The organism is Streptococcus sp. SV2, assembly GCF_030440175.1.
Lineage (GTDB): Bacteria > Bacillota > Bacilli > Lactobacillales > Streptococcaceae > Streptococcus > Streptococcus raffinosi.
This window is the reverse complement of record NZ_JAQFJQ010000001.1, coordinates 173,015-230,685: the sequence shown is the minus strand read 5'-3', so window position 1 is coordinate 230,685 and position 57,671 is coordinate 173,015. Positions and strand designations below refer to the sequence as shown.

Here is a 57,671-nt window from a genome sequence, read left to right as displayed (position 1 = left end):
CCCTGCTGAATCAGCTGAGAAGAAAGCAGATATCGAAGAAGCTGGTCGTGCGGTTGTTAAGATGCTTGAACTTGGTCTTAAACCATCAGATATCTTGACACGTGAAGCCTTTGAAGATGCTATCACTGTAACAATGGCGCTTGGTGGTTCAACAAATGCCACTCTTCACTTGCTCGCTATTGCTCACGCAGCTAACGTTGATTTGACACTTGAAGATTTCAATGATTTCCAAGAGCGCGTGCCTCACTTGGCGGACTTGAAACCTTCAGGTCAATACGTCTTCCAAGACCTTTACAACGTTGGTGGTGTTCCAGCTGTTATGAAGTACTTGTTGAAGAATGGCTTCCTTCACGGAGACCGTATCACATGTACTGGTAAGACTGTTGCGGAAAACTTGGAAGCCTTCGACGATTTGACACCAGGTCAAAAAGTTATCATGCCGCTTGAACATCCTAAACGTGCCGATGGTCCGTTGATTATCTTGAAAGGTAACTTGGCTCCAGAAGGTGCGGTTGCCAAAGTATCAGGAGTTAAAGTTCGTAATATCACAGGTCCTGCTAAGGTCTTTGACTCAGAAGAAGATGCTATCGAAGCAGTTCTTTCTGACGAAATCGTTGACGGAGACGTTGTTGTTGTTCGTTTCGTAGGTCCTAAGGGTGGTCCTGGTATGCCAGAAATGTTGTCCTTGTCATCAATGATTGTTGGTAAGGGTCAAGGGGACAAGGTTGCCCTTTTGACAGATGGACGTTTCTCAGGTGGTACTTACGGCCTTGTTGTTGGTCACATTGCACCTGAAGCTCAGGTTGGTGGTCCAATTGCCTACCTTCACACAGGGGACATGGTTACAGTTGACCAAGATACCAAAGAAATCACTATGCACGTTTCAGACGAAGAGTTGGCAAAACGTAAAGCTGAAACTGAGTTGCCACCACTTTATAGTCGTGGTGTCCTCGGTAAATACGCTCACATCGTTTCTTCAGCCTCACGTGGTGCTGTTACCGACTTCTGGAACATGGATAAATCAGGTAAAGCCTAATTTACTGACATAAAAGAAATCACACCGGATATATGTGCGGTGTGATTTTTTGAGTTATGAAGCCAAAGCTAGTCACCGAAAGCATTTTGATTTGGATCAGTTGGTCACTCTCAGTAAAAATAGAGCAAAAAACCGGTTGGAACTATCCAACCAGTTTTAATATTATTTTCCACCTCGAGGCGAAATACCAAGGGCAATGCGACCATATCGACTGATACGGGTCATCTTCCAGACAGGCGAGTAGGTAGTCTCGACCTTGACAGACTTGATACCATCAATTGATTTGAGTTTTTCAGCAATTTCGTAAGGCATCGTCTCTTCGCAACCGCAGCCAGTATCTGTAAAAGTCATGAGAAAGTAGCAGTGGCCAGTTTCATCAAGGGTGATTTCATAGATTAAGCCAAGGTTATAGATGTCTAGCTCGATCTCAGGATCAAACACGGTGGTCATTTGTTCAACGATAGGTTCTAAATAAGGTTGGACTAGATCGTTGACTTTGATATCATCACGGAAGTTTTTCATAGGACCTTTTCTTTCTATTTTACTTTTGTTTATTATGTCATACTTTAGGGCTTTTTTCAATCTGGTTTAGTCATAATAGTTTGTAATGGGAATACGCCGTAACATCAAAAAATCCCCAACAAACCCATCGTTGGAGATAATGTGACTTGTGCTTTTGTATCAAGCAAATTCTTCGCAACGATAGTTGCAAGAGCACTACAGACAATTGGAGAGAGAATAAAAATCCAAAGTCTTGCGAAATAGGACTCCACCATTCCTAGATACAACAGATCTGGTACTAATAAAGATAAGCCTTTAAGTACTGATTGTTTAAGCAAAAATCCTTCAAAATACATTTATACCCGAGCAATAGTCTATCAAAATACTTTTGGCCTATCAAGCAAAATGCTCAGGAATTTAGGGTTAACATAATGGCTCTGAAAACCCATATTAGGGACGGGGAATTGTCTTGTCAAATTGACAGAAAGGTGTGATTATGATATTCTCATAGTAAGACATTTCAAGAGAAAATGAGGCTATTATGAGTATTGAAAAGACCGTCAGCGAGATTGCTGAAATCCTTGGCGTTAGTCGTCAAGCAGTCAATAATCGTGTCAAACAACTTCCAGAAGAAGATACTGAAAAAAATGCAAAAGGGGTTACTGTCGTTAAGCGTAGTGGCTTGATTAAGTTGGAGGAAATCTACAAGAAGACTATCTTTGACGATGAGCCTATCGATGAAGAAACTAAGCAACGTGAGTTGTTAGAGATTCTTGTAGACGAGAAAAACTCTGAGATTGCCCGTCTCTATGCCCAGTTGAAGGCTAAGGACGAGCAGTTGTCTAACATGGATGACCAATTGCGTGTTAAAGACGTTCAAATTGCCGAAAAGGACAAGCAAATTGATCAACAGCAGCAATTGACCTTGACTGCTATGAAGGACAAGGAAGAGCTTAAACTGGAACTTGATGAGGCTAAGGTTGAGGTTGACGAAGCCAAGGCCCAAGTGGAAGAAATCCAGACCAAACAAGAAGAAGCTTCTAAAAAAGGGTTCTTTGGACGACTATTTGGAAAATAAAAAAGAAGCTGGGACTCAGTCTCAGCTTTAACTATTGTAGGAGATAAAGATGGAAAATGTAGAAACTTATATTGCCTTTGATTTGGAATTCAACACGGTGGATGGCGTTAGCCATATCATCCAGGTGTCAGCTGTTAAGATGGACCGGCATGAGGAAGTGGGCCAGTTTGACTCTTTCGTCTATTCGGATGTTCCTTTGCAGTCCTTTATCAATGGTTTGACGGGGATTACAGCTGATAAGATTGCCAAGGCACCGAAGTTAGAGTCCGTTCTAGCGGATTTTAAGGCATTTGTTGGTGATACACCACTTATCGGTTACAATGCTCTTAAGTCGGATTTACCCATTCTAGCTGAAAATGGTTTAGACTTGGAAGAGAAATATGTTTTAGATGTTTTCGATGAGGCCTTTGACCGTCGTGCTTCGGATTTGAATGGTATTGTCAACCTCAAACTAACCAGTGTGGCAGATTTCTTTGGAATCAAGGGACACGGTCATAACAGCTTGGAGGATGCTCGGATGACCGCACAGATTTACGAGAAGTTTCTTGAATTAGATGAGAATGCCAAGCTTCTGGAACAACAGGAAGAAGTCAGTAACAATCCTTTTGCGACTTTAGGTTTGGGCGGCCTTTTCGACTAAAACTTTACAGGGGCTGTAAAGGCTGTAAAGAGTGATGGCTAATTTTTTCTGTAAGAAAAGAAAATCCTCTAGGGTTATGGCTTGTATATTACCTTGCGTTATAAGGTAGAATATAGGTATCAAAGGTGGTGAAGGCCCTTCTTTGATGGAAAATCTTAAAAGGAGGTGACTGAGATGTCGCAGTTTTCAACAGGAGAGTTGGCTAAGGCAGCAGATGTGTCTGTTAGGACTGTCCAGTATTATGATCAACGTGGTATTTTGACGCCATCTGAAGTCACAGAAGGTGGTCGGAGAATCTACCACGACTCAGATTTGGAACGCCTGCAAGTCATTTGTTTCTTAAGAGATTTGGATTTCTCAATTAATCAAATCAAAAAACTCTTGCAAGAGGAGAATAGGGAACAGGTTTTAGAGCTTTTGTTGACAGATCAAATCGAGAGCTTGGAAAAGTCTTCAGAGGAAATAGAGGTCAAACTAAAACGTGCCCGTCACTTGCAAAAAGCAACTGCTAAGTGGCGTCAACTTTCACTAGAAGATTTGTCAGACATTTCACGTCTTATGGAAAATCAAAAATCATGGCGTCATTTGCAATGGAAACTATGGGGGAGTTGCGTTTTAATCTTCCTTCTTTATCTGATGAGCCTACTGGTTGTCATTTATTATTTTAAGGATCCCAGAGGTATCTTTATTGTCTGTCCTGCTTCTATTATAGTAATGAATTTAGTGGTGTCTCACTATAGAAAGCAGTTTGAATACCTCTGTCCTAATTGTCATAGGACCTTTGATCCAAGTTTTAAAGAGTTTGCCATTTCTGGACATACACCTAGGACTCGTAAGTTGACTTGCCCTCATTGTCATGTTAAGACCTACTGTTTGGAGTTGGCTAAGACTAAAACGAAATAAATTTATCGAATATAAAAAAACGCTTGAGAATGACTTCTCAGGCGTTTTTAGCTTATTCAACTGAACTTAGAGCTTCGAGCATATTAAGCTTGGCTAGGCGGTTATTAACAACGAAGCCGAGGATAATAAGGATTAAGACAATGAGAACAGCTGGTAAAAGGTAGGTAGCAAGTCCAATAGATGGATCAAACATGATACGATCTGGTGGGATAATGCTTACCATATATTGGTGAAGTGCCTGTCCAAGACCAAATCCGACGAAGATACCGATAATAGATAGATAAATGGTTTCACGATAGATGTAGAGGGATACTTCATTATTGTAGAAACCAAGAACCTTAACGGTTGAGAGCTCGTGGATACGTTCAGAGACATTGATGTTGGTCAGATTGTAAAGTACAACCACAGCAAGAAGAATGGAAACGGTAATCAAGATACCAATAACTTGCGTTAAGGAATTGACCATGGTGCTGATTTGCAACTTGAGGTTGTTGTTTTGAACAACGCCGTAAACATTTGGCAAGTTGATGAATTTAGCTGCCATGTTCTCCACATTTTGCTTGGTAGGCTCAGCCAGACTGACGAGATTGGCATTATTCACCGAAGGTGTACCAAAGGCTTTTTGATAGTAGCTAGCATTCATAAAGAGGAAATGTCCCATGTACATTTCTGTGATACCAGCAATTTTAATCTTGACGGATTCTTCCTGACTGTTTTGCACAGTGATGGTATCGCCAACCTTGAGGTTGAGGAGTTTGGCCATTTTTTCAGAGATAATAGCTCCATCATTAGATAATTTAAGCGTTTTGTTATGTGCTCGGTCTCTCAAGCTAACGTAACTATTAATGATTTTCTCATCATGATCATTAAAGACAATCGTCGAGATTTCTTGGGTATCCTTATTGTTACCAGCAATTTTTTGTAAGGTTTCAAAATGAATATTCAAGTATTCTTTGACGTCTTTGCTATCAAGGAGCTTTGTGAGTTGCTTATCAAAGGCACTTGATGTATTCGGTTGTTTGGCGACAATCATATCATAGTGAATGATGTCTTCAAACTGTTGCTGGTTAAGATTAGATACGGAAGAACGAATTCCTAAACCTGCGAAGAGCAGAGCAATAGAGCCTGCGACTCCAAAGAGAGTCATAAACATCCGTTGTTTATAGCGGAAAATATTACGCATGGTAACTTTTTCTTTGAAACTAAGACGTCTCCAAAGAGGTGTAATGCGCTCTAGGACAATCTTAGCTCCTGCACGAGGTGGCTTTGGAAGAAGCAGTTGAGAAGGTTTTTCCCAGAGTTCTTTCTTAGCAACCGCATAGGCAGGAAGTACAGCGGATAGGAGCCCTAAAAGAAAGGCGATTAGGGTAAGCCCTAAGTAGAAGTGCAACTCAAAAGCAGGCAGTTGCAAATCGTTCTTATAAGTGTTGTGAATGAGTATTGGAAGTAGAGTATGTCCTGTAATAACCCCTGCAGCTGTGCCAGCAATACTAGTAATTAATCCATAGATGACGAATTTGTGGATAATACGTGAATTGTTATACCCCAGTGCATTAAGGATACCGGCTTTTCCTCGTTCTTCTTCAACAAAGCGTCCCATGGTTACAAAGGTAACTAAGGCTGCCATAAAGTAGAGGGCTATAGGGAAGATGTTGCTGACATCGTGGATGATGTTGATGTTACTCTCGTAAGCAACATACCCATCTGAACCCGGAATTTCTCGACGAGAGTAGAACTTGTAGCTAGGGGCTGGCATATTGTCCAGCATTGCTTGACTTTCTTCGAGTTCTTTTTGCTTAGCTTCAATCTTCGTAGTAGCCTCTTTTACACTTGCTGCCTCAGCAGCGTTGGTTGTTGTCATCTGCTGAGTCTGGGTGCGTGCTGCTTCAAGCTCTTGTTTTCCTTGCGTAATTTGAGATTGAGCTTGGGACTTGATTTCAGTTAAGCGTTTCTCAGGCTCGTCTTTAAAAAGGTCCTTGAGTTCAGCTTTTCTTTCTGAAATCTTATCCGCATATTTCTTACTAAAAGGACTCACATTTGCCAAATCCTGGTAACGGATCCGAGCAATCATGTAGCTATTAGCGTTGAAATCTGTCTTCGGCACAACGGCATAGCCGTCTAGTTTTCCGGTACCTGCACTGGCATTACCAAGACGATTCTTGGAGAGGAGTTCAGAGGAATTGACAAAACCAGTAATGGTATATGTTTGTTCCTTTAACTGTTTTTGCCCAGAGCTATCTACTGGCTCAGAAAAATTAATCTTATCTCCTACACTGTATTCTTCTTTATAGGTTGAAGAAAGAGCAATCTCCCCATCCTTATTAGGAAGCTTCCCCTCAACAAGGTCATAGGTAGAGATTTTTTTAGGTTTTGAGAAGATACGAAATGTCGTATTTGTGCCCTTGATAACAGCATCTTTGAAATAACCATACTCAATGTCAACATTCTTCTTTTTGACTGTATTAAGAAGGTCTTGATCGGTTTTGTTAATACCGTAAGTACTGATTAAGCTCAAGTCAGCTGTTTGATGGGCCTTGAAGAAGTGTTCTCCTGTTGTTTTCATATTAGGAGAAGTGACCTTGAGACCAATCAAAGCAAAGGATCCGAGTGCCATAAGCAAGGAAATAGAGAGCATACGCCCTTTAGAAGCTACAAAGGTTCGCCAAACATCTTTCCAATAAGTTGTTTTTTTCATGACGGTGCTCCTTTCTAGTACTCCAAGTCCTCGATTTTTTGTGGGTTGGGATTAATTTCCACACTCTTAATCTTGGCATCGTGCATTTGAATCACACGATCAGCAATTGGAGCTAGAGAAGCATTGTGGGTAACAATAATAACAGTTGTTCCCTGTTTGCGCGCCATGTCTTGAAGGAGGGTCAGGATTTGTTTCCCTGTTTGATAATCCAGAGCCCCCGTCGGTTCATCACAAAGAAGAATCTTTGGATTTTTGGCAACGGCACGTGCAATAGCGACACGTTGTTGTTCCCCACCAGATAGTTGTGATGGGAAGTTGTCCAAGCGGTCCCCTAAACCGACTTCGACAAGTGTTTGTGAGGCATCTTTAGCGTTTGGAACGATTTCAGATGCTAACTCAACGTTCTCCCTGGCCGTAAGGTTTGAAACTAAGTTGTAAAATTGAAATACAAAACCAACGTCCTCACGACGATAAGTCGTAAGTTCCCTAGCTGAGTATTCAGAGATATCCTTACCATCAATAATGACGCGGCCTTCGTCATTGGTGTCCATACCACCTAAGATGTTAAGAACGGTTGATTTCCCTGCACCGGAGGCACCGAGAACGACGACAAGCTCCCCTTTTTCAATTTCAAAGCTTACGTCATTATTTGCGATAATTTCCAGATCACCGGTTTTATAGCGTTTATAGCTATGCTTCATTTGAATATAAGCCATGAATTTCCCTTTCATATGAAATAATGATGCTGTTAATTACCTATCTTTCCTTATCTCATTGTAACGGATTTTCCTTGAAATATCTAGCGTTTATGCTAAAAAAATATTAAAACATGGCAAGTTTTTCTTACATGTGATAGAGATGTGTGTGAAGCGTTTACATATGAGAAAATAGTTTAGTAAATGAGCTTTTTGTGAGTCTCCGATTTGGTCATTTGGTTATAAAGTTAGGCTATTTTTAGTGTTTTACCAAGTGTTTTCTCCAATTTTAACAGTTGTTTGTCGTAATAGAGGAGTTAAGGTCGGTGTATTTAGCACGTTAGAGCTGATAAGATACAAATGTTATGGAATGAGTAGTATATGAGAGAGTTGATCCTTAGCATCATCTTTAGTAGTTTCCTTTGTTTTCATTAAATAAAGGAAACTACTAAAGATAACTATAAATAAACTTTAGATGTAAACTATATGAGATTTTCTGAAGGAACAGTATTTATTAAATCTACTAAGACCTTTTAAAACAGAGTTTCAGAGGTGTATATTACTAATCTTTTTATAATCATTTGTTTAATTAATAGAAGGTTAGCTTTTTCTTTTAGGGCTATCTTTTTATAGTTGCTTTGGAAGTGTTTGGACACTATGAAGGTATCCGATAGACGTTTGGTGCAAAGTAGCTCCTTTATTGGCACTTTAGCCAACAAATCTTTGGTTTACTGAGCATTGCTTAAAGAATTTACCATTTGTCTAGGCTTAAAAGCTTAATCTGATAATAGATTTTCATCAATTTTAGGACATGAATTTTTTATTTATTTAAAATGCTTAAAAATTAAGGAATCGCTTGAAACGAAAGCTTTTGAGTGTTAAGATAGATAGCATAATGAAGGTTTATAAGATGACCTTCGTTTGATCAACAGCAGCATCTAGGACTCATGTTAGTTAATCGAAGCTAACAAAAACATAGTGAGGGAGTTATGATTAAGAAAAAAGATAATAGTCTATTTCGTAAACTAATGATTGGCTTGGTCTCGACTTTAGGGATTTTTGTTCTATTCATGGGTACCAGTATCGCATCGGCTGATGCAAAAGGGGCCTCTCAGGTTAATTCGGACACCAATCAGACTAAGACGAAACTGCTTAGTGATGAGGCAGAAAGCAAACATGAAGCTTCTACTCAAGATAGCAAGGGTCAGGAGTCTCCTAGTCAACCAGAACAAGATAAGGAAGCTGATAAGCCATCTAGTGAGGAAGCACCTGACTATATTGTTATTACAGAAGTAGTGGATTCATCAGAGCAAAAGCAGGATGAAAATCAAGTTGTTGAAGGAGCAGCTCAATCTAGCGACTCAAACTTATTGGATGAGATTTTGGCTCAGACGAGTGAAGTTGGTGAATATAAAATTTATGTGAAGAATGATGATGAGCTATTAATCTCTGGACCTGTGCCTTCAAAAACGGTGAATGATGATGTGAATTATCCTACTTTGGAGAGCTCATTAGATTCAGCTAGCATTTATTTAGGTCAAAAGAATCGTTCTAAAGAAGCAAACGAAGAAGATGCTCAGTCAGGCCTTGGTCTGGTTGAGGAGTAACAGTTTTAATTAATGACGACAAAAAGACTTGGACGTGATTTGTCCAAGCCTTTTGTTTTATGATTGATTTGCGAAATGAGTGCATAGAAAAAGGAACCGCTAGATTCCTTTTTATTTTTTAGAATGGCAATTTACCTGCAAAGGCACCCATTGATTTTTTAGCCGCTTCGTCAATTTGTCCGAGAGCATCGTTGAGTGCTTGAACAGTCATATCTTGAAGTGTTTCCACATCATCAGGATCCACAACAGCATCAGCAAAAGTGATGTTAACCACTTTTTTGTCACCAGTTAATTCAGCAACGACCAAGTCTTGTGCTGATTTTCCAGTGAAAGTTGTAGCAGCCAACTCAGCTTGACTTTTTTCCATTTGTTTCTGAAGCTTTTGTGCTTGCTTCATCATGTTTTGCATGTTCATCATAATATTTTCTAGAATCCTTTCATACCAAGGGTTTAGCCCCTGTTTGTTAAAATTTGATGCCTTAATTTGCCTAATAGAAGAGGCAGTCAAAACCTCAACTATTATACCATGTTTGGCTTGATTGACAAAGTAAGGAGGCATACTGAAGAGAATCTGGCATTATAGGTGCACTCAGTCTGTTTAGAACAAAGTTATCAAGAGGTTTTAGCAAAAAACTATTGGACCAATTACAAAAGAAAGAAATTTTTAAATTGTAAGACTTGTGATAAATAATGTACAATGGTTTATTGTCAATCCAGTCAACATTTGATTGGAGATAGAAAAAGAAAGAGAAGACAGGAATGCAAAAAAGAAATATTTTAGGGCTCTTTGTAGGACTATTTATAGGGTTGGTTACAGTCTTAGGAATGAGCCTATTTATCTTTATTAATTTAAAATACCACTCTGTTTATTATGCTCAGCACATCCCTCATAAGGAGGGGACAGAACCGGACATCATTATGCTGATGGAGGATAATGGCTGGATTTATACACCGGAATTAGATGGTATTAGCTATGATGAGGACGGGACGTATGCTATAACTAGAGAAAAAGGAACAGAATCGTCTGTATTAGGTTTTTCAGATGGTACTCTAGTCTTTTACCCGGACTCAGGTGAAAGTTATATTTTTAATCGTAATTTTTCTCTCCAACATGCTTTTGATGAACATTATCATAAGATTAAGTATAATCAACGAAAAGTCCTAAAAGAAATTAGAGAGACCGTTTAACCTGTGATTGATGCTCAACCAAAACCATTAATCAATCTTCAGTGGTTGTTTAATTTACTTTATCAAAGTAGGTTTAACTAGAGAGTAAGATAGCATATTTATCTCAACTTGATTTAAAAGATGTTTAAAGCTCTCTCCTTGTTTTCTCGGTTCATAGATAAGAACTTTATCCTCATAAGTCATTTTCATAATAAAAACACCCTAAAGTTAGATTTCATTTGTCTAACTTTGGGGTATTTTTATTGTGAGCGTCTTTCTTTTGAGTTGATTCGAACTGAACCCTTATTTACCTCAGTAAAAATAAAGAATAAAATATCTCTTGGCCAGGACCGTTGGTCATGGTAGTGTAAAATAAGTTGTGTAAACACAAAAAGGACTAAATCCTTTATAGTATAGTTACGAAACATTACTAGACAGCAAATTATAAACGAAAACGACGCTTTGCAGTTTGCAAAGTGTTTTTTTTATGGTTATAGAATAGGTGCTAATTCTTCCGAAATAAAGTAGTAGAATTGAAAATTATAAGGGTGTGGGACTAGGATGTTTTACTTAAATCTTACTTTTGATAGTCAGTTCCTATTAATCTGGTGACATTTTTCATTTGAGGAAGATGAGTGAAAAATGTCTGTATATAGTATAATGATTTTAGAAGAGTTCGAGTTATGGAATGGGGAACCTTGAAAAATAAATTAATGCAGTGGGAGGCAACAGTGACATGAAGTCGAAAAGATATATAATTATTGGAATAGTTGCCATTGTAAATTTAATTTTCTTTATTGTGTTGACTTCTTGTGGAAAAGGACATCAGTGGAATAATAATGTCGTATAAGGATTTAAAGCGCTTGGTCTTAAAGGTAATGTAAAAGTAATTAGAACATATAAAGAAATTGAAGCGTTTTACGGTACGGTTGTTGAAGGTGGAGTCGGTCACTTTGAAGAAGATAAAATGAACTAAAAACAAAAAATACACCTAAATGAAATTTGGTATAAAAAAGTATCTATATTTGCGTAGTCACTTAAAAGGTATTTCCAATCGTGATAGTAATCAGGGGATCAATACAATAAATGGAATGATAGAAATGGAGGATGGACTTTGCTAAAAAAACTACTAAGGGTATCCTTAATACCTTTATTACTAATGCTTTTGTTAATAACTATATTTAAATCAATCCATAACAGCAATAAGACTTATGATAGGGAATTCATAACTTCATTGGCAACAGGATTAGATGAACGTTGGAAAGTTACTGACCAAAAGGATGATGATGAAAAGGAAATTGAAGACTATAAATCCTATATAGATTATGAATTAATTGAAATTGAACAGTATAAAAATAGGAAGTTTAAAAATCCTAAGTTAAAGAGATTAGCTAATAAATATATTAACGTTCAAAAGAATGAAAGAAAATCTATAGAAAATCAAAATTTTGTGGATAGTACTTTTGTAAGTGAATGGAATAAATACCAAAGGAAACGTTATGAATTGCTTCTAGATATTAACTCAATAGTCGGAATTCCTGTTCAAGATAAAAATAGCCTAGATAGCATATTGAGATCTGGTAAAGCTGTGAAAGAATTTAATAGAGTTTACGGTATATTAGTAAATACTTTTGATAAAAAAAACTTTGTAGCTGAAACAGTTTCAGGTGTATCAGAAAATGAGAAACGCTACATAGGGAATTTTGAAAATACTACAGGTCATGACATTACACACATATATATTGAAATTTTATATTATGATGAAGATGATAGGCCTTATCTTGGTAGATCCTTCGAACCAGAAGATACATGGAAAAATAGAACAAAAAAAAGCTTCGAATTTTCGATCCCAGATTCAGATACACAGTTCAAATATTTTAAAGTTTTCGTAAGTGATAAAAGTCTTACCTTTAAGTAGATTTTCTATTTTATTTATGGAAGGATAGACAATATTGTTTCAACTAAGTTCTAAAAATGGATAGTTATGCAAAAAGAGGTATTTTTATACCTCTTTTTGTTCACTCTTCAATTATGCTGTCACTGTCCATTTACTGTCCTATATAGTGTAAAATATATAGAAGTTGTTAAGTTTACTAGTAGTTAAATCCCTTAAAATCAGTATTTATGATGATAACAAGCCTAAAAAATTCTTGGAACAAGTTTTGCATGTGGACAATTGTCCACATTTTTTTATAAAATGAACTCAACCAAAAAAGGTTTAGTTATCTGTGAGTCATATTTAAAGGAGGTATTGTTCTTTGGATAAGTTATATGCAAGAATAAGTAAGTCTACAAAACATGTATTATACCAGTACATGAAGGATAATAATATTTCATTATTGAACTATGATTTCTCTTATTTTTTTCAATATTGTATTAAGAAGAATCAGATTCAAGTAATTAGTCATCATTTTTCTAATCACAAGATAGAAGGTTTGACAGTAGTTGATGAATTGGGAACTAGTTTCTCTTATGAAAGAGATAACCTAAAAGTAAAGCAGAATTTCACCTTATGCCATGAGTTAGGTCACTTTATTCTTAAACATAATGGAAATTATTTTGCAGAATCAATTGATAATCAAGAGAACTTGCTTGAGCGAGAGGCAAATATCTTTTCGGCTGTGGTATTGATGCCAGATATTGTTCTTTTATCAAAAATATACTATAGTTGCGAAACCTTCCATCAAGTACAAAATAGTCTCGAAGTTTCAAAACAGGCTTTATTTTTCCGTCTTTTAGACTTTCTACGGGAATATTACACTAGTAAAGATAGTGAAATTAAACAAGCAGTAGAGAACTATATTGAAGGAAGGAACGCTTCTATTTTTCGTTTGTTTCATGATATTAGAGAACAAATTATTGAGGAGTTCCATCAGTTTCAACCTTCCCTTATTAATCAGGTTAAGCAGAGAGTTAGAAAGGTAGGTTTTGTAACAAGCCAAGAATACCCAAATTTATTAAATCAAGATAACTGGAAAGCAATTAAAGATAATAATGGCAATTTAAAAACGTGGCTTGTTTATAACAAAGGAAAGTCGATTGCATATGTTTGGGATAAAGAAAAATTCTCAGATGAAGAGGCAAGAAAAAAGGCAGAATTAGAGTTACTATTAATGTGAGGTGAACTATGTATCAACCAGAAAAACTAAAAGCTCGTAGAAAAGAGCTAAAAATAACTCAAAAAGATATTGCAGATCAATTAGGAATCAGCTATCAAGCCTATTCAGCATGGGAGCGAGGAGTAAAAGAACCATCCAAAGAGAAAGTAAACCGACTAGAACAAATACTAAGAGTACCAAAAGGCTATTTTACAGAAATTGAGATAGTTCGTTTGTACAATGTATTATCAAATAAAGGTCAAAATCAGGTTTTAGAATACACTCGTAGGTTAGTTCAAGAAGAGTCTAGAAAAATTGTTATGGTTTCAGAAAATCTCTATGAGTACCATGTATACGAAAAAATGTCTGCTGGTATTGGTGCATCCGTTTATGACAATCGCAACTACGACACTGTTTATTTCAATGAAGAACTAGCTCATGATTTTGCCTCATGGGTTTCAGGAGATTCAATGGAACCCAAATATCATAACGGTTCAGTAGCTCTTATTTGTGAAACAGGTTTTGATTATGATGGGGCAGTCTATGCGGTAGTGTGGAACTCTCAGAACTTTATCAAGAAAGTCTACCGTGAAGAAGGGGGGCTACGCCTAGTTTCTATTAACAAGGCTTATAAGGACATCTATATTCCTTATGATGAAAACCCTCGTATTGTGGGTAAAATTGTAGGAGACTTTATGCCATTAGAGGTGTAAGTTAGGAGAATACCATGGGAATGACGTATAAAGCAAAATTAGAAAAAGCTAAAATGAGGAATATCACTATCCCCTCAGAAATTTTGGAAAAAGATATTGTGGGAGTATATAAGTTTTTTGCCATTTTAGAAGATGAAAAAGTCTGTTTTTATATTGGAAAATCAACTAATATCAGAGAACGATTGTTGTCTTCAAACGGCCATATTCATTTGTTTTTTAAAGAATCAGAGAAGTTAGTACCATCTGAAATTAAATATTATCTTGATCAAAATTATGAGATTTTAGTTGAAATAGAAGAGGTTGATTACTTCGATACGGACTTTAGCAGAGCATCTCATCGACTTTCTTTGGCTGAAATAACTGAAATTGTTAAATATCAAAGTATGGGACAATGTTTGAAGCAATTACCAGAAGGCATAGGAAAAGGTGAAAGGGAATATTGGGAAAACAACTATAAAAGAGATAGATAATGGGCTATTTTGATTGTTCACGGGAACCAAAATCTGATATTGCTTTTGCGGATATGAGATCTTTCTATACTAGTGTGAGTGTGTGGAACGTGGATTGCATCCTATGAGGACCTCGCTTTGTGTGATGAGTAGAGCAGATAATTCAAACGGATTTATCTTAACTTCCTCTCCAATGTTCAAGAAAGTATTTTGAGCACCACAAGAGGCGAAGTCACAAACTCCGCCTCCTTCTACATATTTTTTGTTGTAATAGCATATTTTATTTGAAATATCAAGACTTATGCTTGATAAAGCTAGAAAACTTACCCTTTTCCAGCAAGAATATCTGATACTTTATACAATCCTGGGGAATATGTCTGACCAAATAGTTTTTTCGTCAAGGTATTAAACGTATAATGGTCATCTAAAATCAAGACTTCGTCATACGTTTTTAAGAGTGCAATAAAGTCATCGTCTGTTAAATTGGAATTATCTCTAGTATTGATATTTTTATTGCTGAGGTAATAACTTGTTGCGCTGTCGCTGTATGATGCCATTAAATCTAAAAATTTTTGGTCAACCGACACAAAATTTTCTCTGGCATCAACATTGACATCCCACAGATAATAACGACTAGCATATTGGGCAAAATAATTATCTACATTCTTCTTATCTGCTGTTACAACCAAAATTCTATCCGTTGACGAATTACTCTGACTTCCAGTAAACTGACGAATTTCTTTTGCGACCTCGTTTGTTTCCTGATTGTTATTGTAAACAATGCCATTATTTTCTGACAAGAACATTCCAATGGCATAAACTGTCAAAACAAGGCTCGCGTATTGGTACAAGCGTTTATTAAATAAGCTCTTGTAAGACCTAGCATTACGTTTACTAATGATTTTTTCATACAGGCCCTTGTCCATTACCCATGCTAAAGCCATGGTCAAACAACCAAAAGCAAAGATAACGATGCTCGAAGCATAGCGCTCAAATCCTGCTAATTCTAACGCTTCATCAGTCGGCATTGCTGTCAGATACATGAGTAAAATGCCAATATAGTAAGTCACAATCGAAATATCAACAAATCCCCAAGTCAACAAGACAAATTTCTTATATTTCAAACGAATGCCAATCACAATAAAGGCAATCAGCATAATCAGATTGATTATCAAAATTCCATTGCTTGCCAAACCGTCAAACGTAAACACCGATTTGACAAAAAGAGTGATAATTTTTTGTGGGACGCCTGACAGATTTCCAGTCAATACCTGACCAAGTTCTGACATGGACACTGCATGCTTGGCACTTGAGGCATTTGGGAAATTATCCGTCACATGCTTTTGCCAAATAACAAAAGGAAGAGAGCTGACTAGCAAGGTCATTATGAGCAGCACTAGTGCTTTTAAACGTGTTCTTTTACGAACAAGTAAACGCACAATACAAACCACATAAACTACTAAAACGAGAGCGACAAAGAAAAATCCACTTACTTTGACGATACTTAATAATCCAAGAATTACCGCCGTATTTAGCGACAAAAACCAGAAACGATTACGATAGACAAAACAACCTGCTATGGCTGCCAAGGCCAAGGCCGGAAGCAAAAAATCAACCAGCAAATTATTTAATCGAATAGCAACGTTAAACGTATTAAAAACAGCAAACGAAGCAAAAATCATGCTAACCATTAAGACACGTCGATCATCACGAAGTGCCGCAAACATGGCATAAAGACTGGAAGCAATCAAGAAGAATTGCCCGACCAACATACTACCTTCTGAAAAGCCTACGATAGTCGTGAAAAAATAAATGAAAAGTGAACTTCCAACAGGATAGGTATAATAACTAATAATCGTATCCTGCTGTGTTGGCAAAGCATTATTGATATGGAAAAATTTTACAATCGTTGCCCAATGCGTAAAATTATCATAATGTAAAAGCGGCGAATGCCAGAGCGTTATTCCAAACAAAAGCAAATAAGCCATCATTCCAAGCGCAATATAATCAAGTCTCCTAAAGCGATATTTCTTTTTCCATACCGCCCAAAGATAATAAAGACTCAAAAGACAGCCCAAAACAGAAATGGCATACACGGTCTGCAACATAAAGCCTAACAAACTACCAAGGTACAATACCAATGTAATGACTGAAAATGTAAACACCCATGTCAGACGGCGATTCATCTTCACAGTATTACGGAAAAAGGCATTGTACCCCATGGTAATCACAAAGAACAACAGTAATCTAGCAATACTAATCATACTCTCCCTCTCCATTCATTTGCTAAGGCTTTAAAAGCAGGTAAGCTATCCAAATCCGCTAAATTGGTAACTCGATAAAGCGATTCGTCTCTATCAGTATCATAGGACACAAAAGTCAACTGAATTGGCAAATCTTTGTAGGTAAATGCGACATTCGGTTCTTTTTTAGGATTTGTCAATTTTCCAGAAAATGTCATGTAATAATAATCTGTCTTTCTAAGCTGGCATTTTTTTCCAGCAACCTGAACCTCTTCATTGACACGAACTTTCGGAAAAGCTACTTGGTCATAGGCTGAAACAGGACGTTCATTATTTTGGAAACGTTGACTAAAGTTTTCAAATAAATCATCCCATGTTGTCATCCAAGGGTCTTTTTTCTTCGGAAGATTGTGATTAATGCGGTCATAAATGTACTGATAAAATTCGCGTTTATCAGCTTCAGGAACTTCTGAAAATTGAACGCCGTAGCGCCAACCATTATCAATCGCAAAAACACGAACAACATGACCTTTTACCCTCGCATGGTAATCACGTGATTGCAAATTAAGCGTCAGTTCTTTTTCTTTCGGCAAATACAATGGTAAATCCGTATAGAATGAAATCCCCGTTTCTGAAATATCACAGACTCTCACTTGGTAAGAATCATCATCAACCTCAATAACCATAGCTTCATCAACAGTAAAACGCTCACTTGAGCGATAAATCGGACGACCAAGCGCACAGAAAATCGCAAAGGTCAAATTGATGATATGATAAATCAACCAAAAACTGATAATACTTCCATAAAAAAGCTCTGAACCAAATTTTCCATAGTTAAAAGTCACCAAACCATAAACGGCTAATACCCATAAAACAAGATAAGGAATCGCATAAAGGTACAACGTCCACGACGTATAATTTCCCTTACGTGTCACCTTAAATTTTGTATTGCTAATGCCAAAGGACTCCAACATCATGGGAATAAACAAATACGGAGCAAAAATCGTTTCCACAATTTCTCCCCAAACCTGTGTTTGGTATTGTTTTGAGACTTCTCGCATTGACAAGCGTGTCAATGCGAAACTTGGCAACCAGAATAGGAACAGTAGCCAGATATTTGACACCACCACACGCACATGGAAAACCGTATATAAAATCGGTGCCAAGATAAACAATAACCGTCTAAAGAAAGACCACCAATAAAGATAGCCATTAATATAAACAATTCTTTGCCCCATTGTCAATTTGGGATTAAAGAAGATATTCATATTGTAGCTACTGCGAATAACGCCACGTCCCCAGCGCACGCGCTGTTTGATGACACTCTTCAAATCTGTTGGCGTTAACCCGCTAGCCATTGGACTTTTCGTCGAATAATTTACATAACCAGCCGCATTTATCCGAACACCTAGCTCGAAATCCTCCGTAATGGTATCTGTCGGAAAACCACCAACATCTTCAATCGCCTTGCGGAAAATAAGCGTATTAGACCCCGTATAAAGCGCTGCACCGTGCGAATTATTGAAAACATTAATTTCTTTGGAAAAGAAATCTTGTTCGTTTGGTAAGGTTGATTCTGAAAACAAGTTAAATTGGAAAATATCAGCATTGTAAAAACTTTGTGGCGTTTGAATCAAACCAACTTTTGACTTATCATAATCGTCACCATTTTCATAAGCCTCAACTTGTTCAACAAAATAAGGCACAGTTTCCAACAGGAATTCACGATAAGGAATCATATCCGCATCAAATGTCGCCACCAAAGGTGATGACGTCTGACGTAAAGCATTATTGTAGTTTCCTGATTTGGCATCTTTATTATCCGCCAAACCAAAATAACCAACACCAAGCTCATCAGCCAATTTGGCAACTTCTAGACGATTGGTATCATCACAGACGTAGAGATGCACCTTAGACTTATCAGGATATTCCATAAAAGTGCAGGCATTAATCGTCTTATAAAGCAACTCTGGATCCTCATTATGCGTTGCAATCAAAACATCCACATCTGGGTAACGCTCCTTAGCAATCTCAGGCTCTTCAAGCTCAAAGTCCTTTTGCTTATTCCAAATGAGAATGTAGCCTGTAATGGCCGAAACTACCTCACTTCCCCACAATAAAATCCCAAAGATCAGCGCAAACCATGAATCATGCCACGGAATAGTCGCCACCAAACGCCAAGTTAAATAAAAGGCAGTCGTTACAAATGCAACGAAATAGAGTATCCTCTTACTAGTCTTCATTCTCACCTCCACTAAAAATCAAATGTTTTTGCACAAAATAACTGACAATGAAAAGTGTAGCGTCAACTAAAATCTTCACCAATGAAATTGGTAGCGTCGTCAAGGCATTTCCTAGAACTGTTACCAATAAACTTGACAAAACAATCTGTACTACCACCAAAGTGAAGTATTTTATCGCACTATTTGATTGACCTTGTTTAAAGACCACCTTATGATTCAAGGTGAAATTAACAACAGATGATATCACACGCGCTAAAATCGAAGCTAACGTCACCGCACTAAAACTCAATCCATTAAACAAAGAAATTAAAATCGTAAAAGCAACAATATCAACCAAGAAGGAAAACAATGATGAAAAAATGTACTTGAAGAAAACCTTGTAAATTCTAATCGAGTCACGAATCGCATCAAAATGCGACGACTGATTTTCATCCAAATAAATCGTTGCAATGCCAACTTCACAAATCAGAATATTGTCCTCTTTTGCCTCAAGTAACATATTCATCTCAAAATCATACCGTTCACCCTCCACGGTTAAGAGTTTTGGCAACCATGACATAGGAATCACACGAAGTCCCGTTTGCGTATCAGAAACGTTCACACCTGTCATAGCCCCCAAGACGTCTCTTGTCAATAAATTTCCAAATTTACTACGTAAAGGAACAGATTTTTCAAATGTTCTAACACCCAGCACCAAACGATCAGGATGTTGCAAAAATTCAGCCAAACATTTCATCATGTCTTCGTAGGTGTGTTGACCATCAGAATCAATCGTCACAATTCCTTTGGCATTAGGAAAATTGTCCAAAATATATGAAATAGCCGTTTTTAAAGCACGACCTTTTCCTTTATTATCAGCATGTCTTTGCAAATGACATGCATAGTTACTCTGCGCTATTGCAAATAACGGTGCAAAATCAGCTCCACTACCGTCATCGACTAGAATAATGTCAAACATTTGATTTTCCTTATCCCGAATATTTTTCAAAAGTTCCAACAAACGGTCATCAGGTTCGTAGGCAGGAATGACAATAACAACATCTTGAAACATCATCGACGTTCTCCTTTTTGACTTTTATTTTCGTACATTTTCTTATCAGCTATTGCAAAAAAATCAACGAAGTTTTTATGTGATTGATAAGAGTTCGTATAAGCACCTAAAGATGCTGTAATCCCCATATCTTTGAGAGTCATTTCTGCTTGAACAAGTTTTATTAAAAATTCAGCTTGATTTTCAGAAACTCCAGGGAGTAAAACCGCAAATTCATCTCCACCTAACCTTGCTATTACAGCACTTTCAGGCATTATCTTCGTTAAAATATCACCAAATTCAATTAGAATCTTATCTCCCGTAGCATGTCCAAAGGTATCATTTGCTTTCTTGAATTTATCCAAATCAGATATAATAACCGTAATTTGTTCTTCTTTACGTGTCAGACATTCCTCAAAAGCAAGCTCAATATATCGTCGATTATGAACCCGTGTTAAAACATCTTCGTATGCCATCCTCTGTATTTCAAGTTCATGAAGTCTCTGCTCTGTAACATCAAGAACAAAACAAGAAACACCAATCACTTTTTGGCGATTGTTATAAATGGGAGAATACATATTTTGCCAGTAAAGCGTTTTGTCGCCTGTCTTAATAGTATCCATAAATATAAATGTTTCACCCTTTTTCGCACGATCAACATTTGCTTTTAAACGCGCAGCATCTTCACTATTAAGATAATTCATTGGAAAGTCACCAATTTTGGGAGTGAAATAAAAGATTTCTTCCATGAGCCGAATATCATTCTTATTAACCGCAATAAAACGATAATCTAAGTCTACAGCATAGACGTTAATAAGTTTCGAACTCTGTAAGATAAAGTGGGATAGCATATGCTGTCCTCGATTAAGGTAAGATGCTAGGGTCCAAAGAACTAGTATTCCTATAAAGATTGCTAAAATAAAGATTGCTAAAATAAAGATTGCTAAAACGATGGGATTATCATGGTCAATCAAAACATCATCATACACTAAGCGCATTAATAACATTAACGCAGCAAAAATACTTAAGTACGTTAACAATCTTTGATACTTGATTAAAAAATCACTTACTTTTCCTAATACCATTACAGCCTCACCATTCTAAGTAGTTTTAATACCTTCAGCATCCAAACTGTCTGTAACAAAACGTCCTGTAATAGTATTAATGGTTTCTTGATGTTTTTTCAACTCAAGAATTAACGGCGCCATCTTAATTGCCTCTGGTCTTGTCCCAAAGACAACCATAATATTTAATTTTCCCATAAGATCCCCCCTATGACCTATACGAAATCAATATAATATTGACAAATAAGACTCTACATTATCACTTTATTATCCCCAATAATAAGGAAAATGAGTTATCCTTTCTCTAAAAGCATTAAAGGGAATGCCCTCGCTATTGGTCTTGTTTTGCAAATGATGTAAAGTAGATAAAGAAAAAGGTCTCAATAAAAAGACTATCATTACGTATAAAATTCAAGAAGTAAGACAAGAAAACTAAGTCATATCATCCAAGGATATCAATGGTTTTGAGCTATTTAGTCTTCTCCCTCGAATTTAAAAATACACTATTTAAAAAATAAAAAAACTGCAGGAGAAAAAACGCTTTGCTAATAAAAGTGTTTTTGAATCCAGCAGTATTGCTAATTTACATATATTTCATAAAAACTTCTCCCCATTTTAAAGAGCGTCCCCTTTACTTACGCTCTACCCCTATCTTACAAATCAAAATATCGGTATGATAACCCTATCCCAATACCATATAGTACCAAGCACCAACACGTAATCGTATAAAACTCTCCCCAAAAGAGTTGAAAGATTACAATCAAGTTGGCTTCAAGTTACTACTACCAATATTCCCTATTCATATAGACGCTATAATTATAACATGTTATTTTTATTTTTCAACCTTTTTTCAATTTTTTATAATTTTAATGTATGTGACAACTATTATAATGAAGTCGTTTGAATTAAACACTCCTACTTAACAAATACTAATCAAATGATATTTATCTATATTTTAATAAATAATAATTAAACACCCTTTGGCTTTTAAATGGATTTGCATAAAAAAATCAGAATTCCTATTAAAATTCTGATTCAGAATGAAGACAAACATCGTTTTTGATGTTTGTCTTTTTTTATATTCACACTTAATTCTCCCATAATCCAATAATATTGAGGTATTTGGATAAAATAACAGGTCTTCCCTACCATCATTTTTACCAATTTTTTGATATTTAGACATGCCAAAGTAAGCCCAACCTTATCTTCCATTTTGGACTTTCCTTTTTCTCTGGTATAACGCAAGTTATGATATTCTTTAGCTGTTCCGAATAAACGTTCTATCGTTTCTTTCCGGTGTTGGTACCGTTCCTTCATCCCACTTTGATGACGGATATCTTCACAGATTTCTAAGGCATCTTTCCAAATATGACGCACAACAACTTTTTGGTGCTGGCGACTTTCAGTACAAATCGCTAACTAGGAGTACCTCATCAAATACCTTTTCTTTTCTTATACTCCTTCGAAGCAAGAAAAGTCCCCAGAAGTATAACTTCTGAGGACTTTGTCTTCAATCTGAAGAGGTATTTTTATACCTCTTTTTGTTCACTCTTTAATTATGCTGTCACTGTCCATTTACTGTCCTATATTGTGTAAAATATATAAAAGTTGTTAAGTTTACTAGTAGTTAAATCCCTTAAAATCAGTATTTATGATGATAACAAGCCTAAAAAATTCTTGGAACAAGTTTTGCATGTTCATCATAATATTTTCTAGATTCCTTTCATACCAAGGGTTTAGCCCCTGTTTGTTAAATATGATGCCTTATTTTGCCTAATAGAAGAGGCAGTCAAAACCTCAACTATTATACCATGTTTGGTTTGATTGACAAAGTAAGGAGAGGTACTGAAGAGAATCTGGCATTATAGGTGCACTCAGTCTGTTTAGAACAAAGTTATCAAGAGGTTTTAGCAAAAAACTATTGGACCAATTACAAAAGAAAGAAATTTTTAAATTGTAAGACTTGTGATGAATAATGTACAATGGTTTATTGTCAATCCAGTCAACATCTGATTGGAGATAGAAAAGGAAAGAGAAGATGACAATGCAAAAAAGAATTATTTTAGGGCTTTTTGTGGGACTATTTACAGTCTTGTGTATGAGTCTCTATACTTATTGTAATTTAAAATTTAACTCTGTTTATTATGCTCAGCATATTCCTCATAAGGAGGGAACAGAACCGGATTTAGTTATGTTGATAGAGAATATGGGATGGATTTATACTCCTAAAATTGACAATATTAGATATGATGATGATGGAACAAACGCTATTATAAATACTAAAAGTAAATCTTTTCTAACAAAATCCTTAGGATACTTTTTATATGATAAGGATAATATGACTATCGGTTTTGACAGTAGGTTTAGATTTAATCACGTCAGTTATTTTTCAGAAGAAGCAAAAAGAATTCAAGTTAATGAATCGAAAATTAAACGAGAGATTAGGGAAGATTTTTCCCCAATTATGAAGGTTCAAACAAAACCTTTTATCAATCTTCAGTGGTTGTTTAATTTACTTTATCAAAGTAGGTTTAATTAGAAACGCTAATCCTACAGAGTGCTTTTGGGTTTATTGGCCTGAATGACAAGGTGGAAAAAGTATGCGATTTAATGGGCCTATTTCCTTGGGATTTATGACGGCTAACTTTTGAAAACACCTCGTTTTTATGCTACTATGAAAGTTATGAACAGACAGTTACAAGGCTTGACTCAGATGGAGGTCAAGCGGCGGATAGATGCCGGAAAAACAAATCATTTTAAAGCAAAAACTGGCTCCAGTAATTGGGAGATTTTTAGGCGTAATGTCTTTAACTCCTTTAATATGCTCAATTTTGCGATTTTTGTGGCCTTGATTGCTGTGCAGGCTTGGTCCAATCTTTTTTTCTTCGGGATTATTGTGCTTAATGCTTTTACGGGGATGATGACGGAACTGCGTGCCCGTCGCATGATTGATAAGCTCAATCTCATGAATAAGGATCAGATTCGTGTGGTTCGTGATGGTCAAGTTTCTGCTATTGATCCTCAAGATATTGTCTTAGATGACCTGATGCTTCTATCTGCGGGTGAACAGGTGCCCAGTGATGCCAAGGTTGTTGATGGAATGGCTGAGCTAAACGAGGCTATGTTGACTGGTGAGAGTGATCTCATTCTCAAAAAAGATGGGAAGGAGCTACTATCAGGTTCTTACCTTGTGAGCGGTCAGGTCTATGCTAGAGTCATTCATGTAGCTGAGGACAATTACGCCAATAAGCTCATGCTAGAGGCCAAAACGCACAAGCCAATCGTGTCTCGTATCCTCTATAACATGGATAAGATTGCCAAGTTCACAGGAAAGATTGTTATACCGTTTGGTCTGGCTCTCTTTTTCGAGGCTTACATGATTAAGCAGCTTTCTCTTCAAGAGTCGGTCGTTACAAGTTCGACGGCGCTTTTGGGCATGTTGCCTAAGGGAATTGCCCTTTTGACCATTACCTCTCTTTTGACGGCTGTCATTAAGCTTGGGATGAAGCATGTCTTGGTGCAAGAGATGTACTCTGTTGAAACTCTAGCACGTGTGGATGTGCTTTGCCTGGATAAGACAGGGACGATTACGCAAGGTAAGATGACCGTTAAAGGTCTAGAGCTCTTGTCTAAGCGCTACACAAAGGAGGAGTTGGAAGGTTTGCTGGCGGCTTACATGCAGCATAGCAAGGATAACAACTCAACGGCCCAGGCTATTCGTAATGCCTATGAAGGTCTGGAAAACAACTATCAGGTTGGCGATATTATTCCATTTTCAAGTGATCGTAAATGGGGTGCTATGGTTATTGAAGGGGTTGGAACTCTCTTTTTAGGTGCACCTGAGATGTTACTTAAGGAGAACCCTCAAGCAGTAGAACAGGCGCAGGCACGTGGTTCTCGGGTCTTGATTTTAGCCTTGAGTCAATCGGGTATTGATACAGAGACCATGAGTTTGCCGAATGATGTTGAAGGCTTGGCCTTGCTCGAAATTGCCGATCCGATTCGTGAGGATGCTGCAGAAACTTTGGAATACCTACGTTCAGAAGATGTGACGCTTAAGATTATTTCAGGTGATAATCCTGTGACGGTTTCTCATATTGCCCACCAGGCTGGTTTTGCGGATTATCAAAGCTATATTGACTGTTCTAAGGTTAGTGATGAGGAGTTGGAGGCTTTGGCTGAAGATACGGCAATCTTTGGCCGCGTATCTCCGCATCAGAAGAAGTTGTTAATCCAAACGCTTAATGCCAACGGGCATACCACAGCTATGACTGGTGATGGTGTCAACGATATTTTAGCACTACGTGAAGCGGACTGTTCGATTGTTATGGCTGAAGGGGATCCCGCTACTCGTCAGATTGCCAACTTGGTGCTTATGGATTCTGAGTTTAAGGATATTCCTGAAATTCTATTTGAGGGACGTCGTGTGGTTAATAATATTGCCCACATTGCACCTATTTTCCTCATCAAAACGGTTTATTCCTTCCTTTTGGGACTTATCTGTATTGCCAGTATTGTTTTTGGAAAGGCAGAGTACCTCTTGGTCTTCCCATTCATTCAGGTTCAGATGACTTTAGCGGGGCAATTTATCGAGGGTCTTCCACCATTTATTTTGACCTTCGAACGTAATATTCGACCTGTTGAGAAACATTTCCTCAGACGTTCGCTCCAGTTGTCTATTCCTAATGCCTTGATGTTGGTTATCAGTGTTCTTATTTTCCATCTATCTCAGGTCTATCTTGGTATGAGCAATACGGACATGCTGACGCTGTCTTACTATATGATGGGATCAACGGGTGTCCTTGCCGTTATTCGTGCTTGTATCCCCTTGAATAAGGGGCGTGTGGCCTTGATTATTTACTCAGTCTTTGGTTTCTTCATCAGCTCTTATTATCTTCGAGATGTGATTGAAATTTCGACACTTAATAGCTACACCTTACCAATCTATCTGGTAGCAATGGCTATCTGTACACCGCTTTTCTTCTGGATTAGCTATAAACAAGGTGCTTTCCAAAAAGCATAAATCAAAACTCGAGCTTGATAACAGGCTTGAGTTTTTTGATATCTTAACAGTGGGAACGGTCTTGATGTGTATGAGGTATGGTACAATAGAGGCATGAAAACAGTAGGGCATTTGACGCCAAAAGTCATTAAAGCTTTTGATTTGGACTACAAGCCTGGTGAAGAAATCACGCTGTCTGCACAACGTAAGAAGCATATGGAAAAACATCGCCAGGAATTCAGTGATTTTGATGCCACCTATGAACGTATTCCAGAGATTATTGCTCATCCGGACTATATCGGTCGCCATCCTAATGGCCAGTCCTTGGAATACATCAAACGTATTGATGGTAATGTTCTGGTAGCAGTCAGATTATGTGACAAACTTAATGTCCGTACCATGTTTGTGATTAAAGATTCTAAGCTGAAAAATTATCTAAATGCTGGTAGAGCCAAGAAAATGTGATATAATATAGATAAGAAATAACAACGAGGGCGGAAGAGGCAGCCGCCGCACCTTCGGGTCTGAAAGAGATGCAGGACTGTCACCCTGCCGTTGTTTATCATACCGAGAAGTCCCTTTTGGGGCTTTTTTATTTTGTAAAGTGTGGTGACAAGACTATCTCACTCTCTGAATTAGGTATAGACGACTCTTATAAGGGAGGAATTGTCAAAATTAACAGAAAATTCTTGACATCTCTCTAAAAAGGAGTACAATAGTTAGTAAATCAGAAAGTAACTGGTCTTAGATTTTCAGGGAGCCTACGGTGATTGTGAGTAGGTAATCGAGATGAGCGAACATTGGGCTGATTGGATGATAATGAGAAGGTAATACATATTCTTCTCGGTTGGCACCCCTTACCGTGCAACTCCTTGTTAGAGGAGATAGAGATGATGGTCGTTTTTTTGGAGACCATTAACTGAGGTGGTACCGTGTTAAACTAGATTTAATGCCCTCACAGAGTTTTTCTCTGTGAGGTTTTTTGTTTACTTTTATCTTTAAAGAAGTGTTATGTCATTATTCAATGAAAGGTTGGGTATTTATGGATGCATTAAGCGATATTCGAATTGATATTGATAATATTGATAGACAGTTGCTTCGACTATTGGCCCAACGTCAAATACTTGTGGAAAAGGCAGGACGGCTTAAACCCAAGGGAGACAAGGTTGCTGTCCAGGCTAGTGATCGTGTTGCCCAAGTGATAGCAAACCGTCGTAAGGAGGCACTAGAGCTTGGCTTATCGCCAGATGTGGCTGAAAGTGTTTGGAGAAGCATGATTAAAGCATTTATTGCTTTGGAAGAGAAAGTGAACAAAGAATAATATGGTGCCGATACATCCTATAAAGGAGCCTTGCATCAGTCTTATTACTCTCGATAAACCAGTTTGAAAGGAAATATTATGAGAAAAATTTTACCAGCCGATACCTTAACACCAATCTTGGCTTATATGCGTGTTCAAGGGGAACACAAGGTTATCCTTGAATCTATTCCTCGTGAGAAGGAAAATGCACGTTTTTCTATTGTTGCCTACAATCCGGTCTTTGAAGTAACCTTCAAGGATGGTGTTCTTTATGAAAATGGTAAGGCGATTGATCAAGATCCTTTCGAATACTTGGACCAAGTAACAGTCAAGGGCATCAAGTCTGACCTACCTTTCGCAGGTGGTGCTATCGGGTTTGCAGGCTATGACATGATTGGTCTCTATGAAAATATCGGTGAGATTCCTGAAGATACGATTGGTACACCTGATATGCATTTCTTCATCTATGAGTCTTATTTGATTTTTGACCACAAGAAAGAAAAGGTCTATGTGGTTGAGGACAATATCTACTCTGGTCGTGACAACGATGCGGTGCGTCAAGCTCTTGGTCAGGTGGTAACCAATCTCCAGACTCAGGCGCCAAACGAGTTTACACCTCAGGCCTTGCAAGCCTTGCAATTTTCAAATCATATCGAAAAAGAAGTCTTCATGGATATGGTGGCTAAGGCCAAGAAACTTATTCGTGAGGGAGATATGTTCCAATGTGTGCTTAGCCAACGCTTTTCGGCGGACTTTGAGGGAGATCCTTTGGATTACTACCGTAACTTGCGTGTGACCAACCCATCAAACTATCTTTATTTCTACGATTTTGGAGATTATCAGGTGATTGGTGCCAGCCCAGAGAGCTTGGTTTCAGTGAAAAATGGAGAAGTGGTAACCAATCCGATTGCTGGAACTCGCCCTCGTGGTACTAATGAGGCGGAAGACGCTGCTTTGGCAGATGAACTCTCACATGATGTCAAAGAAACTGCGGAACACCGTATGTTGGTTGACTTAGGACGTAATGATATTGGTAAGATTGCTAAAAATGGTACGGTCAAGGTGACCAAGTATATGGAGGTTGAGTATTTCCGCTATGTGATGCACCTTACTAGTGTGGTTAAGGGACAACTCTTGCCGGAATTGACAGCACTAGATGCGCTAAAATCAACCCTTCCAGCTGGAACCGTGTCAGGAGCACCTAAGATTCGTGCCATGCGTCGTATCTATGAGCTTGAGCAGGAAAAACGTGGTATTTATGCGGGAGCTATTGGTTATCTGTCTGCGACAGGAGATATGGACTTTGCCATTGCTATCCGTACTATGATTCTCAAAAATCAAAAAGCTTATGTTCAAGCAGGTGCAGGTGTTGTTTACGATAGTGTTCCTGAAAATGAATTTTACGAAACGATTAACAAGGCGAAAGCTATGACAAGAATAGGAGATGCCCAATGATTTTATTAGTTGATAACTATGACTCTTTTACCTATAATTTGGCACAATACCTAGGGACATTTACAGAGGTAAAGGTCTTGCGTAACGATGATGAGAACCTCTATGAAGAGGCGGAAAAAGCTGATGGGCTAGTCTTTTCACCGGGTCCAGGTTGGCCAGCTGATGCGGGTAAAATGGAAGCCTTGATTAAGGATTTCGCTGGTAAAAAACCTATGATGGGAATTTGCTTGGGGCATCAGGCTATTGCGGAAACTTTTGGCGGTAAGCTCGGCTTGGCTAAAAATGTCATGCATGGAAAACAAAGTAACATCACTTTTGAAACGCCATCGCCTATTTTCAAGGATATCGACAATGATGTCCCAATCATGCGTTACCATTCCATCGTCGTTGACCAAATGCCAGAGGGCTTTGATGTGACAGCTATCACAACTGATGACCAAGAAATCATGGCCATTCAACATAAGGAGCTACCTATTTACGGTTTGCAATATCACCCAGAAAGTATCGGAAGTCCAGATGGGCTTAAGATGGTTGAAAATTTCGTAAAAATCGTTGCAGGCTAGTTGGACAGTCTTTGGACTAGATTTGTCTACGCTCAAAACCTCTCCTCGTGCATCAGAAAACATTGAACAGTTTTTAAAAGGAAAACAGATATGAAAGAAATATTCCTACAAATCTCAAACCGTCAAGACTTGTCTCAAGACCAAGTCCAAGCAGTCTTTGACCGCATTCTCAAAAATGAAGTCTCAGAAAGCCAAATTGCTGCCTTCCTTATGGGGCTTAAGACTAAGGGGGAAACAGCAGATGAAATCACAGGTATCGTGCGTGCCCTCAAATCACATGCGACTGTCTTGCCTGAGACCTTCACAGATGCTATGTGTAACTGTGGAACTGGCGGAGACCAGTCTTATAGCTTCAACATTTCGACTACGGTTTGTTTTGTTCTAGCAGCAGGCGGTATTCGTATGGCCAAGGCTGGTAACCGTTCGATTTCCTCTAAATCTGGTTCAGCTGATGTCCTTGAAGCCCTTGGAATCAACGTTGCGGCATCACCAGAAACCCTGTCTAAAGCACTTGACGAGGTTGGTTTGGCCTTTATCTTTGCTCAAACCATGCATCCAGCTATGCGTTTTATCGGTCCAGCCCGCCAAGCTCTTGGGATTCCAACGATTATGAACTTGGTTGGGCCACTGGCTAATCCGCTTGACCTTGAGACACAACTCATGGGCCTCTATCGTGTGGAATTACAAGAAATTGTTGCTAATGCTATTCAACAGTTGGGACGTAAACGTGCGGTTATTATCACAGGTCCTGACAATATGGACGAAGCTGCCCTCTATGGCACTAACACCTACACCCTTTTGGAAGATGGTCACATCAGTCAGCACACCTTCACTTATGAAGATTTGGGTATGGAAAAGGTTGAGTTGTCTGACATCACAGGTGGCGATGCCAAGGAAAATGCAGAGATTCTCCTTAGTGTCTTGAAAAATGAAGCTAGTCCTTATCTTGAAACAACAGTGCTTAATGCAGGTCTAGGCTTCTTTGCCAATGGTAAGGTTGAGACTATTAAGGAAGGTGTTGAGCTTGCTCGTCAATTGATTGCGGACGGCTCAGCCCTAGAGAAACTTCGCCAACTCCAAGAGGTACAAGTATGAGTAAAGCCTTTCTCCCAACAATCTTAGAACAAAAAGAAAAAGAAGTGGCCCAGTTGGTCATGGAAGACTTGCAGCCCTTACGTCAGACCTATCGTCTTTATGATTTTCTCAAGTCAAATCAAAACAAGCTGCAAATTATTTCTGAAGTGAAAAAAGCTAGTCCAAGTATGGGTGATATTAACCTAGATGTGGATATTGTGGCTCAGGCCAAGACCTATGAGGAAAATGGGGCAGCCATGATTTCTGTTTTGACAGACGAGGTTTTCTTCAAGGGGGATATTTCCTATTTGAAAGAAATTTCGTCACAGGTGGCTATTCCAACCTTGGCTAAGGACTTCATTATTGATGAGAAACAGATTGTGCGTAGTCGTAATGCGGGTGCGACAGTCATTCTCTTGATTGTAGCGGCCCTGCCAGAGGCTCGTCTCAAGGAGCTCTATGATTTTGCGACTAGCCTTGGCTTGGAAGTCTTGGTTGAAACGCATAATCTGCCAGAATTAAAAGTGGCTCATCGTATTGGTGCTGAAATCATCGGCGTTAATAACCGTAATTTGGTCACTTTTGAGACAGATATCAATACCAGTCTTGAAATGTCGGCTCATTTCAAGGATAAACCAGTTTATATTTCTGAATCGGCTATTTTCACAGGTCAGGATGCCGCCCTAGTTGCTCCATATTTTAATGGGATTCTGGTAGGAACTGCCCTTATGACGGCTGACAATGTGGCTGAGAAGGTCAAGGAGTTGCAAATTGACAAAGGTTAAAATTTGTGGACTATCAACACCAGAAGCAGTGGCGACTGCGGTTGAAACAGGAGCTGACTACATCGGCTTTGTCTTTGCCAAGAGCAAGCGTCAAGTGAGTCTTGAACAAGCTCACGAGCTAGCTAAAGGAGTGACTGGCCAGACAAAAATCGTCGGTGTCTTTGTTTCACCAAGTCTTGAGGAACTGGAAGAAGTGATTGGTCAGGTTCCCTTAGATATCGTTCAGATTCATGGAACTTTTGATGAAGCTCAGATTTCTCAGATTTCAGTACCAGTGATTCGAGCTATTCAGATTTCGGATAGTGAGTCTCAAGTCAAGAGCCAGGCGGATTATCTTCTTTTTGATGCTCCTATTGCTGGCAGTGGTCAGACCTTTGACTGGCAACTCTTGGCGGACAAGCAGATTGAGCAGGATTATTTCATAGCTGGTGGCTTGACTGTGGACAATGTGGCAGAGGCCAAGGAAACTTTCCATCCCTATGCCTTAGATGTGTCCTCGGGTGTCGAGACAGATGGTCACAAAGATTTAGACAAGATTAAAGCATTTATAGAAAGAGTGAAAGCATGACATATCAACAACCTGATGCAAAAGGATTTTACGGAAAATTCGGTGGTCAGTTCGTTCCAGAAACGCTGATGACGGCCGTTATTGAATTGGACAAGGCCTATCGTGAAGCCAAGGAAGATCCAAGTTTCCAAGCGGAATTGGATGATCTCCTCAAAAACTATGTGGGCCGTGAGACGCCTCTTTACCACGCCAAACGTTTGACTGATCATATTGGTGGAGCGCAAATTTACCTTAAACGTGAGGACCTTAACCACACAGGTGCCCACAAGATTAACAATGCCCTTGGTCAAGTTTTGCTTGCCAAACGTATGGGCAAGAAGAAAATCATCGCCGAAACAGGTGCAGGTCAACACGGTGTTGCAACAGCGACAGCCGCAGCTCTTTTCGACATGGACTGTACTATTTATATGGGTGAAGAAGATGTTAAACGTCAGGCGCTTAATGTTTTCCGTATGGAATTGCTTGGTGCCAAAGTTTTCAGTGTTACCGATGGTTCGCGCGTGCTTAAGGACGCTGTAAATGCAGCCCTCCGTGCTTGGGTAGCTGGTATTGATGATACCCACTACATTATGGGCTCTGCCCTTGGTCCTGCACCATTCCCAGAAATTGTTCGTGACTTCCAATCTGTTATCGGTCGTGAAGCCAAACGTCAATATGCAGAGATTTCTGGCGGTAAATTACCTGATGCCGTCATGGCTTGTATCGGTGGTGGTTCAAATGCTATCGGTATGTTCTACCCATTTGTCAATGACGAGTCAGTAGCTATGTATGGTGCTGAGGCTTCTGGTTTGGGGCTTGATACCGATAAACATGCCGCAACCTTTGCCAAAGGTCGTCCAGGTATTCTACACGGAGCGCTTATGGATGTCCTCCAAGATGCTCATGGTCAAATCATGGAAGCTTTCTCTATCTCAGCTGGTCTGGACTATCCAGGGGTTGGTCCTGAGCACTGTTATTTCAACGAAATCGGCCGTGCGACTTACGACTCTATCACAGATGAAGAAGCTCTCGAAGGCTTCAAACTTCTATCACGTTTGGAAGGTATTATCCCAGCCCTTGAGTCTAGCCATGCCATTGCCCTTGCGCAAAAAGTGGCAGCTAAGATGTCGCCAGACCAAAGTCTCCTTGTCTGCCTTTCAGGTCGTGGGGACAAGGACGTGATGCAAGTCAAAGAACGTTTTGAAGCTGAAGCAGAAGGGAAATAAACCATGACAAAAACACTAACAAAACACCTACAAGCTATCAAAGACAGTAAACACGGCATTTTTGTACCTTATATCATGGCGGGTGACCACGCTAAAGGCCTAGACGGACTCTTTGAGACTATCGCTCTCTTGGAAAATAGTGGCGTTTCAGCTATCGAGGTAGGTATTCCATGGTCAGACCCTGTGGCTGATGGTCCCGTTATTGAACTGGCAGGACAACGTAGTTTGGCTAAAGATGTGACTTTGACAGCTATTATCAAGAAGCTTCAAGAACAAAAAACACAGGTGCCTTTGGTGATCATGACTTATATCAACCCAGTTTATCAATATGGTATTGAAGCCTTTGTTAAGGACCTGGCAGATACATCTGTCAAGGGGCTCATCATTCCTGATTTGCCAAATGAACATGCTGACTTTATCACACCATATTTGAAAGATAGTGATATTGCTCTTGTTCCTTTGGTAAGCTTGACGACAGGAATTGAGCGTCAGAAACAGTTGATTGATGGGGCAGAAGGCTTTATCTACGCCGTTGCCATCAATGGTGTTACAGGTAAGACTGGTAATTACCGTGATGACCTTGACAAACACTTGGTTAACTTGACTGCCCATGCAGACATTCCAGTCCTCACAGGTTTCGGTGTGTCAACAGAGGAAGACATTAAACGCTTTAACGCTGTATCAGACGGTGTTATCGTAGGATCAAAAATCGTCCGTGATCTTCACGACGGTAAGGAAGAAGACGTCACTGAATTTGTTAAGTTCGGTTCACATTTCGAAAAATAGAAGATGATACTCTCCAGAAATGGGGAGTTTTTTTCATCAAAAAAACTACAAATGTAAATAAAACTCTTGACACTTTTTCATGATAACGTTAAAATAAATCTACAAACGTAAACGAACAACAAATTCAGAAAGGAGCTATCATGCTGACAATTTCACCTGCGGAATGGGAAGTCATGCGAGTGCTCTGGGCCAAGGGGCAAGCGACTTCTTCAGAGATTATAGCTATTCTATCAAAGAAGCTAGACTGGTCGGCTTCGACAGTAAAGACCTTGATTGGACGTTTGGCGGACAAGGGTTATCTAACCAGTCAGCGTCAAGGACGAGGCTTTATCTATCAAGCTAGCTTGGGGGAAGATGAGGCGAATTTACAGGCTTTAGAAGCTGTTTTTGACAAGATTTGTTTGACCAAACACAGCGATTTGTTAGGTCAACTCATGGCAAAGACGCCGATGACTCAAGCTGATGTGGATAAGTTACAGGCCTTACTTGTAGCAAAAGAACCTGTGGATCAGGTGGTTTGTGACTGTGTGCCTGGCCAATGTGCTTGTGGGCATCATATAGAGGTGATATAGGAAATGGCAAAAGAAACCTTTGTGGTTAATGGGATGACCTGTGCATCCTGTGTAGCCAATGTTGAAAATGCTGTTAATAAGTTGGATGGCGTGGACAAGGCTGTGGTTAACCTAACCACTGAAAAAATGTCTGTGGATTACGCTAGGGATAAGGTTAGTCCAGAAGCGATTGAAAAAGCTGTGGCTGACGCTGGTTATGAAGCCGAAGTCTACAATCCAGATACAGCCAAAAGCCAGGAAGAGCGTGAAGAAGACAAGATTCACAAGGTGCGTGAGCGACTTATTTGGTCGTCGGTCTTCACCATTCCTCTTTTTTATCTAGCTATGGGGCCAATGGTCGGTCTACCTGTGCCAAACTTCTTGTCTCCTCACCATGCTGCCTTGACTTATGCCTTGGTGTTGCTAGTTTTGACAGTTCCAGTCATGTGGTTGGGTCGTTCCTTCTATAGTAATGGTTTTCGTACTTTGGCCAAGGGTCATCCTAACATGGATGCCTTGGTAGCCTTGGCAACATCGGCAGCCTTTCTTTATAGTCTCTATGGTACTTACCATATTTCATTGGGACATGCCCATCACGCCCACCAACTTTATTTTGAGTCAGTGGCTGTTATCTTGACCTTGATTACTCTAGGAAAATACTTTGAAACCCTCTCTAAAGGTCGAACTTCAGAAGCTATCAAGAAACTCATGCACTTGTCAGCCAAGGAGGCAACCGTCCTTCGGGATGGTAAGGAAGTCAAGCTTCCTGTGGATGAGGTTGTTCTTGGTGACCATATTGTGGTCAAACCTGGGGAAAAGATAGCCGTGGATGGTCAGGTGATTTCTGGTAGCTCTGCGATTGATGAGAGTATGCTTACAGGGGAGTCACTCCCTATTGAAAAATCCGCTGGTAAGCCAGTGTTTGCAGGTTCTATTAATGGTCAAGGTAGCTTAATTTATGAGGCTGAAAAGATTGGTAAGGACACCCTGCTTTCCCAAATCATTAAATTGGTTGAAGATGCTCAACAAACCAAGGCCCCTATTGCCAAGATTGCCGATCAGGTATCAGCGGTCTTTGTTCCTGTTGTCATGGCTATCGCCCTTGTTTCAGGCCTCTTCTGGTACCTTGTCATGGGACAAACCTTTACTTTTGCCATGACAGTAGCAGTCAGTGTCTTAGTTATTGCTTGTCCATGTGCCTTGGGACTTGCGACACCGACAGCCATTATGGTTGGTACAGGGCTTGGTGCAGGACACGGTATTCTCTACAAGCGTGGAGATGTGCTCGAGCTAGCGCACAAGGCTGATGTCCTCGTCTTTGACAAGACAGGAACCATTACTCAGGGGAAACCTCAGTTGGTTTCTAGCTATACCTATGGCAATAGTGGAGCAGCCTTACAGCTTTTGGCATCCTTGGAAGCCAAGTCTGAACACCCATTAGGTCAAGCAATTCTTGTGGCAGCAGAAAATGCTAACTTAGACTTGTTAGAGATGGATAACTTTTCAAGTCTGACAGGACGAGGACTTACTGCCAGCTATGCAGGCAAAACTTATTTAGCTGGAAATCAAACCCTTATGACAGAGGAAAAAGTCGACTTGACTTCAGCACAAGCTGATTTCCAAAACTTGACAGCTGATGGTCAAACACCGATTTTCCTAGCTGAAGATGGTAAGTTAATCGGACTCTTTGGTGTAGCCGATCAGGTTAAAGAAGACAGTGCAGATATGGTGACAGCTCTTCATCAAATGGGCAAGGAAGTCATCATGTTGACTGGGGATAATGACCAAACAGCTCAAGCTATCGCTCAAAAGGTTGGCATCAAGCGTGTCATCAGTCAAGTCCTTCCGCAAGAGAAATCTAGGGTGATTAGTGACCTGCAAGCCGAAGGAAAATCAGTCATCATGGTTGGTGATGGTATCAATGATGCCCCAGCCCTTGCGACTGCCGATATCGGTATTGCCATGGGGTCAGGGACAGATATTGCCATGGAAAGTGCCGATATGGTCCTTATGAAACCCAACCTCATGGATGTCGTTAAGGCCCTGAAAATTAGTCAGGCGACGATCACGACAATTAAAGAGAACCTCTTTTGGGCCTTTATCTACAATATCTTGTCTATCCCAGTAGCTATGGGTGTCCTCCACCTCTTTGGAGGCCCGCTCCTTGACCCAATGATAGCAGGACTTGCCATGAGCTTCAGCTCTGTCTCAGTCGTCCTCAATGCTCTCCGGCTCAAACGTCGTAAAGTCTAAGCGTTGATTGCTTGTGACGTCTGCGACTTAAGCTGTGTACTAAAAATAATTAAAGAAAAGGAAGAAAGAAAAATGACAAAAACATATAACATCACAGGAATGAAATGCCAAGGCTGTGTCAACACAGTTACTGAAAAACTCTCTGCTGTCAAAGGTGTAGACAAGGTTCAAGTTGACCTCGAAAACAAACAAGTCACTATCGAAGGGAAACCATGGAAGTGGTCTCTCAAACATGCCCTCAAAGGTACTAAGTTCGAACTTGGTGACGAAATTTAAGACAGGAATGAAACAGCTCTTAGGCTGTTTTTTTCTATCCACAATACTTTTGAAAAACCCATTTTTTTGTGATATGATTAGTGTAATTATGTTCTCTAAAAGGGTATGAGTTCCCTTTTGATGGAGATCACAAAATTAAGAAAAGAAAATGGTATACCTATGTCTAAACAAACCCTTATCCTTCTATACGGTGGACGTTCTGCAGAACGTGAAGTGTCTGTTCTTTCAGCTGAGAGTGTCATGCGTGCGGTGGATTATAGCGCATTTGAGGTTAAAACCTACTTTATCACTCAGTCTGGCGATTTTATCAAAACACAAGAGTTTACGGAAACACCAGGTGATGATGAAAAGCTTATGACTAATGATACAGTTGTGGCGAGTCAGGCTATCAAACCAAGTGACATCTACGAAGAAGGTGCTGTGGTCTTCCCGATCCTTCATGGACCTATGGGTGAGGATGGGTCTATCCAAGGTTTCCTTGAAACTCTCAAGTTGCCATACGTGGGTACCAATGTCCTTTCATCAAGCGTTGCCATGGACAAGATTACGACCAAGCATATTCTCGAGGTTGTGGGTGTACCTCAGGTTGCCTACACTGTCTTCATCGAGGGTGAAGATTTGGAAGCAGCAGTGGCTAAAACTGTGCAAAAATTAGCCTTCCCAGTTTTCGTAAAACCAGCTAACATGGGGTCATCTGTTGGGATTTCTAAGGCTGAAAATGAAGCAGAGCTTCGTGAAGCGATTGATTTGGCCCTCAAATATGATAGCCGTATCTTGATTGAGCAGGGTGTGGTTGCCCGTGAAATCGAGGTTGGTATCCTTGGCAATACGACTGTCAAAACAACAGAACCAGGTGAAGTTGTTAAAGACGTTGCCTTCTATGATTATCAGGCCAAGTATATCGACAATAAGATTACCATGGACATCCCAGCTCATGTGCCTGCAGAAGTCATGACGCAAATGCGTGCCTATGCGGCCAAGGCCTTTCGTGCCCTTGGTGGTTGTGGCCTTGCCCGCTGTGATTTCTTCTTGGCTGAGGATGGAACCATTTATCTTAATGAGCTCAATACAATGCCAGGTTTCACCCAATGGTCAATGTATCCATTGCTTTGGGAAAATATGGGACTCTCTTATACAGACCTTATCAAGGAATTGGTAGCGTTAGGACAAGAAATGTTCGAGAAACGTGAAAGCCATTTGATTTAAGAAATATGATTTAGAAAGCAGACATCTTAGTCTTGGAGAAATCTCTGAGACTGGGGTGTTTTTTTCTTTACAAAATGTGTCAGTTTATCTATATCTTTTCTTTATCACGCTGATAAAAAATACATATTATCCAAATAATCTTAGCGGTGGTAGAATAAAGCTAACGTTTCAAAATGACATAAAGCTATTCATTCGTATTTTGTGAAGCCGTACTTTTCAAATGCGAGAGAAGGGTCAGAGGGCTAGAAGTTGATGGCAGTGAGTGCTGATGGAATTTTCTACGCCCTTTGTATCTTATGGAATTGAACACAGGCTAAATTCCTAGAGCAAAAGATAAACTTCCTAGTGTGCCCGCACACGCCGTCAGTTTCCTATTTGCTTTACGGAATTCTATACGCCTTTTGTATCTTGTGAAATTGAATACGGGCTAAATTCCTAGAGCAAAAGATAAACTTCCTAGTGTGCTAGCACCCGTCGTCAGTTTCCTATTTGCTTTACGGAATTTTCTACGCCCTTTGTATCTTGTTTTGAGGAGGTAAGTTTTGGACTGGTCCATTGTTCAACAGTATTTGCCCTTTTATCAGAAGGCATTCTTTTTAACTTTACATATTGCCGTTCTGGGGATTATTGGTTCCTTCCTTTTGGGCTTGGTGGTGAGTGTTATTCGTCATTACCGAGTGCCAATTTTGAGTCAGCTTTCGACGGCTTATATTGAGCTATCTCGTAATACGCCGCTCTTGATTCAGCTCTTCTTTCTCTACTTTGGCTTGCCTCGTATAGGTTTGGTTCTATCCTCAGAGGCCTGTGCTGTGGTAGGTTTGATTTTCTTGGGTGGTTCCTATATGGCGGAGTCCTTCCGAAGTGGTCTAGAGGCCGTTAGTCAGACCCAGCATGAAGTGGGCTTGTCTATTGGTTTGACGCCCTTCCAAGTCTTTCGCTATGTGGTCCTTCCTCAGGCAGTAGCTGTGGCGTTGCCGTCATTTAGTGCTAACGTCATTTTCCTTATCAAGGAAACGTCAGTATTCTCAGCGGTAGCCTTGGCGGATTTGATGTATGTGGCCAAAGATTTGATTGGTCTTTACTACGAGACCGATGTGGCTTTAGGTATGTTGGTGGTGGCTTATCTCTTAATGCTGCTACCGATTTCCCTAGTCTTTAGTTGGATTGAAAGGAGGTTACGCTATGCAGGATTCGGGCTTTCAAGTTCTTCTTCAGGGGAATAATTTCCTACGTATCATACAAGGTCTAGGCGTAACTATTTGGATTTCCATCGTTTCGGTGCTTCTTTCCCTTTTATTGGGGACCCTTTTGGGAATTGTCATGACGTCGAAATCTAAGATTATTCGTTTTTTGTCACGTATTTATCTGGAATTTATTCGTATCATGCCCCAATTGGTTTTGCTCTTTATTGTCTATTTTGGTCTGGCTAGGAACTTTAACATCAATATCTCAGGTGAGTTATCGGCTATTATCGTCTTTACTCTTTGGGGAACGGCTGAGATGGGTGATTTGGTGCGTGGGTCAATCACGTCGCTCCCTAGACACCAGTTTGAGAGCGGAAGGGCCCTTGGCTTGACCAACAGTCAGCTTTACACCTATGTGATTATTCCACAAGTCTTGCGTCGCTTGTTGCCTCAGGCCATTAACCTGGTGACCCGGATGATTAAAACTACCTCTTTGGTGGTGTTGATTGGTGTGGTTGAGGTGACCAAGGTTGGTCAGCAGATTATCGATAGTAACCGCTTGACTATCCCAACAGCTTCTTTCTGGATCTATGGTACGATTTTGATTCTTTATTTTGCCATTTGTTATCCAGTTTCTAAGCTGTCTACTTATCTTGAAAATCGTTGGAGGAATTAAGATGACCGAAAGCATTTTACAAATCAAGGATTTGAAAAAGTCCTTTGGGGACAATGAAATTCTCAAAGGTATCTCCTTGGACCTTAAACAAGGTGAAGTCGTTGTTATCCTGGGTTCCTCAGGTTGTGGGAAATCGACACTCCTACGTTGTATCAATGGCTTAGAGACCATCCAAGGAGGCGATATTCTCCTAGACGGTAAGTCTATCACTGGTAGTAAGAAGGATTTCCATCTGATTCGTCAGAAAATCGGCATGGTCTTTCAAAGTTATGACCTCTTTCCACATTTGGATATCCTACAAAATCTGATTTTGGGGCCGGTCAAAGCCCAAGGGCGTAACAAGGAAGAAGTCATCGCCGAGGCTGAGAAACTTTTGGAGCGTGTGGGACTTCTGGACAAGAAGCATAGCTTCGCGCGACAACTATCGGGTGGTCAAAAGCAACGTGTGGCCATTGTCCGTTCCCTGCTCATGCATCCTGAAGTTATCCTCTTTGACGAGGTGACGGCCTCGCTTGACCCTGAGATGGTTCGTGAGGTTCTGGAATTAATCAATGACCTCGCTCAAGAAGGGCGTACCATGTTGATTGTAACCCATGAGCTTCAGTTTGCGCGTGCCATCGCTGACCGTATTATCTTTATGGATAAAGGTGTCATCGCTGAGGAAGGGACTGCTGAAGAATTCTTCAATCATCCAAAGACACAGCGAGCTCAAGAGTTCCTCAATGTCTTTGACTTCAGCCAGTTTGGTGCCTATTTGTAACCCATTGTTTTTAGTAAAAAATATAATATTTTAGGAGATATTTATGAAATTAACAAAGAAAATTTTTGCCCTATTAGCCCTCGTCTTTGCCTTGGTGGCAGTGACTGCTTGCTCAAGTAACAGTAGCTCTGGTAAATCAACAGCCAAAGCACGTACTATTGAAGAAATTAAGAAGAGCGGTGAACTCCGTATCGCCGTTTTTGCGGACAAGAAACCTTTCGGTTATGTAGATAACAAGGGTGCTTACCAAGGTTACGATATTGAACTTGGTAATCGTTTGGCTAAAGACTTGGGTGTTAAACCTAAATACGTCTCAGTAGATGCGGCCAACCGTGCCGAATTCTTGATTTCAAACAAGGTAGATATTACGCTTGCCAACTTCACAGTAACTGATGAACGTAAGAAACAAGTGGACTTCGCTCTTCCTTATATGAAAGTCTCAATCGGTGTGGTGTCACCTAAAGACAAGGTCATTAAGGACGTTAAAGAGCTTGAAGGTAAGACTTTGATTGTTACTAAGGGGACAACTGCTGAAACTTACTTTGAAAAGAACTATCCAAATATCAAATTGCAAAAGTATGACCAATATAGCGACGCTTACCAAGCCCTCCTTGATGGTCGTGGCGATGCCTTCTCAACAGATAATACAGAAGTTCTTGCTTGGGCTCTAGAAAATAAAGGTTACGAAGTCGGAATCACATCTCTTGGTGACCCGGATACGATTGCCCCAGCCGTTCAAAAAGGTAACAAAGAACTCCTTGACTTTATCAATAAAGACATTAAGAAACTTGGCGAAGAGAATTTCTTCCACAAAGATTATGAAAAAACACTTCACCCAACTTACGGTGATGCAGCTAAAGCTGATGACCTCGTGGTTGAAGGTGGCGAAGTGAAATAAGACTGTCCCCCTCTTAAAGAGGCAAGTCTTGCTTAATAAGAATAAAACAACCACTCCTGCTTCTAGCTAGACTAGATTTAAGCAGGAGTGGTTTTATTGGTTTTTATAGTTTCTTTTGATCTTCCATTCAACGAAAAGGACATAGCTAAGCAAGCCTCCAAACATACCAAATAGGAGATAGGGTTCCAGACGATCAAACAAGGTTATTCGTTGACCGTAAGGGGATTTAGAGCCATCTTTCCAGGTAATGCTCTTGTTTTCATCATCAATCCGTTTGTAGGATTCGCCATTATAGGTCAGATAATTGTCTTTACGGACATACATATTCAAATAGTTGAGGCCGTTCTTAGCGGGAAGGACTGAAAGCAGGCGCTCCTTGGCATAAACTTCGATGTAGAGGGTACCGTCATTAAAGCGTTTAATGTCATCGATGCGTGCATTTTTAATGAGGACATTTCCATCTTGAACAATCTCCCAATCAATCTTACTTCCCTTGCGACCTCTTTCGTAGGATATGGCAATCTGATGACTTTCAGATTGCCAAAGACCATAGATACTGTCTTTATAAACGTTATGATCAAAGAAAATACCATAGATAATGAGTATAGGTAAGAGGATTAGGAAACCTATCCCAAAAATGTTGGCTAAACGGTCTGTAAAGTTATCCCAGCGTGCTCGCCACCCCGTTTTACGTTTTTGTTCTTTCCGATATGCTTTTTGTGACTGATACTTTCGGTTGAGATTCTTTCGGTCAGCGTATTTTCTTTTTGTTTGGTGTCTCATTGAGCTTCTCTATCCTCTTTTGCCGAGCCTCTATCACGATAAGAAATGAGCAAATACCCATAAGTATCAAATAGAAGGCTTCAAAAACCTCGTCTATAGTAGTTTTCCGTTCGTCATAAGGGCTGGTAGAACCATCTTTCCAAGTGACAGTCTTGTTCCCAGAGTCTATGCGCTTATAGGAGTCACCGTCGTAAGTGAGATAATTGTCTTTGCGAAGATAAAAATCCATGTAGCTGAAACCATCCTTGGTCGGGAGGTCAGTCAGGTAGCCTTCCACTGTATAAAGCTCCAAGTATAGGGTGCCGTCATTGAAGCGCTTGATAGGGCGAGTTCTAGCAGCATAGATAATATACTTACCATCCTGTACGACTTGCCAGTCGATATTTCCTCTTTTCCGGAGATGCTTATAGGAAATCGCTAACTTATGATGATCAGACTGCCAGAGACCATAAATGTTATCTTTGTTGACTGTATAATGATCGTAATAATAAAAACCACCATACAGCAGTGCTAGTATTATTAAGATGATCAATTCAGATGTTGGCTCTAGTAGAACTAGCTTTCTCCAATTAAAGTGCCACCTTTTGGGTTCTTCAATACTTTGTCAGTCACTTTTTCTGTTTTTCTCTTTGTTAGAGGGACGAATTGATTTTTTCTTTGTCATGCCTAATCCTTTCATCAACCATTGTAACAAATTCATCTCCCAAGCAAAAGCTAGGCCGATTTGTGATATAATTGGAGGGTATATTGAGAGACAAGAAAGCCTATTTTTTGTCAGATTTGTAAAAAAATAAAACAGAGGATTTTAAGATGAAACTGACACTCCATGAAATTGCCAAGGTTGTTGGCGCTAAAAATGATGTCACTGCCTATGAAGATGTCGCTATTAACCAGATTGAGTTTGATAGCCGTAAGATTACAGCGGGCGATCTCTTTTTGCCACTTAAGGGTGTGCGTGATGGGCACGAGTTTATCCAAACAGCCTTTGAAAATGGTGCTCTAGCGACATTCACAGAAAAAGACTTACCAGCTGATCAAGCCCACATCCTAGTTGAGGATGCTCTTGAGGCCTTCCAAAAACTAGCTGCCTACTATCTTGAAAAGACTGGTGTTGATGTCATTGCGGTGACTGGTTCTAACGGTAAGACAACTACCAAGGACATGATTCATGATATTTTGGCAACGACCTACCGCACCTACAAGACCCAAGGTAACTACAATAACGAGATTGGTCTTCCCTATACCGCCCTTCACATGCCTGATGATACTGAAAAAATCGTCCTTGAGATGGGACAAGACCACATGGGTGATATTCACCTCTTGTCAACCTTGGCGAAGCCAAAAACAGCTGTTGTTACCTTAATCGGAGAGGCTCACTTGGGGTTCTTCGGTAGCCGTGACAAGATTGCCCAAGGTAAGATGCAAATGCAAGACGGTATGCCTGATGGCAGCCTCTTACTTGTGCCAAGTGATCCTATCGTAGATCCATTCTTGCCAAGCAATCTTGAAGTGGTACGATTTGGTGAGGGCTCTGATCTAACAGTCTCTGACTTGACAGAATACAAGGATCACCTCACCTTCTCAACTAACTTCCTAGATGGACAAGTTACCTTGCCAGTCACTGGAAAGTACAATGCCACAAATGCTATGGTTGCGGCTTATGTCGCTAAACACTGGGGTGTGACTGAGGAAAATATCTTCTCAGCTTTGGCCAACTTGCAGCTGACAAAGAATCGTACCGAATGGAAAAAAGCAGCCAATGGCGCAGATATTCTTTCAGACGTCTACAATGCCAATCCGACAGCAATGAAGCTCATTTTGGAGACCTTCTCAGCCATTCCTAAGAATGAAGGAGGTAAGAAGATTGCTGTCTTAGCCGATATGAAAGAACTCGGTGAACAGTCTGTCCAACTTCACACGCAGATGATTCTTAGCCTGGCACCAGATGCTATTGATACGGTAATTTTCTACGGTGAAGACATTGCGGACTTGTCGCAACTTGCTAGCCAGATGTTCCCGATTGGTCATGTCTATTATTTCAAGAAGACAGCTGACGAGGACCAGTTTGACGCTATGGTTAAACGCATCAAAGAAAGCCTAGGCGAGCACGATCAAATCTTGCTCAAGGGCTCCAACTCTATGAACCTAGCTAGAGTTGTTGAAGAACTCCAAGCTAAGGATTAAGCTCTAAAACCTGCATTAAAGAGCTGTTTATGGAACTTTGAAGAAGTGGTGACCGAACTAACTTAAGGAAAGTCACAAAATTAGATTGTCTTAAATCAAAAGCCTGCTCGTTAAAGCAGGTTTTTGATTTACCTGAAATTTGATATAATAACGAGAATAGCAATTTTATCAGGAGAAGAGAATGAAGGATTTTTTTACAACGACCCAAACCCGGCCACCACAGATACCTTTGCCCTATTATCTGGTGATGCTAATGGTATTGGTGCTGCTGGCTTACCTGAGTTGGTCTTGGCATGCTAAAAAAAGTTGGCGTCTGACTTTTCTAGGAGTTCAAGCCGTTCAACTGATTAGCCTTTACATTTGGTATATTTGGCAGGGATTTCCTTTAGATGATAGTCTCCCTCTTTACCATTGCCGCTTGGCCATGCTCTCCCTCTTGCTCCTAAAAGATAGTAAGGTCAAAACTTATTTTGCACTTATGGGCTTGGTTGGAGGTTCTTGTGCGATCATTCATCCCATATTTGATCCTTATGATTTTCCGCATATCTCCAGTATTTCCTTCATCATTGGGCATTATGCTCTACTGGTCAATAGCCTCAATTATCTTTTGAGGACCTATAAGACTCACCCTATTTCAAAGAATATGATTGTGACGCTTACCTTGCTATTGAATCTCGGACTTGTAGTTGTTAATCATTTTGTTAACGGAAATTACGGCTTATTAAGACATACCCCTTTTATCTCAGACGCCTGGTTACCTATCAAATACCTTGCTGTTTCAGGAGCTTTGATTTTTCTTATGATAGTTATGAAAAAAGGTCTGGAATATTTTGAAGAAAAGTATTGAATAAATGAAGGAACACGCCATCAGAGAGTTGATAGCGTGTTTTTTCATTTTATTTGTTTTATTCTAACACAAAACGCTTTCAGAATTGCTTTCACACTGTAATTTGGATATAATAAAAGGGCTGTGCCTGCGAGAATTATCGCAAGCCTTGACAACAAATGTAGCTTTCAAAAGACAGAAATTTTCTGAAAGAAGTGCTACAACGATCTTGCTTTTCGTTCTGGTAAAACCCTATTGCTATTAGTAGCTCTGGGACATGGGATTTTTGAGATTTACTAAGAAGCTGCTGACATCCATGCCACTAAGGAAAAGTAACAAAAAGATTATTTTCAAAGAAGAAAGAAAACTATGAGTATTCAAGACGAAATCAAAAAACGCCGTACTTTTGCCATCATCTCTCACCCCGATGCTGGTAAAACAACAATTACTGAACAATTGCTTTACTTTGGGGGTGAAATCCGTGAAGCTGGTACCGTAAAAGGTAAGAAAACCGGAAACTTTGCTAAATCAGACTGGATGGATATTGAGAAACAACGTGGTATCTCAGTAACCTCATCTGTGATGCAGTTTGACTATGCCGGCAAACGAGTCAATATCCTTGATACTCCAGGGCACGAGGACTTCTCAGAAGATACCTACCGTACCCTTATGGCGGTTGATGCTGCCGTAATGGTCGTTGACTCAGCCAAAGGTATCGAGGCCCAAACCAAAAAACTTTTCGAAGTTGTCAAACACCGTGGGATTCCTGTCTTCACCTTCATGAACAAATTGGACCGTGATGGACGTGAGCCACTTGACCTCTTGGAAGAGTTGGAAGAAGTGCTTGGTATTGCCAGCTACCCAATGAACTGGCCTATCGGTATGGGTAAAGCCTTCGAAGGACTTTATGACCTTTATAACGAACGCTTGGAGCTCTATAAAGGTGACGAGCGCTTTGCCAAGATTGAAGATGGTGATACTCTATTTGCCAATAACCCATTCTATGAGCAAGCTAAAGAAGATATTGAACTCTTGACAGAAGCAGGAAATGAATTCTCTGAAGAGGCTATTTTAGCAGGTGAATTGACACCGGTCTTCTTCGGTTCTGCCCTCACTAACTTCGGAGTTCAAACCTTCCTCGATACCTTCCTCAAATTTGCTCCAGAACCACATGGCCACAAGACCGTAGATGGTGATGAGATTGATCCTCTTAACAAGGATTTCTCTGGTTTTGTTTTCAAAATCCAAGCCAATATGGACCCACGTCACCGTGACCGTATTGCCTTTGTTCGTATCGTTTCTGGTGAATTTGAGCGTGGTATGAGTGTTAATCTAACACGTACTGGTAAAGGAGCTAAGCTCTCTAACGTCACTCAGTTTATGGCTGAATCCCGTGAAAATGTTGAAAATGCCGTGGCTGGAGATATCATCGGGGTTTACGATACAGGAACCTACCAGGTTGGTGATACTCTTACTGTTGGAAAAAACAAATTTGAATTTGAGCCACTACCAACCTTTACACCAGAATTGTTCATGAAAGTTTCTGCTAAAAACGTCATGAAACAGAAGTCTTTCCACAAGGGAATTGAACAATTGGTGCAAGAAGGAGCCATCCAGCTCTACACCAATTACCAAACAGGTGAATACATGCTTGGTGCCGTTGGTCAACTTCAGTTTGAAGTCTTCAAACACCGTATGGAAAATGAATACAATGCCGAAGTCGTTATGACACCAATGGGTAAAAAGACTGTGCGTTGGATTCAACCTGAGGACCTCGATGAACTCATGTCATCAAGCCGAAATATCTTGGCCAAAGATCGCTTTGACCAACCAGTCTTCCTCTTTGAAAATGACTTTGCCCTCCGTTGGTTTGCGGACAAATATCCAGATGTGACATTGGAAGAGAAGATGTAATACGGCACAAAAGATGACGATTTTAAATCGTTCATCTTTTGACGCTAGCCCCTATCTTGTGGCTAGCTAGCCGTCTCACTAACTACGTCAGACGAATAATATCGATTCGTCTGACTTCGTGTCGTAATATCTTAGTGATGTTATTTACGAAGTATCCTATGGGACCGTGGCTAAGTCCCTTACTAACTCGAAAACGGAAAAATATCGTTTCCGTTTTCTCATGTCGTAATATCTTTTAAACACACAAAAAACCATAGGACTTCCACTTAAGACTGTCCTATGGTTTCTTTTATTTTTCCGTATTGAGTAATCTGCCTAGGAATCGATGTAGGGCGAAGAAAACGATGAGGCTGGCTAATGTTTCTCCTAAGAAAGATGAGCCATTAATAATAAATGAGTAGAGATAAGGGCTTTGTCCTTTAGGAGCATAGCTTCCCCAAAAGATGACACCGGCTATAAAGTGAATGAGATAGCGTGAAAAGCCCCCTAGCAGAATACCGCCAGTGATATACACTAGAGACTTGAGCTTTTTCCCTTGTATGATGGCTTTATCGAGGGCTGGTTTGACCACACCACTAATCCCAATAAGGCTAAAGGCAACAAAATATTCCAGAAAACCTTGTGTTAAGGTTAGCCAACCGCCGGCTGCTTGTCCTGTCACCACTTGGAGTAATCCCCAGATAAGGCCTCCCATTGCACCAGCTCCAACTCCCCAGCGAAAACTAAGGAGGAAGATAGGGACCATTTTAAAGGAAAGGGAAATCCAAGGGCCTAGGGACATGGGTTGAGTAACCAAGTCGAGAATGTAAGCAATGGTTGCAAAAAGGGCAACCTCAATCATTGGTCGAATACTTGTTTTCGACATAAAAAAACCTCCTATACCAATCGTCTTGATTGGCTATTTTTGCCACATCAAAACGTTGTCATAGAAGTTCTTCTATTCAATCTATTTTGAGACACATCCCTACGCAGGTCCTAACCTGATCAGGTGGTAAGAGTTTAGGCAAGTCTTGAAGAAAAAATTCAAGCTAGCCATTCTCAGCAATTGCTCCTCTTGTGACTCCTTAATTGTACTACCAGAAACCCATTTTTGCAAGTGTCTGAAATCCTAAAATTGTGGTATAGTTAAAGCAAGGATTATCTTTACAATAAAAAAGGAGAAATAACTATGGGACTTTTTTCAGGACTGCTTGGCAATGCATCTAAAAAAGATAATGATAAGGTTGAGCGCCAATTGGAGGGCATCTTAATTCCAGGTGAACAGGTGGAGTTAGCCTATGCCCTTGTTCGTGACTTGATTGTCTTTACAGAGAAGCGCTTGATTTTAGTCGATAAGCAAGGTGTTACCGGGAAGAAGACTTCCTACAAGTCTATCCCTTATCACTCGATTTCTCGTTTTACTGTAGAAAGTTCGGGTCACTTTGACCTAGATGCTGAGCTTAAGATTTGGATTTCATCAGCACTGGAGCCCGCAGAGGTCCTGCAATTTAAGAGTGATAATAACGTCTTTGAAATTCAACAAGCTTTGGCAGCAGCAGTGCTAAAGTAATGAGGAAGAAAAATGTTTATTGAAAAAGAACTGGGTTATAAGCGTCACTGGATTAATATTGACTCAGATATTATTTCTGAGCAATCCTACCTTTATACCAAGTATGATATTGACCAGGAAACCATAGAGTATGCCTTGGATAAAAATGAACGAGCTCACATGGACTACAACCGTGAGAATGGAACAATCACTTTTATCTATAATGTTCTGGCTCTTGAGAAGGACAAGGAATACTATGAAACCATTCCTCTGACCTTTATTGTTCAAGATACGCGTTTGGTGACCATTAGTAACGAGGATAACGCTTATGTGATAAGCAAGATGCAAGATTATGTGGATAACCATGAGGATTTGTCTATCTACAAATTGCTCTTTGCAGGACTTGAGATGATTTCAAATGCCTACTATCCCGTCATTGAATGTTTGGATCAGCAAAAAGATGAGGTTAGTCGACGCCTAAGACAGACAACGACGAGTAAGAATCTTTACGATCTTTCAGATTTGGAAATAGGCATGGTCTATTTGGTGGCTGCAGCCACACAAAACCGTCTTCTATTGGAACACATCAAGGGGCACGCCATTTATCGTCGTCTCAATGAGGTCGAAAAAGAGCAGTTTGATGATGCCATGATTGAAGCCAGGCAGTTGGTTGCCATGACGGATCTTATTTCTAAGGTCTTACAGCACCTATCAGGTTCTTATGACAATATCCTAAACAACAACTTGAACAACAACTTGAGCAATCTGTCCATTATTGAGGTACTTTTAGGAGTGATTGCCGTTATTACTGGTTTCTTTGGGATGAATGTTCCTCTACCGTTTATGACTGTCAGTCCAGCCTGGATTTTCATCATTATCGGTAGTGCGATCCTTTGTTTGGTCTTGGCCCGCTACTTGCGTTGGTTGGTCCATAAATAATAATTAGTGAGTGAAACCGTCTTCTTAAATTGGAGGCGGTTTTAAAACGTTATTTTCTGTCTTTTTATTTCTAAATATGATAGACTAGATGAGTTGTTAAAATAAACGACTATTAAATACAGGTAGTTAATCTACTACACAACCAAGTCTCATAAGGTGGCTTCGCACCGCCTTCAAATAGAAAGAAGAATACTTTGAAATTTACAGATTTAAACCTATCAGAAGACATCCAATCAGCTGTTGTAGCTGTTGGTTTTGAAAAACCATCACCTATCCAAGAGTTGACAATTCCACTCGCTCTTGAAGGTAAGGATGTTATCGGTCAGGCCCAAACTGGTACTGGTAAAACAGCTGCCTTTGGTTTGCCTACCCTAGATAAAATTCGTACAGAAGAAAATACAATCCAAGCCCTTGTTATTGCCCCAACACGTGAGTTGGCAGTGCAATCTCAAGAAGAGCTTTTCCGTTTTGGTCGTGACAAAGGCGTTAAAGTTCGCTCAGTTTACGGTGGTTCTAGCATTGAAAAACAAATCAAGGCCCTCCGTTCAGGTGCCCACATCGTTGTAGGGACACCAGGTCGTCTCCTTGACCTTATCAAACGTAAGGCTCTTAAACTCAATAACATTGAGACTTTGATTTTGGATGAAGCGGATGAAATGCTTAACATGGGCTTCCTTGAAGACATTGAAGCTATCATTAGCCGAGTGCCAGAAGAACGTCAAACCCTTCTTTTCTCAGCAACTATGCCTGATGCTATCAAACGTATTGGCGTTCAGTTCATGAAAGATCCTGAGCATGTGAAAATCAAGGCTAAAGAATTGACCAATGTTAACGTTGACCAATACTTTATCCGAGTGAAGGAACAAGAGAAGTTCGATACCATGACTCGCCTTATGGACGTTGACCAACCAGAGTTGTCAATCGTCTTTGGACGTACCAAACGTCGTGTGGACGAGTTGACACGTGGTTTGAAACTTCGTGGTTTCCGTGCAGAAGGTATCCACGGTGACCTTGACCAAAACAAACGTCTTCGTGTTATCCGTGACTTCAAGAACGACCAAATCGATATCTTGGTTGCCACAGACGTTGCAGCGCGTGGTCTTGACATTTCAGGTGTCACTCACGTCTACAACTACGATATCCCACAAGACCCAGAAAGCTACGTTCACCGTATTGGACGTACAGGCCGTGCAGGCCAATCAGGTCAATCGATTACTTTCGTTGCTCCAAACGAAATGGGTTACTTGGGAATCATCGAAAACTTGACTAAGAAACGCATGAAAGGTCTTAAGCCACCAACAGCTCAAGAAGCCTTCCAAGCTAAGAAGAAAGTTGCCCTTAAGAAGATTGAACGTGACTTTGCGGATGAAGCTATCCGTTCTAACTTTGACAAGTTCAAGGGCGATGCGGTTAAATTGGCTCAAGAATTCACACCTGAAGAATTGGCCCTTTACATCTTGAGCTTAACCGTTCAAGATCCAGAGACAATGCCAGAAGTGGAAATTGCGCGTGAAAAACCATTGCCATTCAAACCATCAGGTGGTGGCTTTGGTGGTAAAGGCGGCAAAGGTGGTCGTGGCAACCGCGGTCGCGATAACAACCGTCGTGGTGGATACCGTGGCGACCGTAACCGCGATGACCGAGACGGTGGCCGTCGTGACTTCAAACGCAAGTCTAAGAAGAATAGCCGTGACTTCGAAAACCATGGCAACAAACGCCCACACCGTACCTCAAGCGAAAAGAAAAACGGCTTTGTCATCCGTAACAAGGGTGATAAGTAAGTACCAAGACAGTAATCAGTAGTGGAAAGAACTTTATTTCATATTTTCTTATTTGAAAACCACTTATGAAAAGATTTCTGAAAACACTCTATAAAAATAGAGTGTTTTCCTATACCTTTAATATAGAATATAAGTACATAATAAAAACTCATAAGTTTTTCTATAACCAGTTGTTAGACCAATTGCAAAAGCAACAAAACGTTATATTGCAAGACCTGTCGTAAATGCTGTGAAACGTTTTGTTGTTAATCCAGTCAAGAGATTGTTTGGTCGTAGAAGAGGAAAGAGAAGATGACAATGAAAAAAAGCAATATTTTAGGGATTTTTGTAGGACTATTTATAGGGTTGGTTACAGTCTTAGGAATGAGCCTATTTATCTTTATTAATTTAAAATTTAACTCTGTTTATTATGCTCAGCATATTCCTCATAAGGAGGGAACAGAACCGGACATCATTATGCTGATGGAGAATATGGGTTGGGCTTATACACCGGAAATAGATGGTATTAGCTATGATGATGATGGAATGTACGCTATAACTAGAAATAAAGGAACGAAAACGTCTATATTAGGTCTTTCAGGTGATACTCTATATTTTAGTTCGGCATCGGGTGATGGCTATCTTTTAAATCATGATTTTTCTATCAAAACTGCTCTTGACAAACGTTATCACAAGATTAAATATAATCAACGAAAAGTCCAAAAAGAAATTAGAGAGACCGTTCAACCTGTGATTGATGCTCAACCAAAACCCTTCATCAATCTTCAATGGTTGTTTAATTTAATTTATCAAAGTAGGTTTAATTAGAGAATAAGATAGCATAGAAGCATTTTGTAAGATTATTTATACCTAAAGATGAGTTTACCTATATTGTGGCATTTACTGTGGATATAATTCAGGACACCTTGTAGGGTGTCTTTTTTATGTTTTTTATTTAATAAATTCGGAGTAATACTAATGATTTTAAAGCTATTTAGAGCATGTAGAATTATTCATGTGCGTGCGTTGTATACCACTATGAGAATTTTTCTAAAAGGTAGTGATTTGACATTGATTGAAGACTATATCATTCAGCTTTGGGAGAACAAACTAAATAATAGAATATGAAAATGTCTTAACTGGAAAACATCTTATGAAGTCTTATAAGAGGAAAGTACGTACTTAATTTGATAATTCAAGACCAAAGAACACACGGTTATTTTTCCGTGTGTTCTTTGATATAAGCTAGTTTTTTCTCTCGGCTTTTTTTCTTAAAGAGTGCTTCGGCGCTCATGGCTTCAGGCTTGCTGGCGAAGGCTTCTGAGTAGAGGAGTTTAACTGGTAGGCGAGCTCTGGTATACTTAGCGCCCTTGCCTGAGTTATGGGTTTTGAGGCGGCGTTCGACGTCTGTGGTGTAGCCTGTATAGAGGGTGCCGTCGGCACACTCAACAACATATATGTAGGCCTTGCTATCCTTTTCTGTCATCGTTTAGGACTCACCCTCAGCCTTTTTCCCAAAGTAAATCTCAAAGATTTCGTCGGTATAATCACCATTTTCCTTGTGAACAAAGAGGGGAGGAAGGATTTTCAATCCATCTGTCGATCCGTCTTTTATGGCTTCAATCAGGAGCATATTAGCCTCACGTCCCATTTTAGGATAGATAAACTGGATGCGTTTAGGTGCTAGATTATACTGGCGCATGGTGTCGATGATATCCAAAAAGCGGTCAGGGCGATGTACCATGGCAATGCGTCCATTAGATTTGAGGGCATGACGAGCGACCTGGCAAATTTCTTCTAAATTCGTCGTGATTTCGTGGCGGGCCAAGAGGTAGTGCTCTGACAGATTCTTCTTAGACGTTTCTGTGACCTTAAAGTAGGGAGGGTTACAAAGAATGAGGTCTACTTGAGATCGTGGGGTATGGTCAAGCAAATTTTTTAGGTCGTCATTGACAACAGTCACTTGATTCTCTAGTTGATTAAGAGTTACGGAACGCTTGGCCATATCAGCCAGGCGTTCTTGCAACTCAACCAAGGTAATCGGTGCCTCAGTGCGTGTGCTGGCAAAGAGACCAACGGCACCATTTCCCGAACAGAGGTCAACGATTAATCCCTTCTTTGGAATTTTTGGGAACCGAGAGAGGAGGACGCTATCAATAGAGTAGCTGAAGACCTCCTTATTTTGAATGATTTTCACATCTGTGGAGAAGAGCTGGTCAATGCGTTCTCCATCTTTTAAAATTGGATTTGTCATAATTTTAATTGTAACAAAAAACAGCTCCCAAAGGAACTGTTGCGAGTGATTACTCTAGGACACCGAAGGTATAGCCTTGATTTTTGAAATATTCGATAATTTGTGGAAGGGTCTGAACAGTCAGCTCCTTACCAGCCGTATCGTGCATTAGTACAACTTTAACAGTAGTTTCAGGGAAATATTTCTGTGAACCATCCATATAAGCCATCATGCTTTCAGATGTGGTTGGACGAACAGAGAGTGGTTCTGCATCTCCACAGAGCATGTTCCAGTCAATCCACTGGACACCTTGTTTAGCAAGAGCTTGGTCGGTTCCCTCTAGGCCTTGCCATGACATATGACCACCAGGGTAACGGAAAATTCTTGTTTTGAAATCCTTACCTAAGATTGCCTTGAAATTAGCCATAGTTTGGTCAACCTCAGTAGTAATCTGACTTTGGTTAGGAACACGTCCTGGATAAAGCAGATTGAAGTTATGGCTAAGACTGTGGTTGGCAATGGCATGTCCTTCAGTAATTTGGCGTTTGAGGATGTCCCCATTTTCAGGTGTAATGGTATAGCCGATGTGGAAGAAGGTTGCGTGAACGCCATACTCTTTCAGGATATCCATGACTTGTGGTGTCAAAGTGGGATCAATCCCATCATCAAAGGTTAGAAAGACCACCTTACCCTTAACATCATCTGATTTCCCTCGGATAGTGTTATTAACGGCAGTGACATCATAGGCGTAGTCAGACGCCTCAATGCTGTGGTTGCTTCCTTTTTTGAGTTGTGTTTTATCCTCTTTTTTAGCTTTTTTTGAAGAGCTACTTGAACCCTTAGACACTTGTTCGTTTTTTGGTGTCTTAACCATACGATTAACCTTAGAGTTTTGGTGCTGGAATAGGACAAAACCTAAAACAATAAGTACAGCAAGGTTAGCTATAATAAGACATATATTAAGTGTCTTTCGATTATTCCCTAAAATATCATTACTTCTTTTCATGATTACATTATATCTCAAACTTAGAGAAAGTGCCATAATGTTTTCATGTATTTTTGCATAATTTTTTTACTGGTATTTTACTGAAAAAAATGCGTTTTTCTAGTATAATATAAAAAATTGTAGAAAAAGAGGTAAAAACGTGTTTTACGCTTATTTACGTGGGCTTGTTGTCTTCCTTCTTTGGATTATTAATGGCAATGCCCATTATCACAATCGTGACAAGTTATTGAACAAGGATGAGAATTACATCTTGGTGGCTCCTCACAGGACTTGGTGGGACCCTGTTTATATGGCATTTTCAGCTCGCCCAAAGCAGTTTATTTTTATGGCTAAGAAAGAGCTCTTCAAGAGTCGCATCTTTGGTTGGTGGATTCGTATGTGTGGGGCTTTCCCGATTGACCGTGAAAATCCTGGTCAGGAGGCTATTAAGTACCCTGTTAATATGCTTAAAAAGAGCAAGCGTAGTTTGATTATGTTCCCAAGTGGTAGCCGTCATTCTTCTGATGTTAAGGGTGGGGTTGCGGTTATCGCTAAAATGGCAAAGGTTAAAATTATGCCAGTTGTTTATCAAGGGCCTCGTGAACTCAAGGGGCTCTTGACGGGTGAACGTGTAGATATGAACTACGGAAATCCTATTGATATTTCGGATTTGAAGCGTTTGAATGATGAGAATATTCAAGAGGTTGCCCGTCGTATCCAGTCTGAATTTGATCGCCTTGATGAAGAAGCTTTGAGCTATCAAACAGGTAAGAAACCAAACCCATTGACCTATATCTACCGTGTACCACTTGGCCTTGTGGCTATCCTTGCGGTGATTTTAACAATGGCTTTCTCATACGTGGCTAGCTTTGTTTGGAATCCTGAAAAACATCGTGCTAAAGAAACGCAAAAATAAGTAAAGGACTCTATCAGATGTCAATCTGATGGAGTTTTTTTGTCCTTTTGATATTTTTTCTAGATTTTTACGAATAAAAAGAAAAGATATCAATTAAGGAGAGTAGCGTGAAGAAAAAAATTCTAGCTTATGTCAAAGACAATCGTCTTTTTGTGGGGATCATCAGTGTACTCTTGGTCATTTTTTGTCTCTTCCTGTGGCTGACTTGTGGCGCTGGAAATAGCATGGAGGCGGAAACGTCTTACACAGATATTTCTGCTCTATCAACCTCGTCTTCACAGAAAAGTTCAAAAGATCTTTCGGAAAGACCTGCTCAGTCAAAGACTGAGGCAACAGATACACAACGTGAGCAAGTAACTGTAGATGTCAAGGGGGCGGTGACAAAGCCAGGTGTTTATACGCTAAAAGCAAGTTCTCGGGTGACGGATGCTATCAAGGCAGCTGGAGGAATGACTGAGGATGCGGACGCTAAGAGTGTCAATTTGGCCGCAAGTTTGTCAGATGAAGAAGTCATTTATGTGGCGAGCAAGGACGAAAATGTATCAGTGGTAGGCCAATCTGACTCAGGGGCGGCTTCTGATAAGGGAGGGAAAACGAGTCAAAAAGATGGCAAGATTAACCTCAATACTGCGACTTCAGAGGAGCTACAAACCATTTCAGGAATTGGTGCCAAACGAGCAGAAGACATTATTGCCTATCGTGAAAGTCATGGTGGCTTCCAATCTGTGAATGATTTAAAAAATGTCTCAGGAATTGGCGATAAAACTTTAGAAAAAATCAGAGAATCGATTTATGTTGCTTAAAAAGGCTCCAGTCAATCTTTTTTCCTTGGCTCTTTTGATTGTCGCCCTTTATTTTACAATTTTTGCCACTAATCCCTATGCGATTGGGGCTTTTGTCTTTCTATTGCTGTGCTTCTTTAAGCATCATTGGAAGAACACACTATCTCTTAAATTTGTTTGCATTATAGGTGCTTTCTTTCTAGCTTACTTTCTGTTCCTGCATCATAGAGCTGCTATACAAGACAAACAAGCTCCTAGTGAAATCAAACAGGTAGTACTGGTTGCAGATACAATCTCGGTGAATGGTGAGCAATTATCAGCCATTGGTAAGGCAAAAGGGCAAACCTATCAGATTTTTTACCGACTTAAGTCAGAAAGGGAGCAACATTACTTTAAGACAGTTTGTCGGACACCTGTCTTAAGGGGGAAAATTAAGTTATCACCAGCAACGGGTCAGCGTAATTTTCAAGGGTTTAATTATCAGTCTTACCTAGCTAGTCAGGGTATTTATCGTATTGCTAAGATGGAGCGCTTGGACAGTGTGGCGCCCCTGAAATCCATTTCTCCACTAACCTTTTTTCATCAACTGCGAAGGAAGGCTCTGGTTCATATTCAGACACATTTTCCTAATCCGATGAGACACTATATGACAGGCCTACTCTTTGGGTATTTGGACAAAGAGTTTGACGAGCAGAGCCAGCTCTATACTAGCTTGGGGATTATTCATCTTTTTGCACTTTCAGGCATGCAGGTGGGCTTTTTCCTAGGATGGTTTCGCTATGGTCTTTTACGTCTTGGTCTTCCTAAAGACTATCTTTTTATCATCTTAGTGCCATTTTCACTTTTTTATGGACTAATGACAGGATGGACAGCTTCGGTACTAAGGTCCTTAATACAAAGTCTTTTGGCTGAGTTAGGTTTTAAAAAGCTTGATAATATGGGAATGACTCTACTTCTTTTATTTCTCTTTTTACCCCATTTTCTTTTAACAGTGGGAGGTATATTAAGTTGTTCTTACGCTTTCTTGTTGTGCTTATTTGATTTTGAGGAGTTGTCCTCTCTGAAGAAGTCAATTTATACGAGTCTAGTATTGAGTCTAGGAATCTTGCCATTTCTA

At 39.9% G+C, this 57,671-nt stretch carries 53 protein-coding genes, 4 pseudogenes and 1 riboswitch (2 of these 58 running past the window's edge); of the genes and pseudogenes, 40 read left to right on the top strand and 17 right to left on the bottom strand.

The genetic code is table 11. The features are described 5' to 3' along the window. Window positions 1-1,036, top strand: the 3' portion of a protein-coding gene (gene ilvD / locus PCY14_RS01020; protein WP_060933649.1) for a dihydroxy-acid dehydratase. 668 nt of this gene lie to the left of the window's left edge; 1,036 of the gene's 1,704 nt are visible here — the last part of the coding sequence; its start codon lies off the left edge, out of view; it ends in the stop codon at window positions 1,034-1,036. 162 nt (window positions 1,037-1,198) lie between these two features. On the opposite strand, the gene PCY14_RS01015 is transcribed toward ilvD, so the two are convergent. Beyond that, window positions 1,199-1,558: a metal-sulfur cluster assembly factor gene (locus tag PCY14_RS01015; protein ID WP_008535380.1), complete on the bottom strand. Its 360-nt coding sequence runs from the start codon at window positions 1,556-1,558 to the stop codon at window positions 1,199-1,201. A gap of 520 nt (window positions 1,559-2,078) precedes the next feature. Here PCY14_RS01015 and PCY14_RS01010 point away from each other — a divergent pair. From PCY14_RS01010 to PCY14_RS01000, 3 genes are all read left to right on the top strand, one after another. Then, window positions 2,079-2,615: a DUF536 domain-containing protein gene (locus tag PCY14_RS01010; protein ID WP_002889519.1), complete on the top strand. Its 537-nt coding sequence runs from the start codon at window positions 2,079-2,081 to the stop codon at window positions 2,613-2,615. A gap of 49 nt (window positions 2,616-2,664) precedes the next feature. Beyond that, window positions 2,665-3,255 carry a 3'-5' exonuclease gene (locus tag PCY14_RS01005; protein ID WP_060933648.1) on the top strand — a complete coding sequence of 197 codons (591 nt, stop codon included), beginning with the start codon at window positions 2,665-2,667 and terminating at the stop codon, window positions 3,253-3,255. A gap of 174 nt (window positions 3,256-3,429) precedes the next feature. Further along, complete coding sequence (locus PCY14_RS01000; protein WP_060933647.1) at window positions 3,430-4,158, top strand: MerR family transcriptional regulator; 729 nt, start codon at window positions 3,430-3,432, stop codon at window positions 4,156-4,158. Between the two features lie 52 nt (window positions 4,159-4,210). Here the strand turns inward: PCY14_RS01000 and PCY14_RS00995 are convergent, their stop codons facing one another. After that, on the bottom strand, window positions 4,211-6,853 hold the full coding sequence (locus PCY14_RS00995) for an ABC transporter permease (RefSeq protein ID WP_301363067.1): 2,643 nt from the start codon (window positions 6,851-6,853) through the stop codon (window positions 4,211-4,213). 14 nt (window positions 6,854-6,867) lie between these two features. Then, a complete protein-coding gene (locus PCY14_RS00990) occupies window positions 6,868-7,569 on the bottom strand; it encodes an ABC transporter ATP-binding protein (protein ID WP_002889513.1) in 702 nt (233 codons plus the stop codon). 968 nt (window positions 7,570-8,537) lie between these two features. Here PCY14_RS00990 and PCY14_RS00985 point away from each other — a divergent pair. Further along, window positions 8,538-9,155, top strand: coding sequence for a hypothetical protein (locus PCY14_RS00985; protein ID WP_042771985.1), 618 nt, complete (start codon window positions 8,538-8,540; stop codon window positions 9,153-9,155). Window positions 9,156-9,273: 118 nt separating this feature from the next. Here PCY14_RS00985 and PCY14_RS00980 read toward each other — a convergent pair whose 3' ends face one another. Then, window positions 9,274-9,573 (bottom strand): YbaB/EbfC family nucleoid-associated protein, encoded by a 300-nt coding sequence (locus PCY14_RS00980; protein ID WP_060933645.1) that lies wholly within the window; start codon window positions 9,571-9,573, stop codon window positions 9,274-9,276. A 341-nt stretch (window positions 9,574-9,914) separates the two neighbouring features. On the opposite strand from PCY14_RS00980, the pseudogene PCY14_RS00975 reads away from it, so the two are divergent. Next, window positions 9,915-10,424: pseudogene (locus PCY14_RS00975) on the top strand (hypothetical protein). A gap of 15 nt (window positions 10,425-10,439) precedes the next feature. On the opposite strand, the pseudogene PCY14_RS00970 reads toward PCY14_RS00975, so the two are convergent. Then, window positions 10,440-10,532 (bottom strand): annotated as a pseudogene (locus tag PCY14_RS00970) (transposase); the annotation flags it as partial. Between the two features lie 1,024 nt (window positions 10,533-11,556). Here PCY14_RS00970 and PCY14_RS00965 point away from each other — a divergent pair. The 5 genes and pseudogenes from PCY14_RS00965 to PCY14_RS00945 form a co-directional block, all read left to right on the top strand. Then, window positions 11,557-12,240, top strand: a complete 684-nt coding sequence (locus PCY14_RS00965; RefSeq protein WP_231087408.1) for a hypothetical protein — start codon at window positions 11,557-11,559, stop codon at window positions 12,238-12,240. Between the two features lie 340 nt (window positions 12,241-12,580). Then, window positions 12,581-13,441: an ImmA/IrrE family metallo-endopeptidase gene (locus PCY14_RS00960; RefSeq protein ID WP_060934214.1), complete on the top strand. Its 861-nt coding sequence runs from the start codon at window positions 12,581-12,583 to the stop codon at window positions 13,439-13,441. Window positions 13,442-13,449: 8 nt separating this feature from the next. After that, on the top strand, window positions 13,450-14,133 hold the full coding sequence (locus PCY14_RS00955) for an XRE family transcriptional regulator (protein WP_060934215.1): 684 nt from the start codon (window positions 13,450-13,452) through the stop codon (window positions 14,131-14,133). A gap of 14 nt (window positions 14,134-14,147) precedes the next feature. Then, window positions 14,148-14,603, top strand: coding sequence for a hypothetical protein (locus PCY14_RS00950; RefSeq protein WP_196757049.1), 456 nt, complete (start codon window positions 14,148-14,150; stop codon window positions 14,601-14,603). Next, window positions 14,603-14,793, top strand: a pseudogene (locus PCY14_RS00945) (DNA polymerase); the annotation flags it as partial. The gene PCY14_RS00950 and the pseudogene PCY14_RS00945, both read left to right, overlap by 1 nt. A 112-nt stretch (window positions 14,794-14,905) precedes the next feature. Here PCY14_RS00945 and PCY14_RS00940 read toward each other — a convergent pair. From PCY14_RS00940 to PCY14_RS00915, 6 genes and pseudogenes are all read right to left on the bottom strand, one after another. Continuing rightward, entirely contained in the window at window positions 14,906-16,846 is a 1,941-nt protein-coding gene (locus PCY14_RS00940; RefSeq protein WP_301363065.1) for a hypothetical protein, read from the bottom strand. Then, window positions 16,843-19,068 (bottom strand): glycosyltransferase family 2 protein, encoded by a 2,226-nt coding sequence (locus PCY14_RS00935; protein ID WP_301363064.1) that lies wholly within the window; start codon window positions 19,066-19,068, stop codon window positions 16,843-16,845. Before PCY14_RS00935 ends, PCY14_RS00940 begins: the two co-directional genes overlap by 4 nt. Then, the gene (locus PCY14_RS00930) at window positions 19,058-20,122 is read right to left on the bottom strand and encodes a bifunctional glycosyltransferase family 2/GtrA family protein (protein ID WP_164376671.1); all 1,065 of its coding nucleotides are present in this window, start codon (window positions 20,120-20,122) and stop codon (window positions 19,058-19,060) included. The genes PCY14_RS00935 and PCY14_RS00930 overlap by 11 nt, the downstream gene beginning before the upstream one ends. Continuing rightward, on the bottom strand, window positions 20,119-21,183 hold the full coding sequence (locus PCY14_RS00925; RefSeq protein ID WP_301363062.1) for a GGDEF domain-containing protein: 1,065 nt from the start codon (window positions 21,181-21,183) through the stop codon (window positions 20,119-20,121). Before PCY14_RS00925 ends, PCY14_RS00930 begins: the two co-directional genes overlap by 4 nt. 15 nt (window positions 21,184-21,198) lie before the next feature. Beyond that, window positions 21,199-21,360 (bottom strand): UDP-N-acetyl glucosamine 2-epimerase, encoded by a 162-nt coding sequence (locus tag PCY14_RS00920; RefSeq protein ID WP_008535356.1) that lies wholly within the window; start codon window positions 21,358-21,360, stop codon window positions 21,199-21,201. A gap of 824 nt (window positions 21,361-22,184) precedes the next feature. After that, window positions 22,185-22,581, bottom strand: a pseudogene (locus PCY14_RS00915) (transposase); the annotation flags it as partial. Window positions 22,582-23,206: 625 nt separating this feature from the next. Here PCY14_RS00915 and PCY14_RS00910 point away from each other — a divergent pair. The 19 genes from PCY14_RS00910 (at window position 23,207) to PCY14_RS00820 (ending at window position 41,704) form a co-directional block, all read left to right on the top strand. Continuing rightward, on the top strand, window positions 23,207-23,701 hold the full coding sequence (locus PCY14_RS00910; RefSeq protein WP_060934077.1) for a hypothetical protein: 495 nt from the start codon (window positions 23,207-23,209) through the stop codon (window positions 23,699-23,701). A gap of 144 nt (window positions 23,702-23,845) precedes the next feature. Continuing rightward, window positions 23,846-26,185, top strand: a complete 2,340-nt coding sequence (locus tag PCY14_RS00905) for a cation-translocating P-type ATPase (protein ID WP_301363061.1) — start codon at window positions 23,846-23,848, stop codon at window positions 26,183-26,185. Window positions 26,186-26,278: 93 nt separating this feature from the next. Beyond that, window positions 26,279-26,629 (top strand): PBECR2 nuclease fold domain-containing protein, encoded by a 351-nt coding sequence (locus tag PCY14_RS00900; protein WP_014634923.1) that lies wholly within the window; start codon window positions 26,279-26,281, stop codon window positions 26,627-26,629. A 577-nt stretch (window positions 26,630-27,206) separates the two neighbouring features. Beyond that, window positions 27,207-27,485 carry a chorismate mutase gene (locus tag PCY14_RS00895; protein WP_004183228.1) on the top strand — a complete coding sequence of 93 codons (279 nt, stop codon included), beginning with the start codon at window positions 27,207-27,209 and terminating at the stop codon, window positions 27,483-27,485. A 78-nt stretch (window positions 27,486-27,563) separates the two neighbouring features. Next, entirely contained in the window at window positions 27,564-28,919 is a 1,356-nt protein-coding gene (gene trpE, locus PCY14_RS00890; RefSeq protein ID WP_002884468.1) for an anthranilate synthase component I, read from the top strand. Further along, window positions 28,916-29,482, top strand: a complete 567-nt coding sequence (locus tag PCY14_RS00885; RefSeq protein WP_002884711.1) for an aminodeoxychorismate/anthranilate synthase component II — start codon at window positions 28,916-28,918, stop codon at window positions 29,480-29,482. The genes trpE and PCY14_RS00885 overlap by 4 nt, the downstream gene beginning before the upstream one ends. A gap of 90 nt (window positions 29,483-29,572) precedes the next feature. After that, entirely contained in the window at window positions 29,573-30,577 is a 1,005-nt protein-coding gene (gene trpD / locus PCY14_RS00880) for an anthranilate phosphoribosyltransferase (protein ID WP_014634922.1), read from the top strand. After that, window positions 30,574-31,341, top strand: coding sequence for an indole-3-glycerol phosphate synthase TrpC (gene trpC, locus PCY14_RS00875; RefSeq protein WP_301363060.1), 768 nt, complete (start codon window positions 30,574-30,576; stop codon window positions 31,339-31,341). The genes trpD and trpC overlap by 4 nt, the downstream gene beginning before the upstream one ends. Beyond that, window positions 31,328-31,909: a phosphoribosylanthranilate isomerase gene (locus PCY14_RS00870; RefSeq protein ID WP_301363059.1), complete on the top strand. Its 582-nt coding sequence runs from the start codon at window positions 31,328-31,330 to the stop codon at window positions 31,907-31,909. Before trpC ends, PCY14_RS00870 begins: the two co-directional genes overlap by 14 nt. Continuing rightward, window positions 31,906-33,114, top strand: a complete 1,209-nt coding sequence (gene trpB / locus PCY14_RS00865) for a tryptophan synthase subunit beta (RefSeq protein WP_003094500.1) — start codon at window positions 31,906-31,908, stop codon at window positions 33,112-33,114. The genes PCY14_RS00870 and trpB overlap by 4 nt, the downstream gene beginning before the upstream one ends. Window positions 33,115-33,117: 3 nt before the next feature. After that, on the top strand, window positions 33,118-33,900 hold the full coding sequence (trpA, locus tag PCY14_RS00860; protein WP_301363057.1) for a tryptophan synthase subunit alpha: 783 nt from the start codon (window positions 33,118-33,120) through the stop codon (window positions 33,898-33,900). A 140-nt stretch (window positions 33,901-34,040) separates the two neighbouring features. Further along, window positions 34,041-34,472 (top strand): CopY/TcrY family copper transport repressor, encoded by a 432-nt coding sequence (locus PCY14_RS00855; RefSeq protein WP_164376268.1) that lies wholly within the window; start codon window positions 34,041-34,043, stop codon window positions 34,470-34,472. A gap of 3 nt (window positions 34,473-34,475) precedes the next feature. Next, window positions 34,476-36,704, top strand: a complete 2,229-nt coding sequence (locus PCY14_RS00850; protein ID WP_293917344.1) for a heavy metal translocating P-type ATPase — start codon at window positions 34,476-34,478, stop codon at window positions 36,702-36,704. Between the two features lie 72 nt (window positions 36,705-36,776). Then, complete coding sequence (gene copZ, locus PCY14_RS00845) at window positions 36,777-36,980, top strand: copper chaperone CopZ (RefSeq protein ID WP_143567764.1); 204 nt, start codon at window positions 36,777-36,779, stop codon at window positions 36,978-36,980. Between the two features lie 159 nt (window positions 36,981-37,139). Beyond that, complete coding sequence (locus tag PCY14_RS00840) at window positions 37,140-38,186, top strand: D-alanine--D-alanine ligase (RefSeq protein ID WP_301363056.1); 1,047 nt, start codon at window positions 37,140-37,142, stop codon at window positions 38,184-38,186. Window positions 38,187-38,728: 542 nt separating this feature from the next. Then, on the top strand, window positions 38,729-39,409 hold the full coding sequence (locus PCY14_RS00835; RefSeq protein WP_008535334.1) for an amino acid ABC transporter permease: 681 nt from the start codon (window positions 38,729-38,731) through the stop codon (window positions 39,407-39,409). Next, a complete protein-coding gene (locus PCY14_RS00830) occupies window positions 39,369-40,046 on the top strand; it encodes an amino acid ABC transporter permease (protein WP_008535333.1) in 678 nt (225 codons plus the stop codon). The genes PCY14_RS00835 and PCY14_RS00830 overlap by 41 nt, the downstream gene beginning before the upstream one ends. 1 nt (window position 40,047) lies before the next feature. Next, window positions 40,048-40,806: an amino acid ABC transporter ATP-binding protein gene (locus tag PCY14_RS00825; protein ID WP_164376271.1), complete on the top strand. Its 759-nt coding sequence runs from the start codon at window positions 40,048-40,050 to the stop codon at window positions 40,804-40,806. A gap of 43 nt (window positions 40,807-40,849) precedes the next feature. Beyond that, complete coding sequence (locus PCY14_RS00820) at window positions 40,850-41,704, top strand: cysteine ABC transporter substrate-binding protein (RefSeq protein ID WP_070579596.1); 855 nt, start codon at window positions 40,850-40,852, stop codon at window positions 41,702-41,704. Window positions 41,705-41,797: 93 nt separating this feature from the next. On the opposite strand, the gene PCY14_RS00815 is transcribed toward PCY14_RS00820, so the two are convergent. Continuing rightward, window positions 41,798-42,487: a hypothetical protein gene (locus tag PCY14_RS00815; protein WP_301363055.1), complete on the bottom strand. Its 690-nt coding sequence runs from the start codon at window positions 42,485-42,487 to the stop codon at window positions 41,798-41,800. Beyond that, a complete protein-coding gene (locus PCY14_RS00810; RefSeq protein ID WP_051176054.1) occupies window positions 42,456-43,085 on the bottom strand; it encodes a hypothetical protein in 630 nt (209 codons plus the stop codon). Before PCY14_RS00810 ends, PCY14_RS00815 begins: the two co-directional genes overlap by 32 nt. Before the next feature lie 212 nt (window positions 43,086-43,297). On the opposite strand from PCY14_RS00810, the gene murF reads away from it, so the two are divergent. The 3 genes from murF (at window position 43,298) to PCY14_RS00795 (ending at window position 47,411) form a co-directional block, all read left to right on the top strand. Further along, window positions 43,298-44,671, top strand: coding sequence for a UDP-N-acetylmuramoyl-tripeptide--D-alanyl-D-alanine ligase (murF, locus tag PCY14_RS00805; protein WP_301363054.1), 1,374 nt, complete (start codon window positions 43,298-43,300; stop codon window positions 44,669-44,671). Window positions 44,672-44,852: 181 nt separating this feature from the next. Continuing rightward, window positions 44,853-45,518 (top strand): TIGR02206 family membrane protein, encoded by a 666-nt coding sequence (locus tag PCY14_RS00800; RefSeq protein WP_301363053.1) that lies wholly within the window; start codon window positions 44,853-44,855, stop codon window positions 45,516-45,518. Window positions 45,519-45,866: 348 nt separating this feature from the next. Beyond that, entirely contained in the window at window positions 45,867-47,411 is a 1,545-nt protein-coding gene (locus tag PCY14_RS00795) for a peptide chain release factor 3 (RefSeq protein WP_215644099.1), read from the top strand. A 289-nt stretch (window positions 47,412-47,700) separates the two neighbouring features. Here the strand turns inward: PCY14_RS00795 and thiT are convergent, their stop codons facing one another. Then, window positions 47,701-48,276, bottom strand: a complete 576-nt coding sequence (gene thiT, locus PCY14_RS00790; protein ID WP_301363051.1) for an energy-coupled thiamine transporter ThiT — start codon at window positions 48,274-48,276, stop codon at window positions 47,701-47,703. Window positions 48,277-48,355: 79 nt separating this feature from the next. Further along, a riboswitch (TPP riboswitch) is annotated at window positions 48,356-48,476 on the bottom strand. Window positions 48,477-48,579: 103 nt separating this feature from the next. Between thiT and PCY14_RS00785 the strand changes: the two genes are divergently transcribed. The 4 genes from PCY14_RS00785 to PCY14_RS00770 all read left to right on the top strand — a co-directional run bounded on the left by PCY14_RS00785 (window position 48,580) and on the right by PCY14_RS00770 (window position 52,466). After that, the gene (locus PCY14_RS00785) at window positions 48,580-48,960 is read left to right on the top strand and encodes a PH domain-containing protein (RefSeq protein ID WP_301363050.1); all 381 of its coding nucleotides are present in this window, start codon (window positions 48,580-48,582) and stop codon (window positions 48,958-48,960) included. Between the two features lie 12 nt (window positions 48,961-48,972). Then, on the top strand, window positions 48,973-49,878 hold the full coding sequence (locus tag PCY14_RS00780) for a magnesium transporter CorA family protein (RefSeq protein WP_175057267.1): 906 nt from the start codon (window positions 48,973-48,975) through the stop codon (window positions 49,876-49,878). A 194-nt stretch (window positions 49,879-50,072) separates the two neighbouring features. Further along, complete coding sequence (locus PCY14_RS00775; protein WP_301363049.1) at window positions 50,073-51,659, top strand: DEAD/DEAH box helicase; 1,587 nt, start codon at window positions 50,073-50,075, stop codon at window positions 51,657-51,659. Between the two features lie 297 nt (window positions 51,660-51,956). Further along, entirely contained in the window at window positions 51,957-52,466 is a 510-nt protein-coding gene (locus PCY14_RS00770; protein WP_301363073.1) for a hypothetical protein, read from the top strand. Window positions 52,467-52,854: 388 nt separating this feature from the next. Here the strand turns inward: PCY14_RS00770 and PCY14_RS00765 are convergent, their stop codons facing one another. From PCY14_RS00765 to PCY14_RS00755, 3 genes are read right to left on the bottom strand one after another with little or no spacing between them, the layout of a single operon-like run. Then, the gene (locus tag PCY14_RS00765; RefSeq protein ID WP_293930003.1) at window positions 52,855-53,124 is read right to left on the bottom strand and encodes a GIY-YIG nuclease family protein; all 270 of its coding nucleotides are present in this window, start codon (window positions 53,122-53,124) and stop codon (window positions 52,855-52,857) included. Window positions 53,125-53,127: 3 nt separating this feature from the next. Further along, entirely contained in the window at window positions 53,128-53,892 is a 765-nt protein-coding gene (locus PCY14_RS00760; protein ID WP_301363048.1) for a tRNA1(Val) (adenine(37)-N6)-methyltransferase, read from the bottom strand. A 49-nt stretch (window positions 53,893-53,941) separates the two neighbouring features. Further along, complete coding sequence (locus tag PCY14_RS00755) at window positions 53,942-54,913, bottom strand: polysaccharide deacetylase family protein (protein ID WP_301363047.1); 972 nt, start codon at window positions 54,911-54,913, stop codon at window positions 53,942-53,944. Between the two features lie 103 nt (window positions 54,914-55,016). Between PCY14_RS00755 and PCY14_RS00750 the strand changes: the two genes are divergently transcribed. The 3 genes from PCY14_RS00750 to PCY14_RS00740 form a co-directional block, all read left to right on the top strand. Next, on the top strand, window positions 55,017-55,772 hold the full coding sequence (locus PCY14_RS00750) for a 1-acyl-sn-glycerol-3-phosphate acyltransferase (RefSeq protein ID WP_021146313.1): 756 nt from the start codon (window positions 55,017-55,019) through the stop codon (window positions 55,770-55,772). A 107-nt stretch (window positions 55,773-55,879) separates the two neighbouring features. Continuing rightward, the gene (locus PCY14_RS00745; protein ID WP_301363046.1) at window positions 55,880-56,575 is read left to right on the top strand and encodes a helix-hairpin-helix domain-containing protein; all 696 of its coding nucleotides are present in this window, start codon (window positions 55,880-55,882) and stop codon (window positions 56,573-56,575) included. Then, window positions 56,565-57,671: the beginning of a DNA internalization-related competence protein ComEC/Rec2 gene (locus tag PCY14_RS00740; protein WP_301363045.1), read on the top strand. Its footprint extends 1,134 nt past the window's final position; only the first 1,107 of its 2,241 coding nucleotides appear in the window; the start codon lies at window positions 56,565-56,567; its stop codon lies beyond the right edge, outside the window. Before PCY14_RS00745 ends, PCY14_RS00740 begins: the two co-directional genes overlap by 11 nt.

What these genes read in the sequence shown, in the direction of transcription:
- PCY14_RS00895 (WP_004183228.1), top strand. Translation starts at nt 27,207, where the DNA reads ATGGATGCATTAAGCGATATTCGAATTGATATTGATAATATTGATAGA.
- PCY14_RS00985 (WP_042771985.1), top strand. Translation starts at nt 8,538, where the DNA reads ATGATTAAGAAAAAAGATAATAGTCTATTTCGTAAACTAATGATTGGC.
- PCY14_RS00765 (WP_293930003.1), bottom strand. Translation starts at nt 53,124, where the DNA reads ATGACAGAAAAGGATAGCAAGGCCTACATATATGTTGTTGAGTGTGCC.
- PCY14_RS00840 (WP_301363056.1), top strand. Translation starts at nt 37,140, where the DNA reads ATGTCTAAACAAACCCTTATCCTTCTATACGGTGGACGTTCTGCAGAA.
- PCY14_RS00920 (WP_008535356.1), bottom strand. Translation starts at nt 21,360, where the DNA reads ATGGGAAAATTAAATATTATGGTTGTCTTTGGGACAAGACCAGAGGCA.
- trpC (WP_301363060.1), top strand. Translation starts at nt 30,574, where the DNA reads ATGAGTAAAGCCTTTCTCCCAACAATCTTAGAACAAAAAGAAAAAGAA.
- trpA (WP_301363057.1), top strand. Translation starts at nt 33,118, where the DNA reads ATGACAAAAACACTAACAAAACACCTACAAGCTATCAAAGACAGTAAA.
- PCY14_RS00780 (WP_175057267.1), top strand. Translation starts at nt 48,973, where the DNA reads ATGTTTATTGAAAAAGAACTGGGTTATAAGCGTCACTGGATTAATATT.
- PCY14_RS00925 (WP_301363062.1), bottom strand. Translation starts at nt 21,183, where the DNA reads ATGGTATTAGGAAAAGTAAGTGATTTTTTAATCAAGTATCAAAGATTG.
- PCY14_RS01015 (WP_008535380.1), bottom strand. Translation starts at nt 1,558, where the DNA reads ATGAAAAACTTCCGTGATGATATCAAAGTCAACGATCTAGTCCAACCT.
- PCY14_RS01010 (WP_002889519.1), top strand. Translation starts at nt 2,079, where the DNA reads ATGAGTATTGAAAAGACCGTCAGCGAGATTGCTGAAATCCTTGGCGTT.
- PCY14_RS00955 (WP_060934215.1), top strand. Translation starts at nt 13,450, where the DNA reads ATGTATCAACCAGAAAAACTAAAAGCTCGTAGAAAAGAGCTAAAAATA.
- PCY14_RS00930 (WP_164376671.1), bottom strand. Translation starts at nt 20,122, where the DNA reads ATGATGTTTCAAGATGTTGTTATTGTCATTCCTGCCTACGAACCTGAT.
- PCY14_RS00950 (WP_196757049.1), top strand. Translation starts at nt 14,148, where the DNA reads ATGGGAATGACGTATAAAGCAAAATTAGAAAAAGCTAAAATGAGGAAT.
- PCY14_RS00760 (WP_301363048.1), bottom strand. Translation starts at nt 53,892, where the DNA reads ATGACAAATCCAATTTTAAAAGATGGAGAACGCATTGACCAGCTCTTC.
- PCY14_RS00910 (WP_060934077.1), top strand. Translation starts at nt 23,207, where the DNA reads ATGCAAAAAAGAATTATTTTAGGGCTTTTTGTGGGACTATTTACAGTC.
- PCY14_RS00940 (WP_301363065.1), bottom strand. Translation starts at nt 16,846, where the DNA reads ATGATTAGTATTGCTAGATTACTGTTGTTCTTTGTGATTACCATGGGG.
- copZ (WP_143567764.1), top strand. Translation starts at nt 36,777, where the DNA reads ATGACAAAAACATATAACATCACAGGAATGAAATGCCAAGGCTGTGTC.
- trpE (WP_002884468.1), top strand. Translation starts at nt 27,564, where the DNA reads ATGAGAAAAATTTTACCAGCCGATACCTTAACACCAATCTTGGCTTAT.
- PCY14_RS00785 (WP_301363050.1), top strand. Translation starts at nt 48,580, where the DNA reads ATGGGACTTTTTTCAGGACTGCTTGGCAATGCATCTAAAAAAGATAAT.
- PCY14_RS00795 (WP_215644099.1), top strand. Translation starts at nt 45,867, where the DNA reads ATGAGTATTCAAGACGAAATCAAAAAACGCCGTACTTTTGCCATCATC.
- trpB (WP_003094500.1), top strand. Translation starts at nt 31,906, where the DNA reads ATGACATATCAACAACCTGATGCAAAAGGATTTTACGGAAAATTCGGT.
- PCY14_RS00755 (WP_301363047.1), bottom strand. Translation starts at nt 54,913, where the DNA reads ATGGCACTTTCTCTAAGTTTGAGATATAATGTAATCATGAAAAGAAGT.
- PCY14_RS00800 (WP_301363053.1), top strand. Translation starts at nt 44,853, where the DNA reads ATGAAGGATTTTTTTACAACGACCCAAACCCGGCCACCACAGATACCT.
- PCY14_RS00830 (WP_008535333.1), top strand. Translation starts at nt 39,369, where the DNA reads ATGCAGGATTCGGGCTTTCAAGTTCTTCTTCAGGGGAATAATTTCCTA.
- PCY14_RS00825 (WP_164376271.1), top strand. Translation starts at nt 40,048, where the DNA reads ATGACCGAAAGCATTTTACAAATCAAGGATTTGAAAAAGTCCTTTGGG.
- PCY14_RS00935 (WP_301363064.1), bottom strand. Translation starts at nt 19,068, where the DNA reads ATGAAGACTAGTAAGAGGATACTCTATTTCGTTGCATTTGTAACGACT.
- PCY14_RS00990 (WP_002889513.1), bottom strand. Translation starts at nt 7,569, where the DNA reads ATGGCTTATATTCAAATGAAGCATAGCTATAAACGCTATAAAACCGGT.
- trpD (WP_014634922.1), top strand. Translation starts at nt 29,573, where the DNA reads ATGAAAGAAATATTCCTACAAATCTCAAACCGTCAAGACTTGTCTCAA.
- PCY14_RS01000 (WP_060933647.1), top strand. Translation starts at nt 3,430, where the DNA reads ATGTCGCAGTTTTCAACAGGAGAGTTGGCTAAGGCAGCAGATGTGTCT.
- murF (WP_301363054.1), top strand. Translation starts at nt 43,298, where the DNA reads ATGAAACTGACACTCCATGAAATTGCCAAGGTTGTTGGCGCTAAAAAT.
- PCY14_RS00770 (WP_301363073.1), top strand. Translation starts at nt 51,957, where the DNA reads ATGAAAAAAAGCAATATTTTAGGGATTTTTGTAGGACTATTTATAGGG.
- PCY14_RS00900 (WP_014634923.1), top strand. Translation starts at nt 26,279, where the DNA reads ATGAAAACAGTAGGGCATTTGACGCCAAAAGTCATTAAAGCTTTTGAT.
- PCY14_RS00820 (WP_070579596.1), top strand. Translation starts at nt 40,850, where the DNA reads ATGAAATTAACAAAGAAAATTTTTGCCCTATTAGCCCTCGTCTTTGCC.
- PCY14_RS00815 (WP_301363055.1), bottom strand. Translation starts at nt 42,487, where the DNA reads ATGAGACACCAAACAAAAAGAAAATACGCTGACCGAAAGAATCTCAAC.
- PCY14_RS00855 (WP_164376268.1), top strand. Translation starts at nt 34,041, where the DNA reads ATGCTGACAATTTCACCTGCGGAATGGGAAGTCATGCGAGTGCTCTGG.
- PCY14_RS00905 (WP_301363061.1), top strand. Translation starts at nt 23,846, where the DNA reads ATGAACAGACAGTTACAAGGCTTGACTCAGATGGAGGTCAAGCGGCGG.
- PCY14_RS00995 (WP_301363067.1), bottom strand. Translation starts at nt 6,853, where the DNA reads ATGAAAAAAACAACTTATTGGAAAGATGTTTGGCGAACCTTTGTAGCT.
- PCY14_RS00850 (WP_293917344.1), top strand. Translation starts at nt 34,476, where the DNA reads ATGGCAAAAGAAACCTTTGTGGTTAATGGGATGACCTGTGCATCCTGT.
- thiT (WP_301363051.1), bottom strand. Translation starts at nt 48,276, where the DNA reads ATGTCGAAAACAAGTATTCGACCAATGATTGAGGTTGCCCTTTTTGCA.
- PCY14_RS01005 (WP_060933648.1), top strand. Translation starts at nt 2,665, where the DNA reads ATGGAAAATGTAGAAACTTATATTGCCTTTGATTTGGAATTCAACACG.
- PCY14_RS00980 (WP_060933645.1), bottom strand. Translation starts at nt 9,573, where the DNA reads ATGATGAACATGCAAAACATGATGAAGCAAGCACAAAAGCTTCAGAAA.
- PCY14_RS00885 (WP_002884711.1), top strand. Translation starts at nt 28,916, where the DNA reads ATGATTTTATTAGTTGATAACTATGACTCTTTTACCTATAATTTGGCA.